Genomic DNA, 49,152 nt, shown 5'->3' on the forward strand with positions numbered 1-49,152 from the left:
AACCATACCCATACAGAACCTCAAATACGCCAACTACGGCATCGGACTCCCCGAAACACCACTAACAACAACCTACACACCGGTAAGAAAGAACTGGGCAGCGAAACGGGAGATTGATGCTGTGGTGCCTGTTGATCTCAGTCTCACGGTGCCACCATTCACAGAACCCGGCGAATACAGGGTGAGGGTCTACCATATAGCCATAAGGTCACCGGGTACCTGATTCTGTCTGAATTCCATGCCAGAACTGTCCAGACCGGATATATCGAAACCTTATCTATTCTAATTTTATTATGTTCCACGGGCACTGATGGTAAATATTTATCAGTCCAGAATTGATAATAATCTACTTAATCAATTGCAGTGACAGGAGAATCTCATGTGAAGTTCAAAGCGAAAATCCTACTCCTCATAACAGGTATAATCTCAGCTCTTCTGATAGCAGCGCCCCAGTTTCACCTCAGGGTGGCAGGGCTCATCCTGTGTGTGCTGGTAACAGGTTACAGCTTCCTCAGACTTACCTGTCTTAGGGATACCCTGATCACCCCCATACCGGGGCTTCTAATACTGACCCTCAACGCATTCATTCTGAACTATACATACCTGAGAAATGTAAGGGCCCTCTACGCCCTCCCCGCCATACTCATACCAATCATCCTGCTCCTGAAACGCTCCAGAAAGGATGTTGAGGTGGAAAGCACCCAGATAAAAACCGCCAGAGAACTCGCAAAAAGAGACCAACCAGTGGAAAGCGGGGATGACTCTTCTGAAAGGAAAAACAGTTTAAAGGAAACCCGTGGGAGAGAACATGCACCATTAAGGGACATCCTGATTTCAGCTGTCCTTTCTGGTGTCACACCTCTCCTCATAGCATTCATCCACCTGAACCCGGTCAGGTTTGTGCTCATCATTATACTTATAGCCTCCTCGTCCTATGGCCTTGCAGCCGCCCTTCTACTGAGACTCCAGGGCTATGGAAGGCTCAGAAGGGCCGCATTAACCATACCATTCGCCCTTCTACTCACGCTGGTAGCTGGAACCACAGGAAGCAGATACGGGGTGGTGGTCCTTGGTGCAGCAGGTATACTATCAGCCCTTGTGGCCTACATAAGGAGGACCAGGCAGAGGATAGGGGAGATAGAGTCACTGCAGATGTCAGAGAGGGACATCCTCGAAAGGTACGGACTCGTCGAGGATGATGTAATACTGCATGTCCCGGAGATACCTGAAAGGGATCTCAGGGCAGTTGACCCTTCAGGGATAAAGAAGAAGGCCCTGAGGATGGGTAAAGAGAGGGATCTGGAGGGGGAGCTCAGAAGGGCATTCCCCGGGGATGAGTTCTGGATAGAAAAGGAAGCCAGAAGGAACCTGGCAGGTTTCAGTGACCTTCTGGTTATGGTGTTCCTGAGCATCTTTACCATCGCTGCAATCAATTCATCTCCCCGGGGCGTTGTGGAAGCCCTCTTCTACCTTCAGGTGCTCCTGATACCTGGATACATTCTAACAGCTGCCGTGGCACCCCTCAGAGACCAGTTAAGCGTCCCCGAGAGGCTCTTCCTGGGGTTCTCAGTAAGCATAATCATATCATCGGTGATAGCGCTCCTTATGGGTGGTCATGTTACCTTCAAGCCGCTTCTTGCAAGGAGCATATCTGCAATAAGCCTGATAATGACACCCGCAGCCTTTATAAGGCGTTACAGGGCGGGGGGACTTGCATACTCAGTTGATGTGAGGCGTATCCCATCACCCCGCAGTCTCTCAAGGGATGGTAAGGTATCCCTCATACTCTCGGCTGTACTCGTGGCCCTCGTTGCAGTCACGGTCTACCTGACCCTTAACCCGGTGCCCTCTGAGAGGTTCACCGAGTTCTACATCCTGGGGCCTGGTGGTAAGGCCTACGGTTACCCTGAGAATGTTACTGCCGGCGAGCGCGTTGAGGTAATGGTAGGAGTGGTGAACAGGGAGTACCGTAACGAAACCTACCGGATGGTGGTGAGAATAGGCGGAGATGTTTTAAGGAATGAAACCCTAAAACTGGGTAATGGTGAGAGGTGGGAAAAGAGGGTGAATTTCACAGTAACAGAGGCTGGAAAGAACCAGAAACTCGAATTCCTTCTCTACAGGTTACCTGACACAGAAAAGCCCTACAGGTCCCTCCGTCTCTTCATAAACGTCACATAGTTAATGCTTCAGATGGTGATCTGTAGGCATGAAAAACCGCTCAACAGATAAAACTGTGAAAAACCGCTCAAATCAACGGATAAGACTGATCAAATACTGACCGATCAAACTTCATCAGCCGGACAGGGATAATATGAGAGATATGGATGTAGCTGTAACAGGAGGACTTGGATTTATAGGTTCACACCTCACAGATGAACTCCTTGAGAGTGGAAACCGTGTCACCGTAATCGATGACCTATCAACCGGGAGCCCGGATAACCTCAGGGACCCCCACCATGAGGACCTTGAGATAATTGAGGGGAGCATAAATGATCTGGACCTTGAGAAGGTATTTCAGGGCAAGGACTACGTCTTCCACCAGGCAGCCCTGGCCAGTGTCCCCGAGAGTGTGAGGGACCCCCTCAGGTGTCACCGTGTCAATGCCACAGGGACCCTCAGGGTGCTGATGGCCTCCTCCAGGGCAGGTGTCCGGAAGGTTGTGAACGCATCAACCTCTGCTGTCTATGGGAACAACCCGGAGATTCCCCTGAGGGAGGACGCCAGGCCAATGCCCCTATCACCCTACGCAGTGTCCAAGGTGACGGGGGAGTACTACTGCCAGGTATTTGAGGATTACGGGCTTGAAACCGTCTCCCTGAGGTACTTCAATGTCTACGGACCCCGCCAGAGGCCTGATTCACAGTACGCTGCGGTCATCCCGAGGTTCATCGACGCCCTCCTCAGTGGCGGGTCCCCTGAGATCTACGGGGATGGAGAGCAGAGCCGTGACTTCATATACGTCGGTGACGTTGTAAGGGCCAACATCTTCCTGGCAGAGTCCCGTGGATCAGGGGTTTACAATGTGGCCGGTGGAAGTTCCGTTACAGTCAACAGGCTCTTCGATATAATTTCAGGGATCCTTGACTCAGATGCAGAACCAGAATACCTTGATGAGAGACCCGGAGACGTGAGGCACTCCCTTGCAGACACGTCCCGTCTCGCTGCAACAGGTTTCAGGCCAGAGGTTGGACTTGAGGAGGGGCTTATGAGGACCGTTGAGTGGTTCAGAAAAAGGACTGTAAATCCCTGACTCGTGAGGACCGTTGAGTGGTTCCGAAAAGACTGAAGATAGGATCCTCCTATCAGTGATTGAAATGAGTCATGCAAGAACCCTTGCAAGGAACACGGCATTCCTCCTGGTGGCCACAATCTTCACAAACCTTGCGGCCTTTGTATGGAACGTCTACCTCGCAAGGTACCTTGGAACCGCTGGTTTTGGTATACTCTCGACTGCGCTGGCCCTGACCGGCATATTCAGCATACTCGCAGATCTGGGTATAGGGACCTACATCACCCGGGAGATTGCAAGGAACCCTGGAGGGGCCGGGGAACTTGTGGCGGCGGGTCTCGGTAACCGTATCATCCTCTCATGCATCGTATTTGTGCTGATACTCCTCTTCCCCCTCATAGGACTGTACAGCGGGACTGCCGCTGCAGTCATCGTTTTCATAGCAGGGTACATGCTTTTGACCTCCTTCAGCTCATTCTTCAACAGCATATTCCAGGGTTTCCAGAGGATGGAGTACCAGACAGTATGGAACATCCTCAACAGCCTGTTCATACTTGTAGGTGTCATTGCCGTTGTCTGGCTGGGTGGGAGTGTTGTGCAGGTTGCAGTGGCCTACCTCATTGCAGCCGCCCTCTCACTTGTATACTCCGCTACAACATTCACCCGTCGTTTCTTCACTCCAGGTTTAAGTTTCAGCCGCGACATGATCAGGGAGGCCCTCCCCTTCGGGATAACGAGTGTATTCTCTCTGATATACTTCTGGATAGACTCCGTGATGCTCTCCCTCATGAAGGGTGATGTCTCGGTGGGTCTTTACAATGCACCCTACAGGCTCCTAACGGTCATCACATCACTTTACGGTGTCTACCTGACCGCTGTATTTCCTGTGATGTCCAGGTTCCACCTTGAAAGTGAAGATTCACTGAGGTTCACCTACATGAGGTCCCTGAAGTATCTCATAATCATAGCTGTCCCCCTGATCTTCACGGTGTTCACACTTGCGGGGCCCCTGATAGAGCTCATTTTCTCTGCGAAGTACCTTGAATCGGTCCCCGCCCTCAGGGTGCTCATAATCGCAACCGCCTTCATGTTCATAAATGGTGTGAGCTCCAGCCTCCTGGGGTCAACCAACAGGCAGATCACGGTCAGCAGGATAACGGGGGTTGCAGCCCTCTTCAATGTGACCCTCAACCTCGCCCTGATCCCACGCTTTGACTTTATGGGTGCGAGTGCTGCCACAGTAATGACGGAGGCCCTCATGACCCTACTTTTCCTCAGGACGGTGCGCGATCTCGGTTTTGGTCCTGCATGGAGGGACCTGCATGTTGCCTGGAGGATCCTCCTCCCTGCAGCAGCTTCAATCATCTTACTCCTGCTCCCCCTCAGTATACTCATAAGGATCCCCCTGGCCCTGGTTGCGTATATCGCCGGGATCCTCCTGACAGGTGCCCTGGACTCTGTGGACAGGGCTGTGGTGAGGTCAATCATCAGGGGCCAGAGATAAAAATCAGTTCATCAGGATATATGACCTCCAAAAAAACAGGACTATCAGAAATACATCACAAAGCCCCTCATCACGCCCTTATATCAAGGATATAGGACCTGACCTCATCAAATATCTCCCCGGCATAGCAGGATGAGAAGATGGCTCCCAGTGCTGTGACCATCCAGAATGATATTATACGGTCCACCAGGGCTATGCTTCCAGCCAGGAACCCGGGGACACCAAATACTACAAACAGTCCTGCCATTGAGACCTCCATTGAGCCCATGCCCCCTGGAAGGGCAGATAGTATGCCCACAAGGTTTGCCAGGAGGAATATTATTATAACTGCAGAGAAGGAGGTCTCCACTCCGAAGGCCATGAATACCAGGTAGAGTCTCAGGCACTCCATGAGCCAGGAGAGGAGTGAAAGGATGAATATGACTCCAAGGGAGGTGAAGTTGGAGTAGGATCTCGTGTAACCTATCATGCCCTTTATACCGGAGGTTAAACGTTCATAGAGGTTTTCAAGTGTTTCCTCAGATACTGGAAGTCTCTCAATGATGCTATGTATCCTCTGGTAGATCCTCAAACCCTTCTCCTCCCTCCAGTTAACAAGGTAGATGAGGTAGGTTATGAGGACAGATAGAATCGCCCCGAAGAGGGCTATTACCCTTATCACCGGCACCATCACGGCTGCAAGGAGAAGCAGACCCCCTCCTATCCCCAGATCAAAGAACCTCTCGGTTAAACCAGCTGAGAGACCCTCTGAGAGTTCAATTCCGTTCAGTTTTTTACCTGCTAGTGCATTCATGACCTCGCCAGCACTCCTCATGGGGCTGAGGTTACCGGCAAAGAGGCCGATGGTCTTCACCATGAAGTTGACCCGCATCCTCCAGGGCTGGCCTATAATGAAACCCCAGCGGAGGCCCCTAACAGCCAGAACCCCCATGTGGATGAGAAGTGCGATGGCTATGATCATCCAGTCCGCCATGTAGACTGCCCTGATGATCCTTGAGGGTCCCATCCATATTATGAGTGCCAGGATGAGAAGGATGCTCAGTGCAAAGAAGTAAAACCTTTTCATGGAGTCCATCTCCTCTCAGATGTGAAGGTGATGGGAAGCAGCTCCCACATCAGCCCCTGACACCGGATATCCTTCTGACGAAGAGCCTAACTATGAACCTGATGTACTGGAGGACGTCCCCGACCCCGATGTAGGACTTCTCATCACCATAGGTGCAGGTGATGGGGACCTCGGCTATCCTCAGCCGGTGCCTTGAGGTCTCACATATTGCCTCTGATTCATACACATAGTCGTCGTAGGGTATTTCGAGTATCAGGTGGGCGTACCTGGCTGATATTGCCCTGAAGCCGCTCTGACTATCTGTTATCCGGTACCCTGTGGCCAGTCTGAGTATCCAGGTGGTTATCCGGTTTGATAGCTGCCTGTGGAGGGGCATGCTATCATGGTTATTCCTTATGAACCTTGACCCTATGATGAAGTCGCCACCGTTAACCGCGGATGCAAGTTCTGGTATCAGGGAGGGGTCGTGCTGGCCATCGGCGTCCATGAATACTATGACATCGTAGTCTCCTCCAAGGGCCTCCCTTATACCTGTCTTGAGGGCTGCCCCCTTCCCGAGATTTTTGGGGTGGCTGATGACCCTTGCCCCTGCTTCCTCACCAAGGGCTGCAGTCCTGTCTGTGCTGCCATCGTCCACCAGGATCACGTCACCATGTTCAAGGGCGCCCCTCACAACGGATTCGACGGTCCTCTCCTCATTGAATGCAGGTATCACTGTGACCACCCTCATCGCGACACCTCCAGCGGTACAGTCATTGAGGTAATCACCACCCCTCGTGGGATCATGCTCATTCATCCTTCTCCACAAGTTCCCTTAGGGTCTCCTCAAATCTTTCGGTGATGCTTTCCCAGTCATTTGACTCCACGAAGCGCCTCCCTTTCTGGCCCTCCTCCCTGAGTCTGCCTGCAAGTTCCACTGCTACATCAAGAGTTTCCTCTGGTCTCTCTATGTAGTGGATGCCGTTGCCCTCACCGAACTCCATGTATATGCCTGGCAGCCTTGTGGCTATGACCGGCTTTGCCATTGCAAGGTACTCGTAGAGCTTTATGGGGACTATGTCCTGCATTATCTCCTCGTCTATGTGGGCGGGGAGTATGCAGATGTCAGAAGCCGCTACAAATTCAGGTATCTCACTGTAGGGCTGTCTCCCTGTCAGTATGAGGCTGTCCAGGTTGTTATCATCCCTTATCCCTTTAAGGTCCTCGTATGCGTCTCCATCCCCTACAACCATAAGCTTGATGTTCGGGTATTCCCCACGCCTCTCTGCCATTGCTGCTGCAAGTTCCCTGAGACCGGAGAAGTTGTAGAGGAATCCCATGAAGAAGAGGAGGATGTCATCATCCCCGACACCGTACCTCTCCCTTATGCGTGAACCGTCAAGGTCCGGGTCGAATTCTGCAAGGTCTATGCCCGCGTCTATGACCTCCGTCCTCCTGGCCCCCAGTTCAGCTGCCAGCTGGTCGAGCTTCCTGTTGATGGTGAGGACAAGGTCTGACCTCTCGATGGTCTTCCTCATGAGCAGCTTCCCCAGACCCTGAAAGGCCCTCTCTGGTATCAGGGTGTAGAGTACGTCGATGAGGTAATATACGAAGGGTATGCCCTGCCTCCCTGCTTCGATTGATGCTATGAAGGAGTTTATGAGACCAAATCCGACCACAAGGTCTGGTCTGAACTCCCTTATCTGCCTCCTTATCTCCCTCCCATGGGTGAAGGGTATTGAGAGGTAATCCAGTACCGGGACCCTGAGGTGGGCGGGCCTTATAACATCCACACCGGCGTCCTCCCGGACCTTCTGGACCCCCAGGTAGACCCGGCGGGGGTTCAGGATGCTTCCCCCCTCCTCCTTCCTCCAGTCTATGGGGTAGTCTATGACCCTCACCTCATGACCCCTCGCAGATAACCTGTCAAAGAGGTGGTGCTGCTGGTGGGGGTTCCTTTCTATCCAGTCCGATTCCTGTACAACCAGTATCCTCATATGCGATCAGAAAAAGAAGGTTTTTGATTAGAACTCTGCGCTCTTCCTTATGAGCTCCCAGTTCTCTGTGAACCACCTGTGGGTCCTCTCAAGTCCCTCCCTGAAGGATACCTGTGGCTCGTAGTCCAGGAGTCTTCTGGCCTTATCGATTGATGACAGGAGCCTTGTCTTGGCGTCCCAGTCCCTCCTCGGCCTGTAGACCACGCCTGCAGGGTTTTCTGTGAGCTCGTTTATGATACCCGCCATCTCTATGACCTGGTGCTCGGTCCCTGAGCCAAGGTTGATGGCCTCGCCTATGGCCTCCCTTCTGACACCCATGGCCATGAGGCCCCTGACTATGTCCTCCACGAAGGTCCAGTCCCTGGTCTCTGAGCCGTCCCCGGTTATGGGTAATGGTTGCTGGTTCATGGCCCAGTAGAAGAAGTTGGGGATGACGTTACGGTACTTCCCTGGGACCTCACCCGGGCCGAAGACGTTGAAGAACCTTGCATTGACTATGGGCATCTCGTAGAGGTTGTGGAAGTAGTTGGTGTACAGTTCACCGAGGAGCTTGGTGACCTGGTAGGGGGTGTGCAGTGATATTGAGATGTCGTGTTCCTCAAAGGGTATCTTTGAGTCCAGGCCGTAGACACCGCACCCTGATGATGAGTAAACGAAGCGCTCAACACCCACAAGCTGTGCATACTCAAGGACCTTCAGTATGCCCAGCCCGTTGACCAGGAGGTCCTTCTCCGGGTTGTCAACACTGTTCTGGTTTGCAAAGTGGGCTGCGAGGTGGAAGACGTAGTCCGGCCTCTCCTTGAATACCCGTTTAAGGACCTCATCGTCGAGTATGTCGCCCTTAACGAATTCTATGTTCTCATATTCCGGGATGTTCCACTCATAGCTTGATGAGAGATTATCCAGTATGATCACATTGGCCCCTGCCTTTGCAAGGTTCCCTGTGAGATTGCTTCCAACGCATCCAGCTCCACCTGTTACAAGAACACATTTACCATCATAAGCCCTGAATTCATCCATAATCAATCACCTTCCATCAGTAGATTCTGCAGTCACCTTCCATAGTGGATGATCATCCTCCTCATGGAGTCGAGGATGATGCCTGTGAATATGAAGAAGGTCCCGAAGAGTGTGAGCATCACCGCCACGATGGTGGGACCCATGTTCACACTTAAACCCGTTATGTAGTCCCTTATGAACATTAAACTTAGGATTGCCCCTGTAATCCCTATTATGAGGCCCGGGAGTGTGAAGTAGTAGAGGGGGCGCTTGAGTTCAAGGTCCCCTATGATCCTAAGGAGCACCGATACACCGTGGCTTATGGGGTTCCTGGTGGACCCATCCACATCATACCTCACTCCGACCTCCACCTCCACTATCCTGAGGCCGGCCTCGGCGGCGTCTGCAAGCATCTCGCTTTCAACCACGAAGCCCGGGTCCCTGAACCTGAAGTGGGGTATGCTGGCTGATGAGAAGGCCCTGAAGCCGCTCTGGGTATCGGTTATGTCCAGGCCCGTTGATATGTTGGTGGCCCTGTCAAGTATCTTCTGGCCCACCCTGCGGTAGCGGGGGGTGTTCTCGTCCCTCCCATGGAGGTAGCGGCTCCCGTTCACAACGTCGGCCTCCCCCCTCAGTATGGGCTCCACGAGTTTAGGTATCTCTGCAGGGTTGTGCTGTGCATCAGCGTCAAGGGTGACTATTACATCTGCATCTGCAGCCTCAAACCCTGTTTTGAGGGCTGCACCCTTTCCCAGGTTCCTGTGGTGCCTTATAACCCTTGCGCCTGCCATCTCAGCCACGTGGGCTGTCCTGTCAGCCGACCCATCATCAACAACGATAACCTCATCAACGTGTTCCCCTGTGAGGAGCACAACTGAACCTATGGCAACCTCCTCGTTGAAGGCAGGGATGACCGCGACTATCCTCATTTTCAGTCCTCTATCCTGTAGTACCACTTCATCCACTCGACTGTACGCCTGATACCCTCCTCGGGGGGTACCTGTGGGTCATGTTTGAGGTCCCTTATGGCCTTTGAGAAGTCCATGGTCTTCACCTTTGTGGTGAAGGGCTCTGACTCCCTGTAGGTGACTATGGAGTCATCTATCCCCACAGCCTCAAGGACCATGTCTGAGTACTCCTTGATGTCATGCTCCCACTCGGTTCGCCCGCCGACATTGTAGACCTCCCCGGGGATGAAGTTATCCACGATATTGGCGAAGGTCCTCACGGAGTCCTCCACGTAGTCGATTATCCTCTTATGGCCCTTATAGACGGTGTAGGGCTTCCTGTGTAGTGCATGGTAGATGAATATGGGTATGAAGCCCTTGTAGGGTGAGTACTTCTCATGGGGGCCGTAACAGTTCACCGGCCTCACACGGACAGTCTCTGTGCCGAACATCTCTGCAGAGTTCATGCACATGAGTTCACCGGCCCACTTGGTTATGGCGTAGTCATTCATCTGGTAGGTGTCGCTTATGGGGTTTTTGACCATCACATCCTCACTCATCAAACCACTGTAGTCCCCGTAGACCTCTGCTGAGGAGAAGAATATCATCCTGAAGCCAAGCTTCTCCTGCATCCTCAGCATGTGCTTTGTACCTATGACGTTGGTCTTCCAGAGGTTCTCATAGTAGTCCTCACCGTTCCATCTCCCGTACTCTGCGGCCAGGTGGTATACGTAGTCGAATTTATCTTCCTCAAAGATCCTCTCAACCTGCCTGTACTCCCTGACATCGGCCCTCATGTAGTCCTCGCGTTCTGTGTGCATGAGGTCAACCGCAAGGACCTCATGGCCCCTGTTCCTCAGTTCATTGACAAGGTTTGTACCTATGAATCCGGCGCCACCGGTCACGAGTATTCTCTGAGTTTCCATATTAGCATCACTCCCTATTTTGGATGATTTCCTGTAAGAATAAGGGTTTTCCTGGTAACATTATTCATGATATGAATGAATAAAGATTTCCTTCCCACAATATACGATTCAGAGTATATCCTAGTTTAACTCAAACTAGTTATTGAACTCGCCATATAAATAGTTTCAATCTGTTAAGCGAATCCATCCCTCGCCAGAGAGAATCACCTCAACATCCACTGAATCCTGTACCGGAGGGGAAGGATCCCGGCATATCTACTGAATCTTCCTGGCAATGGAACCCCATCCCTTGAATATATGACCCTGTAACCTTCAGGCAACTCTGTTTTACCCGTCCAGAATATATAGTAGTCAGGGTTCACTTCATAGAAGTACTTGAGGCTTAACTCCCTACGCTGTGGGTGGATTATCCTTGTGAATACATAGTCTCCAAGGTACCATGTGAAGGCAGGGCCCCTGTCAGCAGCTATGACCCTGTCCCTGTAGGAGGGATCATGGTTCATGAGCCAGGCGGCCGCCTCCCTCTCACCCTTAACTATCCCATATTCCTGGGGCATCCCTGCAGTGTAATGGATTGCCGAAGAGACCATCAGAAGGGTGACTGCAATGGACAGAACCGTCGATGCCCTCCTGGATCTCATCAAAGCAGATAAATTGTTCAGTGAAAGGGATATGGCGTAGGCGAGGGCTGGCAGGACTGTTATGATGTACCTGTCAGCCTTTACAGGGTGAAAGCTGTGCATGTAGAGGTAGGCCAGGACCCAGGCAGCCATCGCAAGGTTCATCTCAATGTTATCAGTGTTCCCCTTATCCAGAGGATTGAAAGTGCCCAGAGGAATATGAGGACCTCGCTAAGTGCAAAGGATATCCTTCCAAAGGTGAATATGAGTGCTGCAGATATTACAATGAATATAATCTTTCCCCTGAGGTTATCGGTTGATATGAGGTCCCTGTTCCTCCATATAATAATCAGTAAACCTGCTGATATGAGGGCCAGTATTATGAAGGCGATTGGTGTCTGTCCTGAAAGTGAGGGGTTCAGTACCCTGAGGTAATCCTGTGAAGGCATTGCTGAGATGTACTCTGGAAGGTGCTTGAGGTAGTAGAGGCTGTCTGTGCTGTAGCCAGGATTTATGGATGTGGCTGAACCGGTGACTGTGGATGAAACCTGTTTTGTGAAGGGTAGGGGTGTTCCGATGTTTCTGTAAAAAAGTACCCGAATGGGATGTAGAGGAGGACCCCAAGGCCAATTCCCCTGCCTATGTCTGGCAGCTTTAACCTGAGGGATGGGTCAGTGAGTATTATCACTGCAAGTGGGAGCAGCATAGACCCGATGTATATCTTGTGAGAAATGCTGCCATTGCAACCGGAAATGCAAGGTAGTAGAATCGGCTGTCACGCCTCCTTGCGATGAGTGCAAGGTAAACGGCCCATATAGAGAGGGAGATGGCCGGGACATCCAGGGCCCCTGTGGCTGCCCATGAAAGGACCAGGCTGAAGGATGCGAATGACAGGGCCCCTGCAAGGCTCTCCATTTCACTGAATCTCAGCTGGAGGAGGAGGTACATCCCGATGATACCTGCAACATAGAATGCCGCTGCAAATACAGTTATTTCACCTCCGAATCCTAGTCTGAAAAGGAAGGCCAGCACCGCAGGGAAGAATGTCACCTGTGAACCCGACTCTGAAAAGTAAGGCCAGTACCGCAGGGAAGAATGGTGCTAGGTAGAGGGCGTCGCCGGGTCCAAGGTGGGCCATTTTCATGGCATTGTTAACATACAGGAAAATGTCCCAGTAATAGATCCCTATACTGCTCTGGATAAGGACAAGGATAACGGCCATGAAGACCGAGAAGATGGCAACAACTGAAATGAACCTTCTATCATATGACATGATCGATACCCCTTGCACCAAATAACTTCAATCAACTTCCATCAGTGCATATCATTAATTGGCTGGACCCATATAAACCTCTGCATAGGTGCTCCAACCGGTTTCAGTGTCTGGAAGCCTTATGGGTGACCTTTCGGTAAATATCCCCAAATGTCTCTGATATTAAATCGAATACTTCCTTGAGGGTAGCCCTCGACATGGTCGGGACGGAGCCGTGGGGCTGTACAATTAGGGTACACCTGCACGTGATGCCAGTGTGGCTACAACGGCTGCAAGGAAGGTTCTGTGCTCATGGATATGAACAACATCAAATTCCCGGATCTCCCTCCAGGCAACATATGGGAGTTTAAGTGGTACCGGGAGGTTCATATTCCCTGCCAGGTACATTGAAAGGTCCCTGAAATAGTAGGTCCTTATGCCATCAACAGCGAGGGGCCTGTTAACCTCGACGTCAAGTCGCCTCTTGAACCCATCTGTTGTGTAGACCGTGACCTCATGTCCAGCAGACACCTGCCTCGATGCCAGGTCATAGACTGAACGGGGAGGACCACCTGCCTCCCATGAGGGTTTGAAGTATGGTGTTACATGAAGTATCCTCAATCCTATAAACCTTTTCCGGGGCCCGCTTACCAATTACAATTAAATAGTATGCAACATAAATCTGGTCTAGAATTGTTCTTATCTACATTTAAAGGTGATTCTTATCAGGGTTATTATTCTTGCTGCAGGAACCGGAAGCAGACTTGGGCATGGAATACCCAAGGCACTCGTGGAACTCGGAGATGGAAAAACGATAATGGATCAACAGCTCGAAAATATAGCACAGATAACGTCAACAGAAAACGTGAGGGTCGTACTGGGCTACAGGGGCCATCTCATAGAGGAGAGGTACCCCGACCTTGAATTCGTCTACAACCATCGCTACAGCGAAACAAACACCTCCAAAAGCCTTCTAATAGGGCTGGAGGACATGGATGAGGATGTGATCTGGATGAACGGGGACGTGGTCTTCGACCCATCCATCCTCAAGATGATAGGTGAGAACCCGGGTGAAAACCTCATCTGCGTTGACAACAAGAAGGTGGGGGAGGAAGAGGTTAAATACAGCCTCGACAGTCAGGGATTCATAACGGAACTGTCCAAGAATGTCACGGACCCCCTCGGGGAGGCTGTGGGAATAAATCAGGTCTCCAGAGAAACCATTCCCATGCTGAGGAATGCCCTCAGGGAATGCCAGGATCAGGACTACTTTGAGAGGGGAGTAGAAATTCTCATAGAGAACGGGGAAACCTTCAGACCACTCAACATAGGCGAAAGGTTCTGCATAGAGGTGGACTTCCCTGAGGACCTCGTGGAAGCCAGAAAATATTTCATGGAGAACCATAAATGATGGTCACGGTCATTGGAGCAGGGAGCTTCGGAACAGCGATAGCACAGGTCCTATCATGGAATGCTGAGAGGGTCCGCCTCATGGCCCGGAGGTCCGAAGTTGTGGAGAACATCAACAGGATGCACGAAAACAGCGCTTATCATCCTGGAGTGAAACTGAGGGATAACATAGAGGCGACACTCATGGACGGTTCCGTGCTGGAGGAATCCGAGTACGTATTCATGGCCGTGCCATCAGGGAACCTCAGGAGCATCGTAAGGTCAATGAACAGCAGCCTTGAGGATAAGAAGATAGTATCCTGTATAAAGGGAATAGAGCACCCAGGCCTCAAAACCATGAGCTCTGTTATAAGGGAGGAAACAGGGTCCAGGACAGTATTCAGCATATCCGGTCCCAACTTCGCCGACGAACTCATAAGGGGCATGACGTCCGGGATAACAGTGGGTGCCAGCACCAGATATGCGAGGGAAATTGCAGGGCTTCTGAAGTCTCCCCGCATAATCCTCGACCACTCAGAGAACGTTGAGGGTGTTGAATTCTGCGGGATACTCAAGAACGTCTACGCCGTGGCCATGGGTATACTCGACGGACAGATAACAGGCGAGAATCACCGCCACTCCCTCCTGACCCTATGCTTCAGGGAGATGAACCTGATACTCAATGAGATGGGGTACGGTGAACTCCATGACAGGTTCTGTGGATTTGGAGACTTTCTCCTCACATCAACAACCGATAAGAGCCGTAACCGCACCCTGGGGCTCATGCTGGGTAAGAAGATGAGACTCAGCGAGGACTCCACCATAACCATAGAGAGCCTCAGGTCCATAAGGGCCATAAGGGAGCTGACAGAGGGTCTTGAGCTGCCGGTCCTTGAAATGGTATACCAGACCATGCAGGAACCTGAAAACGTCAACCTCTACATAAGGGAATTCCAGGACAGGATATCCAGACCCGAATTTTAGGTAATCAGGAGTTTATTTCGATGAGTATCCGGGATCTCATGGGACTTATCAGGTCAGAGGAGTACAGGGTTCTCGCCGAGAACTTCCTCTCACTTTCAACCCTCCAGGTGCTTGTCTACATAATACCCTTCATCACCCTCCCGTACCTCACCAGGGTTCTGGGTGTCTACAACTATGGCCTTGTGAACTTTGCCATTGCATTCAACACCTACTTCATCATCATCACCGATTACGGTTTCAACCTTTCTGCTGTGAGGGAGATATCGGTGAACAGGGAGGACCCGCACCGTGTATCCGAGATATTCAGTTCCGTCATGTTAATCAAGGGGATCCTTGCAACCCTGAGTTTCTGCATACTCCTGCTCGTCATCCTTAACATCCCCCGTTTCTCGGTTAACTGGCAGGTCTATATCTTTGCCTTTGGACTTGTTATCGGGAATGTGATCTTCCCTACCTGGTTCTATCAGGGCATGGAGCGGATGAAGTACATAACCGTCCTTAATGTCCTCACGAACCTCATATTCCTTGCAGCCATATTCATATTCATAAGACGTCCGTCCGATTACCTCTACGTACCCCTTCTCCAGTCCATGGGGACCCTGACCGCCGGTGTGATTTCTCAGTGGATTATAAGGACCCGCTTCAATGTAAGGTTCCATCTACCACCCCTGAGGACGGTTTACGAGACCTTCAGGGACAGCACCCAGTTCTTCCTGTCAAGGGTCTCTGTTTCGATCTACACCAGCAGTAACTCATTCTTCCTCGGTTTATTCGCGGGTAACACCGCAGTGGGGTACTACTCCGCTGCTGAAAAACTCTACACTGCTGCTCAGGGCCTCTACAGCCCCCTGATGCAGGTAACCTATCCCTATATGGCCAAGACACGTAACAGGGCATTCCACAGGAAGGTCCTGCGCTACTCCCTCATCCTCAACACCATCCTCTGTGGGGGGATAATCCTCTTCGCGCCCACCATAATAGGAATACTCTTTGGCCCGCAGTACATGCCAAGTGTCAACGTCCTAAGGTTACTTGCCGTGGCCCTCATGGTGGTAATCCCCTCGATACTCCTGGGCTACCCCTTCCTCGCCGTTCTTGGACAGCAGAGGTACGCCAACGGCAGCGTGATAATAGGTTCAATTGTGCACCTGATAATGCTCCTTGCAGTATCGGCATTCATGAACATATACATCGTTGCATGTCTCGTGATAATAACCGAAACCATAGTCCTGGCAATAAGGGTCTGCGGGATCAAAAAACATGACCTCTGGTAGATGACTCCCACAGAGAACTGTCAGAAAAATTAAGGAGGCAGCAGCAAATATATAACTTTCCTTTTTTCACCCCCCCCAGCCCAGTTCATAGACTCTCCTGGATGACTCCGCCTCCTGTCGCTAGTTCACTAGACTGTTCACGATCATCTTCTCCCCTATAGATTGCAATAAAATATGCTTCGGCAAAGCACAACAACAGAAATCTTCATAGTCGCACTGAAAAGAATATTCTGCTATGAAAACCATTCCACAAGAAATGGTCGAAGAAACCAAAATTTATAAAGTCACCTAAAATAAAGAAAAGGGATTTCTAAACATATACACTGTGGATGAAAAACCATCTTAAGTGCTAATAATACTAAAAATCTAAGGATTCTATTACTTTTTTCAGGTCCTGTCGCATTTTTTCCATGCTGAATTCTTTTTCAGCCATTTTTCTGGCGTTTTTACCCATTTTCAGGAGTTCATGCTCCGGGAGGGACCTGAACTTTTCTATTCCATTTAAAAGGTTTTCAGGACTATTGTCATCAATGACGATTCCACATTTATATTTTTTAACCAGACCCGCTGCATCCCCCACGTCTGTTGTCAATATGGGCTTGCCCATGGCTGCGTATTCAGCGAATTTGGTGGGTGCAGCAACTTCGGCAGATTTATGTGATGGTCTGGGGAGAACAAGCACATCACAAGCACCATAATAATATTTAACCTCATCAAAAGGGACCCTTGGCAGATATAACGCATTATGTGATCTTTTCCTGTTTTTTGAAAATCCCGCATATAAAAAGAAAATATCTTTGTCAGAAATACCCTCACTTGTTTCAATGAGATTATCAACACCCTGCCATTTACTATCAGCGCCTATGTATCCAAAGGTTAGTTTATCCATTAAACCAAGATCTGCTTTCATTTTATCTTTTTCTGGTTCATCGAGAGGTCTGAAAAGATCTAAATCCGTGGCGTTAGTTACATAGTACAATTTTTTTTCTTCGATCCCCCTTTCTTTTAAATCCTCCATCATTGAATTGGAGACACAGACTATCCTATTGGAAGCCTTAAATGTTAAGAAAGAGATGATATTATAATAAATTTTTCTCAAGAAGCCTGTTTCATATAATTCCCTTTCACTTATTAGATCTCCATGGTTATCTAATATGATGGGAATACCCTTCAGCCTGGATAGAGAGGATATAAATGCGGATGGTGCCAGGTTACAGAACAGTAAATCATATCTATCTCTTGAGGTATTAATAAAGTGCTTAAGATGAACATTCAGAGGAGAAACCCTGATCACCGAGTAATTAAAGGGTGGTTCAAAGGACAATTTGTGTCTGCTATAAAAACCATAAAAACGCAGTTCAACTTCATGCCCCAGTGAAGACAAAATTTCTGCCTGCTTTTTTATTCTCAACCATAAAGAAGAATCTTCGGGAGGTGTTCCGATGATAACACTTAAAATTTTCATTATATCACCACTTTAACAGATTTTTCTCAGTCTTGGGACTCTGAGATGTTTATTGATCGTCATGGACGAGGATTACTAATGAGACATAAGGAAAGCAAGTTAATAAAGTTTACAGGCGCGTAGTGCCAGATTGTTCAACTGCGAAGGCTATTCAATGAGTAACATTCAATAGACAGAAGGTTCCAGAATATCAGCTCTGTTAAGGATGAAGACAATTCCAGATAATAAATCATCTTTTTAAGGCTGATCTTCATGACCTGTAGATGCGGAGGTGCTCATCAACACAGCGCTCAAGTGAAAACCTTTTCACCAGTTTCAGTGAGGCCCTCCCCATGGATTCCCTGAGATCCCTGTCAAGGGAGACCTCGATTATCCTATCAGCCAGTTCATCCGGATCGGCTGGAGGCACCAGGAATCCGTTCTCACCATCCATGACCTGTTCAGCCACTGCACCCACATCTGTCGCGATTACAGGTTTACCCATGGCCATGGCCTCCAGTATTGATATCGGGGTCCCCTCAGCAATTGAAGGGAGGACAAAGATGTCAGAGGCTGCCAGTATCTCAGGTATATCCTCCCTCCGTCCCAGGAAGGTGACTGCGCCCTCAATTCCAAGTTCCTCCACCATTTCCCGGAGTTTACCGTAATAGCCACGCTGGTTTTCAGGTATATCACCAGCTATGAGTAGTTTGAAATCCCTCACAGCCTCTAAAACAGCTGGAACAGCCTTCAGGAGGTGCTCATAACCTTTAACCGGGTTTATATTGGCGATGCAAGCAGCGACGGTTTCCGAGGGTGATAATCCCAGGGTTTTTCTGATCTGATCACGTCTATCAGCGTAGAGGGAGGGCCTGAACCTTTCAAGGTCGACGGGTTCATATATGATTGTGTACCCGTCACCCCCTGGGAGGTAGTAGGTGGCGAGGCCCCTGGCAATCACAACAATTTCATCAGCTATAAACCTTACAAGTGGCATCATGATCCTTATAACCAGTGGCGGGTAGAGGGAACTCATAAGGTGCCACACGACCTTTCTTCTGCAGATAAATCCTGCCACAGCAGCCTGGAAGTTGAGAACACCATTTACATGAACCACCTCTGCACCGGTTTTCCTTATTATCATCATCATCTGGATGACTGTGAGGGGAATACTTAAAACCCATATGAAATTCCTGATCACATCCCCAAGTCCCCTGAACTCCCTGAGCCCTGGCATGAAGAAACCCTCAAATTCCAGTCCGTGACCCCTAACGTATTCCTCAAGGGGGTTGTCAGACGATGAAGGTGCGCATACAACCGTCCTCACACCCCTCTCAAGGAGTTTCTCAGCTACCGCGACAGCCCTGACCTGTGGTCCGCCGATATAATTCTGCATGAGAACACTGATGACCCTCATTGAAGCACCTCCGATTACATCAACAAACTTCACCATCATCTAATGAAGGAAAACTCCTCCTGAGCTCTGACGCCTTCTTCTTTGCCATGTAACCCTCAGGGTTCCTGTAAAGATCCTCCACCCTTCTAATGAGTTCTCCGTTGCAAACATCATCCAGATCCAGGAGTGAATTCCCACTGAATCCAGCATCCTCCACAAGTGCCCTGTTTTTAGCCGCATATTCAACTATAATCGTGGGCAGATCATTAAGATAGGCGAAGAGTGCTGCATGGAACTTCATTGCTACGAATGCGTCACATGATGCCACAGCGCCGAGGGTATGGCGTGGATCCGGGTTGTAGTCCTCCACGGTTACCCTCTCATTCCCCACCTCCTCGGCTATTCTTAACGATATACTCCTGTCATCATGCGGCGGCATCCCATTGAATATGAATAGTTTAGCACTGTTTTCATCATCAAGGGCAAGCCACCTGCGTATCGCATCAGCAAAGCCCTTCACGAGAAGTTCATCCTTCCCCTCATCCCCTGTGTATATCCTGAAGTAGGGCATGGCTGAGACGCCAAGCAAACCCCTCTTTCTTTCCTGTTTTTCATATTCCAGGAAGAATGATAGATCCTGGGAGAGTTCAGCCCGCCCATCCACTCCCAATTCAGAGAGCACCCTCATGGAATTTGAATCCCTTACAATTATTCTGTGGGCCATTCTGCAGGTGTTCCTGATTAAGAATCTGCTCCACCAGTGAGATGGTCTCTCAATACCAATTCCCATGAAATATATTCTTTTTCGTGTTAATCTTGCCATCAGCGTCATGAGAAATATCTGGGCCAGCCTCATTAACCTTGCAGGGACCCTCCCATAATCAAAAAAGTGTGTCCCTCCACCCAGTATCACCATGGACGACCTCAGAAATGCCATGAGGAGTTGAGGTGAGATACCTGGGGGTACGGCTTTCACATCCACACCTCCGGGCAGAAATGGCTCTGATGCTGCCGTTACATTGAATCTTGCATCCCTGAATGTCTCCCTGAGGCCATCAATTAGGGAGTAGAGCATTGCATCATCACCGGTATTATTCCAGCCATAGTATCCGATTACAAGCACATCCATCTTAATCATCCGTCCTGTGAAGAGAGAGTACTGATCTTATATCAGACTACTCCTTTATACCATGCGATTGTATTAAGAACTTATCCGGAAAGCATGTATCCAATGTCTATGCAGAGAATATCATCTCAGTAACAATCATTGTTTACCTGCACGCGGGAGATAACATCTTAGTGGATGTTAACACGCACAAGGTCAGTGTTACTTTACCGGAAACCGTAAAGGTATTTAATGGTAACCCGGATATAACCAGTATACCACCTCATTTTATGTATACTTTAAGAGATGTGGGAGGATGGACATCTACATAACCCTATCGGTACTGGCATCGGTATTCTATCTGGAGGCCGGAATGTACCCCCTCAAGCTGAGGAGGTGTAATCTGGAGTGGAGCTTCCTTCTCATAGCCATAGCACTGGCCCTGTGGGCACTGACATCCACACTCCTCCACACCACCTCAGGCGTGTACAGTCTGATATTCTACATGCTCTCGGGCCTCTCCATCATCCTGCTGCCAGCCCTATTCCTGAACTTTGCCCTGGTACTCTCTGCAGATGATGAAAGACCCGGTAAGTTCACCGTTATACCCATAATACCCTCCTTCCTCTTCATCTACCTGCTGCTTGTGGCCTCCCTTGTTAAACCGGGGGACATCCATGACCTCCTCTCATGGACCGGAGACTTCCGGGGATTATTTGAGGCCTACATGGTGGGTTATCTTGCCGTTGCAGTCTCACTCATATGGAACCATGCCAGGGTGGCACCATCCCACCGTGAGAGGAATATGACCACCCTCATATTCATCACATCATCCTTCAGCCTCATTGCAGCCCTCATCGTGACCACCCTCATCCCGTCAAGCCCCCAGAACATGAACACCCTGGGACAGATCGTGGGGATGATCGGAGCCGCAGGTATCGTCCATGGGATGGCCAATTACCATCCACCATCCATGAGCCCATCCCTTGCAGGTGAGAGCATAATAGATAAGGTCACCGACCTCGTAGTCCTCCTGGATGCAGAGGGAGGGGTGACAAAGCTCAACCAGAGGGCAGAAAGTGAACTGGGTGTGGACTCTGCAGGGGACTGGAGGGACATCGTTGCACCCGAACACCACGGCAAACTGGAGAGGGAATTTGAGGACATCAGGGAGAGGGCTTCATCCTCCAGGGGTGACTATCATCACAGGCCGCTATCCATTGAGTACCTGAGGTCAGATGGTGAGCGGCTCCCTGTGAAGCTCTTCATATCACTCATAAGGGAGGGTGCCGATGTGGTGGGCTACTCCATGGTGGCCCAGGACCTCCGCCACACACTCAGGCTGAGGGACAGGATAGAGGAAACAGAGAAGTCAGAGAAACTTACCAGGATGCGTCTCCATGAATTCAGGACACTCAATGAAGCCATAATCAGGATAAATCATAGCAACAGCCCTGATGAGCTCTTCAGGAACATCATGGGGCTCCTGAATGAGCATCTGGGCCTGTCTGATGGTGCTCTTTATCTCCTGAGGGATGGTGTCCTGAGTCCCCTGGAAGACGGCTTCAGCATTGATGACCCTGAGAAGATCCTTGGAGAACTGGATGACGCCGTGCTGGTGAGGGATGGGCTGATAGCGGTGGCACTGAGACATGACGATAAGACCCTCGGCTTCATGGTCTTCAGGAACGGGCATGAACCGGATGAATATGAGCTTAAACTGCTTGAGACTATGGGTGGAGAGGCTGCCTCGACACTGAAGAGGATATTCTATGAGAAGAGGCTGGTGGAATCCCTTGAGGAGACGGAGCTGCTATTGAGGGAGATCCACCACCGTGTCAAGAACAACCTGCAGGTGATCTCAAGCCTCCTTAACCTTCAGAGCAGCTACATAGATGACCCTGGAATCACCGGTGTGCTCAGGGACAGCCAGGGGCGCATCATGAGCATGTCAATGATACATGAGAAGCTCTACCGTTCAGGAAACCTTGCGGATGTGGATGTGCGGGGCTACATTGAGGGCCTTGCAAGGAGCATAATGTTCTCCTACCTGAGGCCTGATCAGCAGGTTGAGCTCAGATTTGAAATAGAGGACATCAAGCTCAACGTTGACACCATAATGCCCCTGGGACTCATAGTGAATGAACTTGTGACAAACGCCTTCAAGTATGCGTTCCCTGATGGTGGCGGTGAGGTGCGTGTTTCACTGGGCCGTGACGGTGATGGGTTTCTGCTTACCGTTGCAGATGATGGTGTGGGACTCCCTGATGACTTCAACCTGGACAGCCTCAGGAGCCTTGGGATGCTCCTTGTGAGGAACCTGACCGATCAGCTGAACGGTGAACTGGAGTACACCTCCAATGGGGGCACAGAGTTCAGGGTGAGGTTCTCGGAGGTACAGTACAAAAAGAGATTCTAAGAACCTGAAAAAACAGGATACACAACAAAATAGGGGCGTGTTTCTTCTAATTTTACTGCAACCCCCAGAAACCAGAAAAAGATCACAATCCATAACCTTTTCACAGCAACCCCCAGAACCAGAAAAAGATCACAATCCATAACCTTTTCACAGCAACCCCCAGAACCAGAAAAAGATCACAATTTATAAATAAAATCAGGGGCAGAAATATAGTTGCAGGATTCCGTCCTGCATTCTGGAGGCGATAGTATATCCCGTGGTATGCAACTGCTGTGCGTGCTGTTTGCATGCATGGTGTTACTTAATACCGGAGAGATCTATGCCCAGAACACACAAGGTGAAGAAGCACTGCTTCCTGATAACATGACAGCAAAAACCTGCAGTACAGTGATGGAGTCAAACTCCACAGTTGCAGTGGTTAATGCGAGTGCAGAGGCTAACAAGACTCTGGACTCTGCAGCGGGCCCATCCGTTTCACGGGCCGATGTTGAGGACGCCGCAGTCCGTGTCAACACCTTCATAGCAAAGAACAAACGCCTCCCCCTCACAGTTGAGGTTGGAAGCGTTAAGGTGAACATGGCACAGTTCCTGCAGCTTGAATCATACTACGTCCTCAACAGGACACCCACAGTGAATCAGGTTCAGTTGCCGGCTAAAACATCAGGGACCATGCTCAAAGGCTCAATTTACCTGAAGGATTACCTTGAAGTTGCAGGCAGGGTCCTCTCGTCAGGAGGGGCGCCCGGATACATAGGCTTCAGGGACCAGAACATAAGATTCGAATCACTTGTGTGGCTATTTGCAAGGGCAATTAATTTTAAAGTTACAAATCAGCGACTTCCAAACTACATCAAACTCAACGAACTCAACTCTGTGAAATCCTCCACCCCCACCAGTAATAATTCCGGCAGCAGCGATGCTGCCAGTGGCAATTCAGGTTTCACCAGGGAACAGATACTTGCAGCGGCCAAATCACTGAAGAACTACATTGACAGGAGTCAGAGCCTACCCGGGTATGTGCAGGTGGCAAACCAGCGGCTTGGTATAGCCCAGTTCCTGCATCTAATGGTTAAATGCCTCAACCAGATAAATCTGGGGAAGAACACCCCGATAGCACCGGTAACTGCCGGTGAGGCAACGAAGCCTGCAGGCGATGCCAGGGGTACCCTCAAAAGGTCAGAGTACCTCAAGGTGGCATCCGGCGTTCAGGGGTTCATGGAGAAGAACCATAGGGCCCCAAATTATGCAGGATCAAGTAAAGGTAGAATCTCGTATGAGAGCCTTGTATACTCCATTTCAAGGGTCCTGAGCTTCTACAGCACCAACAAGAGACTTCCGAACACCGTGACCGTAACGAGGCTGGCGTCCTCCCTGAAGAACAGGCCAGAGAATGACCCCTACAATGGTGAGAGCACCGCAAGGTACCTCGCCTCATCAGCCAGCTGTCCCGTGGACAGTCCTGATATCAGATCCCTTGCATCTGAGATAACAAGGGGGCTGACCTCGACGTTTTCCAGGGCGGAGGCCGTCTTCAACTGGGTGCGTGACAACATAAACTACAGCTTCTACTACAACACGAAGTACGGCGCAGTGGGCACACTCAAAAAAAGGACAGGAAACTGTGTGGATCACACACACCTCCTTGTTGCCCTGGCCAGGGCTTCAGGGATACCTGCCAGGTATGTGCACGGGACCTGTAACTTCACATCAGGTAAGGTCTATGGACATGTCTGGGCCCAGCTCCTCGTTGGCGATACATGGTACGCTGCAGATGCAACAAGCTCAAGGAACAGCCTTGGAGTTGTGAACAACTGGAACACTTCCAGCGCAGTGATAAAGGGCATATACGCGAGTTTACCGTTTTAGAGGTTAATAAACCTCATTTTTTCTTTTTCATGGTTCTCCCTGTGAGATATAAAAGCCAGAATAACAGGGACCACTGCCAGCAGATCAGAGCACCGGAATAAACACCATATACAATACTCAGAATAAGGATAATGAACACCGGATACAAAAGCTAATTAGAGGCCGGCCAGAGACAGTTAAATGGTGTTAACATGGACGTTCCACTCATGAGGGAGATTGTCATAATATTCAGCCTGGCACTCATGGTCCTCCTTCTGCTCAACCGGGCCAGGATCCCCGCCATTCTGGGCTTCTTTGTGACCGGGGTGATAGCCGGTCCATCTGTCCTCGGGGCTGTGTCATCAGGGAGTATTGAGAGCCTCGCTGAAATTGGTGTCATACTGCTCCTCTTCACAATTGGACTTGAAATGTCAGCTGAAAGGTTCGGGGAGTTCAGGAGAACAGCCCTGATAGGTGGAACCCTCCAGATATGTCTGACGGTCTCGGTGGTGGCCATCCTCACCCTGGTGCTGGGTCTGGACCCTGCTAAGGCCGTCTTCATGGGTTTCCTCATATCCCTCAGCAGTACAGCGGTGGTCCTCAAGGTCCTGCAGGACTTCCACGAGACCGAGGCACCCCATGGACAGGCCTCCCTGGCCATCCTCATATTCCAGGACGTTGCAGCCGTGCCCATGATCCTCACAGTGCCCTTCCTGGCAGGGGTGGTGAGTGACCCCTCATCGGCGCTGGGAACCCTCCTCACAGCTGGAGCTGTGCTCCTGGGGACCCTGGTATCGGCAAGGTGGCTTGTACCCGGACTCTTTGATGTGGTTGCAGCAACCGGGAGCCGTGAGATATTCCTCCTGACCGTCATACTTGTATGTGCATCCGTCACCTGGCTCACAGGGGAGGTGGGGCTCTCACCAGCCCTGGGGGCCTTCCTGGCGGGCCTCATCGTTGCAAACACAGACTACGCCCACAGGGCCCAGGGGACGGTGCTCCCCTTCCAGGAGGTCTTCCTTAGCTTCTTCTTCGTCTCCCTGGGAATGCTGCTGGATCTGAGGTTCTTCCTGAGCCATCTCTACCTCATAGTCCTGGCGGTGCTCGGGGTTCTCCTCATAAAGGTGGTCCTTAACAGCCTCGTTGGATTCGTCCTGGGCTACTCTGCCAGGGTTGTGGTCCTTCTGGGCCTTGTCCTTGCACAGATCGGTGAGTTCTCCTTCATACTCTCTGAGACCGGGCTGCATTACGGTCTCATGGACCGTTTAACATTCCAGGCCTTCCTCTCGGTTTCACTGATAACCATGGCCATCACCCCCTTCCTCATATCGCTCTCACCCAGGATCTCAGATAGGATAGTCCGCGCAGACCTCCACCCCCGGATAAAGAATGGAAGGGTCTACAGGAGGCCCTCGGTGGACCTGAGGGACCACCTGATAATCATAGGTATGGGTATAACCGGGAGGAGGCTTGCGGATACCTGTGAGGACCATGTTATACCCTACATAGGCCTGGATGTCAACCCTGAAGCCGTGAAAAGGGCCCGTGAGGAGGGTCTCAATGTATACTATGGAGATGGGACGCACCTGGCCGTGCTGAGGCACTTCAATGTCCCGGAGGCTGCGGTGATGGTGGTTGCCATTGCAGACTACCGGTCCACGGTCCATGCCATCCATGAGGCCAGGGCGCTGAATGAGGGTATGAAGATAATAGCGAGGATAAGGGGATTTGAGAATACTGAGATGCTCTACACAGCAGGGGCCGATGTGGTGGTTTCAGAGAAGCGTGAGGCTACCAGGAGGATCTCAGATGAGATATTCAGCTGTTACAGTGGTGTCTGTGAGCTTGAGGAGTGAGGGAGTTATGTGGAGAGTTGATCAAACATTGTATTACCCCCTTAATCTGACATGCACAGACCTCCTTCTCTGAAAATCGGTTATATGGTGGCTCTGAATTCAGATCCGGAGCGCGAATGCTCTTATCTTTGTAGGGACGGTTATCCAGACTCACGTAGCATAATGAAAACCATGAAAGACTCTAATATTGTCTTATTTGATTTAAAAAGTTCTAATAACGTCTTTTTTCAATTTTTAAACCGCAATGTTTATATATAAAGGCCTTTTTAAGAGTCTATATGGGGTTTTTAGCCCCAGTGGAGGCGGTAAAATTTCGAGAAAGCTGAACATTCTAATAGCCCTTGTTCTGGTGCTTTCCTTCATGGGCTCAAATGTGGCGTCTGCCGTTGAAATGGCAGACAATAGCACAGAGGATATGGAAGCCCAGAACACAACACAAACACAGGAAAACACAACAACAGAACAGAACACGACAGACACAGCAGAACAGAACACAACACAAACACAGGAAGACACAACAACAGAACAGGCACACGGCGCCATCTGGGTCAAGGCCTATGACATGGGAAAGGTCAACCTCAGTGAACTCAAAGGTAAGGGTATATCTGATGTTTTCCTTGAGCAGCTGGCCTTCAATGATGAACGCTTCAGAGCAAACCTCACCTCATTCCTTGGTAACGCTTCAGCCCAGGGTATAAGGGTGAGTGCCTGGGTCATCTGCCTCAGGGATGCTAACGGCAAATGGGTTGACCCAACCGGCAGGTACGCCTACAATGTTACAACCACCAGCAAGGTTACGGTCCAGGAACCCTACAGGTACTATTACACTGTAACGGTGAAGAAGGCCTACAGAACCTATGTGAAGAAGTGGTACAAGTCATGGTACAAGTACAGGGGCAAATGGAGATACAAGTGGAAGTACCGCTACGTTAAGAAAACCTACTACAGGTATGTTAAGGTGACGCGTTACACCATAAAGTACAGGACAGTCACAAAGACGGTTACCAGTACAGAGACAAGATACGGCTACAACACAACCTATGCAGAGCAGTTCATTAATAACCTCACCCGGAGGGTGCTATCATACACCAGCATTCCAGGGGTTGGTGGGATCCACCTCGACTATATCCGGTACCCTGGAAACGCATACCAGGTGCCCAACTCAACAGCAACCATAACAGGGATAGTCAGGAGAATCAGTGAAGCCGTTAGATCTGTTAACCCCGGGCTTCTACTGTCGGCTGCCCTGATGCCAGAGAAGGGAGCAAATGCCTACTACTATGGTCAGAACTACACCCAGCTTGCAGAGTACCTGGACGTCCTTGTGCCGATGGTCTACAAGGGTAACTACCGGGAGGATTCCTCCTGGATACAGAATGTAACTGCCTACATCAAGGCCAAGAGCCCAGGTGCAGAGGTGTGGACCGGACTTCAGACCTACAGATCCGACAGTGATGTGACGCCCATCCCTGCAGATGAGCTCATTGGAGATATAGATTCAGCCCTCCGTGGAGGAGCCGACGGATACGCCCTCTTCAGGTACGGGTTGATCGATAAAGACTTTCTAGGTGGGATACCATCCGCAAAAACAAAGCCGTCTGCTGAAAATTCACTGACCGCATCGATGATCATGGATGCCGCCAGCAGGGTTAAGGCATTCGTTGAGTCAAATTACAGGCTCCCCAACTATGTTAGCCTCGGCGAGAGTCAGGTTACACCCGCCGGATTCCTCTACCTGCTGGCAGAGTTCCTCACCGGTAAGGATCCTGTACCCGGATCCTTCAGTGAACCATCAGCCACAACCCTTAAGGCTTCAGGGACAATCCAGAAGGATGAGTACCTGCAGATCGCGTCACAGGTCCTGAGCTACATGTCATCAACAGGCACTGCGCCATCACAGATATCATCCAGTGCAGGGACCCTGAGCTTCAACGTCCTCCTTTACAGCCTGTCAAAGGTTGTGGCATTCCAGGAGGATAATGGAAGGCTCCCCAACTATGTCACTGTTGACAGTTCCATCTTCTCAGGCAGCTACCTGGCCTCAACAGCGAACTGCCAGGTTACAAGTACAGAGATAAGATCCCTTGCAGCAAGCATCACCAGGGGTCTGACCTCAGTGACTGCCAAGGCGACAGCGATATTCAACTGGGTGCGTGACAATATAAGCTACAGCTTTTACTACAACACCAGGTACGGTGCAGTGGGCACACTCAAAAACAGGACAGGAAACTGTGTTGACATAACACACCTCCTGGTTGCCCTTTCAAGGGCTTCAGGCATAGCAGCCAGGTATGTGCACGCCACATGCACATTCGTCTCAGGGAACACCTATGGCCATGTCTGGGCACAGCTCTACATCAATGGTTCATGGGTTAACGGCGACGCATCAAGCAACATGAACTCCCTTGGAGTCATAAAGAACTGGAATAGCGCCAGTATAAAGGGCTACTACGCGGAACTGCCATTTTAAAATTTTTTTTATTTTATTTTTTTGATATAGAAGATCCAATTTAACAGCTACTTTTGAAAAACTGGATCCTTGACGGGAAGATCCCATTCAACAGGCTAATCCCTTAAAATCCACAACAAACCTGATCTCTATATTGAAAACCCGCACAGGTACCCACTAGGTTCTCTTCATGTATTCGAGTTCCCTGAACCTGAGGGACACCGCCGTACCATGATCTGATTCTATCTCAAGTTCACCCTCAAGCTGATCTGCAAGGGCCCTCATGAGCGACAGGCCAACGGTACCATCAGGTACACCCTCCATGCCGGTACCATCATCCTCAACCCGCAGGTAGAGGAGCCCATCTGATTCCATCGTCACGGTGATGCTGCCCTCCCCTGAGGGGAAGGCATGCCTGATTGAATTGGTAACCGCCTCATTTATGAGGAGCCCCAGGGGTATTGCGGTTTCAAGGTTCACCCGGACATCTGCATCCACCTGGAAGTGGATACCGTAGACCCCATAGGCGCTTACAAGTCTCTCAATGAGCCTTGTTATGAAGGACCCCATATCAACGCCAGTGAAGTTTCCGCTATCATAGATTGTCTCATGGAGGATAGCCATTGCCCTCACACGGCTCTGGGCATCCCTCAGGACCTCACGGGCCTCCTCACTGGCATTCATGGCCTGGATATTGAGGAGACTCATGATTATCTGGAGGTTATTCTTGACCCTGTGGTGGACCTCTGCAAGAAGAGCGTCCCTCTCACCTACTGTGGACTCGAGGGACCTCTGTATCCCAATAAGGTCCGTGATATCTGTGAGTGACACGATGTATCCAGTGAATTTTCCGTCAGAGAACCTTGGAACCATCCATCCCGTGTAGTGGCCATCACCCACCTTCATCCGTTCAATCATGACAGGTTCGCCACTGGATGATGGTCGTGGAAGATCCATGATCCCCAGTTTTTTCATGGCAGAGTTCCTGTAGATAATGCTCCCCTCATGGTCAAAGACCGCCACAGCCTCTGCAAGGTTTTCAACAACATCCCTGAAGAACTTCTGGGCCTCGAGGAGGTCCCTCTGGTATTCTGATCTCTTCTCATCTATCCTGTTGAGTTCATCCGATGCCAGGATAACAACTATTATGGTCAGGGAGGACGTCATCCCCATGAGGAACACCTCCCCGAATCCCGGGAAGAGCCTCTGACTTATCTTCATGGTGAAGAGGCCCAGGAGGGTTATGCTGGCTATCATGATGGGGATGAGCAGCCTGGCCAGATGGCCGCCGGTGAAGGACCTGTGTATTGGTGCAACTATACCCTCCTCAGGGTAGAGGCTAAGGAATGATGCAGATGTGAGGAGGTGGAGGATGGCGGTGTAGAATGCCATCTGGAAGTACTGACTGTAGACCCCGACACCTCCAAGGTATCCTGTGACCACGCAGTAGGCCACTGTCCCGGCTGAAAAGGCGAGTACCTGGGGTGCCGTGTACCTTGAGGACGAGAAGAGGATCAGTATGATGGCGTAGATGATGAAGAGGATTGATGATATGAAGCGGGAGTTTGAACCGTACCCTGTGATGGATGTCTGAAGGTACCCGGTGACGGTGAGGGTGTAGAAGACAAGTAGAAAGGTTGCAATGTAGAGTGCTGGGGTTCTGATCCGCTTTGAGAGGAGAATTATGGTTGACCCCAGCGTCAGGAATACTGCTGCTGTCATCGGCTGTGTGGGTGGTGATCCCAGGATCTCTCCCCTGAGCTGGGGGATTCCCATAAGATGGCCCGTGATTGTGAGGGATGATAGGATTATGACTGCAATGGCAAATGAAAGTGAGAGTCTCCTTGCAAGGATTGCAGAATCAGGTTCCAAGTTTAACACCCATAGAATTTCTGTGGGATCATGTAATAAAATCTTTCGAATACTTGCAGCACAGCTGATCCATGATTTTCAGTAAGGTGGGACCTGGACGCTCTTAAGATCTGTGCATCTGAAAGGAAAATTATCACTGTACAGATGAAATAGGCAAAAAAAGGTATATATTAATAAAAGTTTTAATTAATTTATAACTATTGTGTCTGGTTGGGGGTGCCATGAAACGCCTTTTCTGCCCGCTTTGCAGGGCCAATGTTGTGGCCGAGGTTTATGGCAGCCAGAGGGCGCACTTCTACTACATTGTATGTCCATCATGCGGGGCCCGCATATGCCTTGAAGGAGGGCAGTGAGACGCCTGACGTCATATCTCACATGTTATGACTCATCTCAGCAGAGTCCACAGTCTCCTTTATAATGGAGTGGGTGGGTTATTCCCGGTTTTGTCTCAAGATCAGGGAACCCGTCAGAGGATGGCTTTCCAGGAGCTCCGCCCTTAACCCATCCTTCACCCTGCCGGCCCCGGTATACCGTCAGCAACCGTTTAAGGATTTTCCTCCAGTAGTGTTGAGGAGGGGAGCCGTCATGGCACTTAAGCAGATATCTGAATTTTTCACACAGATGAAAGATTAATTAATCAGCGGTCAATATTTCTGAGTTTCCACACAGATGAAAGATTAATTAATCAGCGGTCAATATTATCATATGGAACCCTTTATTAAAGCGGGACTGGTTCTCATCACCCTGATCCTCGGTTCAGTCCCGGTCCATGCAGAACCTGTTGCCATTCCCCGGGTGAACATGGATGGTCCGCCCTATGAGGGGATGGTGAGGGAGGTCCATGGTGAGGGGAGTCAGAGGTACTGGATATTCAAACCTGCAGCACCCGGAAGATACCCTGTGGTGGTCCTCATCCATGGCTGGGCAGCCACTGAACCCATCTTCTATATGGCCTGGATAAGGCACCTTGTAGGGGATGGTATAATCGTGGTCTACCCCCGCTATCAGAACCTCCTTGATACCAGCTCAGAGAACTTCACAGAGAACAGCGCCTACGCTGTAAGAAAAGCCCTCGGTGACCTGGAAGGTGAATTCAATGGAAGACTGTACATTGCAGGGCACTCAGCAGGCGGGATCATAGCGGTCAACCTCGCAGCGAGAGGTGACATCCCCAAACCCTTGGCGGTGCTCTCAATCCAGCCAGGGGACTCAGAGGGTGGAAGGAAACTCCAGAACCTCTCAAAAATCCCGGGGGACGTCATCCTGGTTGTGATGGCCGGTGACGCGGACAACATCACGGGCACCGCTGACTCCCACCGTATAATGAGAATGACCCCCCAGATACCACCCGACAGGAAGATCTTCCTCCTTGTACAGTCAGACAGGACACTGGTGGCTGATCATCTCTCACCACTTGCGGTCTCAGACGAATACGGTCTACTCGTGGATAACCTTGATTACAGTGGCTACTGGAAGGTCCTTGACATCCTCATCGACCTGGAAGGTGACAGCCTCACCTCTGCAGATATGGATGAACTAACAGGGATGGGGACCTGGGATGATGGGAGACCGGTGAAGAGGATGAAGATAATCACTTAACATTGAAGGCAGATAATTGATAGTGTTCAAGGGGATCCTTGAAGAGATGACAGAATGGAGGAATTTAATGGACAGGAAAGTGCTCATAATCATTGCCGTGGCTGTGGTGGCCGTCGCGGCACCTGTACTTGCAGTTGGGGTCTTTGATGAGGCCATATTCTCACAGATACCCTACAGTTACACATCCTACACATCCATACCCTCAAATAAGGCGGGGGAGGCCTCACTTGGAGGATACTACTCCATAAACGGTACCGGGAGGGACTTCAATTTCAGCATAGTCCTCCCGGGGGCAGAGAACTTCGACACACATGAGGTCAACGGTACACGCATATGTTACAATGAGAGCGGTCTGAGCGGCACCGGACACATAGATCACATCGACGTCACCTGGGACACCATCTACCTCCTCCTCAGGGGTGACCTGAAGTCTGCGATGTTCAGTACACCGCTGAGGGGCCACTACAGGATGACCTGCGCTGCCTGGGACGGTGGCGGGAACTTCAGCAATGACGGCAGGATCTTTAAGGGGGACTTCAGGATAAACGGGGTCGAGACATTCTTCGGCGGGAACTTCACCCTGAGGTCAGAGAATGGCCGTATAGTTCTGAGTGCAGACTACATCCACCACCCCCAGGGAAAGCCATGGGAGGCCCGGAGGGTTAAAAAGGACTTTTACATGTGAACTCCAGGAGGATCTGCAATGACCCGGGTTAAAAAGGACTCTTACATGTAAACTCCAGGAGGATCTGCAATGACCCGAAGGAATATCAGGGACTGCGAATATTTCAGGGCCGCTGATGGGAGCCTCCTCTGTGAGCTCCTGCACCCAGACAATGAGGGCCTGGATATGGGCTTCAGCCTGGCCCACGCCATCCTCAGGAGAGGTGAGGCCTCGGAGCCCCACCGTCTGAGGGAGTCGGTGGAGGTCTACTACATCATGGAGGGTGAGGCCACCATGCACATCGATGATGAGTCATTCACAGTGAGGGAGGGCGACGCCATCCATATACCCGCCGGTGCTATCCAGTACATTGAGAACACCGGGGAGTCGGAGCTCTCATTCCTCTGCATCGTCTCCCCTCCCTGGCATAGGGACGATGAGGAACTGATAAAGAAATAGTAAAAGAAATTGAATTAAAATGCAGAGGATATCAAATAAAAAATGAGTTCATGACCATTCTTTCTATAATGTTGTGTGCAGCATCTACTTGATATCCTACATTCTGCTTTTCTAGAAACCTCCCCTTTACAAAATGAAATGGTTATAACTTATCTTCGAAGACGAGCTTGTATAGTCTTTCAGAGGATTTATCATCCTTGTAGTAATTTACGAGGTCGTTTATAACGTTTCTTTCTTCTTGATAATATTCCGGGTTTTCTATGCTTTTTTCCAGTTCTCCCAGGAATTCTTTGAAGTTTTTGACCTTGGGCCCCGGCGTCCAGAATTCGAATGGTTCCAGTACGAAGCCCCTTTTCTCCCGATATTCTTCAAGATCAGAGACTATAAAGATAATGGGCCGATCCAGTAACAGGAAATCAAAATAAACTGATGAGTAGTCTGTTATTAGGATGTCGACGCATCCCATTATATCATAGATATCTATGAGATTTTCTTGTAAGGTTCCTGTATTTATGAGTTTAATGTTCTCAGCGTCCTTAAAGTATGCTGTAGCCTTCTCTTCCTCCAGTCGATGGAACTTCACAAGGCAGAGAACCCCATGATCCTTTAAGAATTCCTGAAAATCATTTATATCAAAATCAGGGAGATTAAAGTTATATGATATAAGCTGCCCATCCTCCCTATAATCAGCTGACCTGAATGTGGGTGCAAACAAAATAATCTTGTTATACCTGGCTGGATCAATCTTTAAAATTTCCAGAATTCTCTCTTGACAGCCCTTAAAAAGTTTATCATTCCTTGGCTGACCAGTTACAAATATGCGTCTCGCGTCTTGATTGAAACAGGCTGCAAGAGCATTCCTCATGATGGTGGAAGTCGCTATAAGATAATAATTCTCATCATCGAAGTTAAATGGCAAAGCAACATCTCTATTCTCAGCATAGCCCATAGCCTTTAAAGGCATGCCATGCCAAACATTAACAAAAACCTGGTTTTTTGTTCTCGCTGGATGGCTGCCATGTGATGTTACAATATACCTTGATCTTAAAAACTGCCATAACCTTCCAAGGGTGGATCTTTTATACTGTGGGACATCAACCTCTTCCTGTATTTCGTCTACAGCCCACACCAATCTATACTCAGTTTTTTTGGAACTTATATAATCATATAATGCCTTGGGATTATCTGAAAACTCAGGGCTACTGTCAAATATTATCTGATTACGTTTAGGTATTAAATAATTTATTAATTTAATAATGAGCGTGAAGAATGAGAGGAATTTCTCCTTTGTCAATTTTAGGATTGCTTTTAGCATTGTCACTCCTCCACAGTCGATTAGTCGTCCTGGTTATCTTATTTAATTTATGAGATAACTATAAAGTTTTTAGCCGATCTAAATTAAAAGCCTTAATGCCATAGATAGCCTCTCTTACCAATCAAAATTATCGTCTTAAGAGCCCATAATCAGGAAAGATGATGCGGAGGTATCTAAGATGCTGCTTAAACTGACGTGTTCCTGATATGTAACCGCCAGTTCCCTTATATGTCCAATTGAAGAATTTTCATCTCCCTCGGATAAGTACTGAAACCATATCATCTAAATCACTGCGTCCATTTATACTGAATTCATTGAATGGTTTCTAAGCCATGGAGCAGCGGTGAGTTCACTGTCATAGATGAATGTCTCATACTGTCTTCACAACCATAATAAGCACGGGAGTAGTATATCTTCCTGAGAAATGATAGGTGGACGACCACTACATTAAGAAGACATGGGACCCGGCTCTCATTCCTCTGCATCGTCTCCCCTCCCTGGCATAGGGATGATGAGGAACTGATAGAGAAAAAGTAAAAGAAATTGAATTAAAATGCAGAGGATATCAAATAAAAAAATCAGGTTCCTGTTCCAGAGCATGGAACCTTTAATTTTTCACATCGTTGAATCATATTCATCTGGAGACATCAATCATCCTTGAAGTCCACGAAGATGCTCTCTGAGCCATTGGTGTGATAGGATGTCACATTGACGTCCCTGTCCGCATCAACCTGGATGTCCACGGTCATGGTCCTGCACTGACCCTCCCTGGTGCTGTTGCGGACCTGGGGTTGGAGTGCATCATCGGGTGCACCCACCGAGACCAGTGATGTGACCACCGTGACGGCTATGAGGAATGATAGGAGGGCCCACTCACCGGCTGTCCCCGTCTTTATCCTCTTCTTCCTCTGGAGGCAGTGGTAGGGTGTGTCCTTGAGGGGGTAGAGCAGGGGGCATCCATGGACCGTGAAGAGGTCCAGGAGGATGTGGGATGTGATTCCAGCAAGGAGCGGGATCCCATTCTCCGGACTCTTCAGTGAATAGAGTAGAAGGGGTGGTAAAATAAGGAGTGTGTGTCCGATGCCCCTGTGCCTCCCTGTGAGGTAATCCAGGAGGTCAGGGACTGTACCCGCAGCCCCGGCGAGGAGGGCCCCTCTGATGATTGACGTTACAGGGTACAGGAAGTTGATCAGGAGGAAGAGAACGACTGCAGCTGTTACATGAGTCCTTAACTTCACCTATTTCACCTTACAATGTAGTTGATTGTCCTGAAGACTATGAGGGCAAACCAGATTGTGCTCGTTGCAAGGAGACCGTACTCCAGACCCACCCTCAGGTAGCAGAGCGAGGCAAATACCGATATGAGGGCCATCACCGTGACAGAGACGTCGATGGAGTCCCCATCCAGGCACCCTGATGGGTTGAGCTTCCTGAAGGTTGAGTAGAAGGACTGGACCTCACCCCTGAAGGTCCCGGTGAGGCCTGCCATGTACTTCACCCTCCCGTGGGTGTGTAGCCAGAGGTACTTGCCTGCCGCCTTCCCTGTGAGGTCCTCGAAGTGGTCCATGAAGACCCAGGTCTCCCTCTCAATGGATGCTATGGCCGTCATTATCTCTGTGATGGTAAGTTTCTCCTGTGCACCGGGTTCATGGGCCCTCATTATCTCCAGGAGGCCTGCCTTGAGGGGCATGGGTGATACCAGGTAGACCAGGGCGGCCTGGAGGTCGAGTTCCTCTGCCCTTTCACTGAGTTCATGGTAGGTGTCCCTGATGTTCCCGCCGCAGTGGATGATGTTACCATCCTCAAGACAGGACACGATTTTTATTAAGTCCATGGAATAAAGTAATAAGTAATATTATTTAAACTTTTCGTATGATGTAGGGGTGCGACAGATTTTTACTGCTGGAGGTTTAAGGTGGAATAGGATAGATGGTCTGGACTGATAAAAGATCCAGGAGTGGACAGTGAATGCAGATCCTCGAGGATGGAGAGATGAAAAATGAAGATATGTGCTGTTGTCGTCACATACAACCGTAAGGATTTACTCGTGGAGTGCCTTGAAGCCCTGAGGAGGCAGACAGGACCGTTAGATGCAATCTACATCATAGACAATGCCTCAACAGATGGAACACCCCATCTACTCATGGAGGGGGGCTACATAGATAACCCGGATGGCTCCGTGAAAAATCTGCCGGACCATCATGGGGGGTCACTGAAAATTGTCTATGTGCGGCTCAATGAAAATACTGGAGGTGCCGGAGGATTCTATGAGGGCGTGAAGAGAGCCTTCCATGATGGATACGACTGGATATGGCTCATGGATGATGACGTTGAACCAGAAGAATATACCCTTGAAAAACTTCTCAGAGCCTCTGAAAGAATCCCTGAAGATATTTCCGCAGTTGCTCCTGTGAGGTTCTTCCAGGGTTCGCTCTTCAATCGTGAGACAAGACCTTCAACTTCAGAAATCCCCTAAAATACTTCACATATGATGTTATAAGTGATGATGATCTTAAAGAGGAATACTTTAAGATATCAGCCATATCCTTTGAGGGACCCCTTATAAAGAGAGAAGCCATTGAAAGGATAGGATTCCCTGATGAAAGTCTTTTCATAATTGCAGACGATACAGACTACGCCATCAGGCTGCGGGATTATGGACCAATTTATATGGTATCAGGGGCCAGACTCATCAAAAAGGTGGCTGCAGAGCCAGATTTCAACTGGAAGACCTTCTATCATCTGAGGAATGTGATCTATCTGGATAGGAAGTATGGAGAGAACATCCTTGTGAGGTATTTAAGACCCATGAGGACCCTCATTATCCTCACCTATCAATGCCTTAAATATAAACCATCCGGTTTCAGATACCTCTTAAAGGCTTTTTGGGAGGGATATACTCTCAAAAGGGGAAAAACCGTGAAACCGGGAGAATTCTAACCCTCTTGGAGGTCCCTGACTATCCCCATGATCAGAAAAAAAGGATGATTGAATGAAGATACCATCACCCTTATCAAACAGCGAGCATCGACGTGTCCTGGATAACATAATCTCACTCACAGGTATACAGCTTGTGCAGTACCTCCTCCCCCTCATCACATTTCCCTACCTTACCAGGGTCCTGGGTCCTGCCAACTTCGGTAAGGTCGCCTTCGCGGTTGCCTTCATAACCTACTTCCAGATACTGACAGACTATGGCTTCAACTTCTCAGCCACCAGGGAGATCTCAATACACCGTGATGAGACTGAAAGGGTGTCCCGGATCTACAGCTCGGTTATGGTAACAAAGACCATCCTCCTGGCAGTGACATTCATGGCCATGCTCGTCACGGTCTTCCTGATTGACAGGTTCAGATCAGACTACCTCCTCTACATCTTCACCTACGGCCTCGTTGTGGGCAACCTCCTCTTCCCGGTCTGGTTCTTCCAGGGAGTTGAGAGGATGAGGTACATAAGCATCCTGAGGATAGTGAGCTCCCTCATCTACACAGCCCTCATCTTCATCATTGTGCGGGGACCCGGGGATTACCTCTACGTGCCCCTCATAAACTCGGCGGGATTCATAGCCGTCGGTTTATACAGTCAGAGGATAGTCATGAGGGAATTCGGTGTTAAGTTCATGATTCCATCCCCCTCTGATATAAGGGAGCAGCTCCTTGAGGGGTGGCACCTCTTCATTTCAACCCTGGCCATAAGCCTCTACACCACATCCAACCGTTTCATACTGGGACTCCTTGTGAGCAGCGCAACCCTTGGATACTATGCCGTGGCAGAGGATATAACCAGGGCCCTCCAGGGGATCGTATCACCCATAAGTCAGGCCATCTACCCCTACTTCTCAAGGATCCAGAGGGATGACCGTGAAAGGGCCAGGTATGAGCTCAGGAAGATGCTGGTATTCATGGGGGCCCTGACCTTTATCCTCTCTGTTGCACTCGCCCTGCTTGCACCGGTCATCGTGGGGATACTTGCAGGTTCATCTTACTCACTCAGTGTCCCCCTAATGCAAATACTTGTTTTTTTACTATTTGCTGTTGGTATCAATACAGTTATGGGGCTAGGCTTGATATCCCTCGGCCATAAAGATATATTCTCAAGAATCGTGATAATAGCTGGTCTTTTACATATTCCCATCCTAATAGGATTCACAATGCTAATAGGAGTCATAGGAGCTGCAATTGCAGTTATCCTAACAGAAACCTTCATAGTATTCCTTGAATATTTTATAATCAGAAAAAAGAACATCTTATAAAATACTTTATATGGTGAACTCATGCCTATAGGAGACTCATACAAATATCTTTATGATAAGAAGGTAATTGAAAAGCTGATATCTATTATGGGGACCCCTGACCTTCATTCACATATCAGGATAAAGCCTTTGATCAATTTCTTCAAAAAAAATTTTAAAGGAGACGTAAAAATACTCGAAATTGGGTGTGGAAATGGCATAAACGCATTTGAACTCCTGAAGTACAATGAAAAGCTTTTTTATCATGGCTTCGATTTAAATCCAGACGCAATCAGTCAAGCCCGGCTTCTCGCAAACCTAATTGGCTGTGAAGACAGATTGAAATTTTATTGTGATGATGCTCAGAGAGTAAATTTTGATTCCCTTAATATAAAATTTGATCTTGTCCTTTTAATGGACATACTGGAACATCTTCAGGACCCTGAGAAGTTCCTCAAGAATATGGATCATTTAATTAAAGATGATACCTTAATAGCAGTATCGGTTCCAACACCTCGCTATAAAAAGGTCTTTGGAGAAAATTTCCATGAAAGTATTGGTCACCTGAGAGATGGTTACACTCTCAGGCAGCTCTCCAAACTATTTAAGGGGATAGACTGCGAACTTAATACTTATTCATATAACACGGGGCATTTCTCAGATATGGGGTGCTACCTTTATTACAGATTTTTTCCAAGTAACAGATACTTAAACCTCTTTAAAATACTCCTACTATACCCTTTCAGGTTTCTGGATATATATAATTCCGAGAGCATTAGCTGTAGTATATTCGCGGTATTTTCAAGGAGGGGGTAAAATATTTAATTACATAATTGTTGGCGCAGGACTTGCAGGGTCGGTGATGGCCGAGAGGATAGCCAGCCAGCTGGGAGAGAAGGTGCTGGTGGTTGAGAGGAGGAACCATATAGGTGGTAACTGCTACGATGAGAGGGATGATAACGGGATACTGGTACACAGGTACGGACCCCACATCCTCCACACAGACAGTGAGGAGGTCTTCGAGTACCTCTCAGCTTTCACCGGGTGGAGGGAGTACCAGCACCGCGTCCTTGGCTCCATAGACGGGACCAGGGTCCCCCTCCCATTCAACCTGGACTCGCTGAGGATGCTCTTCCCCCCATCGCTGGCGGAGAGGCTTGAGGAGAAGATGATTGAGGAGTACGGCTTCGGTTCAAGGGTCCCGATAATGGAGCTCATGGGATGCGGCGACCCTGACATAGAGTTCCTGGCAGACTACGTCTACAGGAAGGTCTTCCTCAACTACACCATGAAGCAGTGGGGCCTGGAACCAGGGGATATAGACCCGGGGGTCACAGCCAGGGTCCCCATTGTACTGTCAAGGGATGACCGCTACTTCAATGACAGGTACCAGGCCTTGCCAGTGGATGGCTACACAGCCATGATAGGGAGGATGCTGGACCACCCCTGCATAAAGCTGATGCTCAACACAAGCCACGACGAGGTCCTCGAGTTGAGGGATGGGAGGATCCACTTCATGGGCTCTGAGTTCAGGGGTAAGCTCATATTCACGGGTAAGATAGATGAGCTCTTCGGCTACAGGTACGGTGAGCTACCCTACAGGTCACTGGACCTCAGGTTCGAGTCCCTTGACATGGAGTGGTTCCAGGAGGCCGCTACTGTGAACTACCCCAACGACTATGACTTCACAAGGATCACAGAGTTCAAACACCTCCACCCGGCAGATTCCAGGAGGACGACGCTGCTGAGGGAGTACCCCTGCAGACACGTGGAGGGGGAAAACGAGCCCTTCTACCCGGTATTCACAGATGAGACCCGGGCGAAGTATGAAGGGTACCTTGAACTCGCCAGAGAATTTGAGGACCTGATACTGGTGGGGAGGCTTGCAGAGTACCGCTACTATGACATGGATGATATAGTGCTGAGGGCCCTCAGGGTCTTTGAGGAGATGATAGATTGAGGGTCTGTCGTAACATACAAGGACTCAAGCGTGAGGAGATGATAGATTGAGGGTCTGTGCAGTGGTCGTCACATACAACCGTAAGGAGTTACTCATGGAGTGCCTGGAGGCCCTGAGGAGGCAGACAGGGCCATTAGATGCAATCTACATCATAGACAACGCCTCAACAGATGGGACACCGGAACTACTCAAGAGTAGGGGTTATCAGGACGGTGCAGTCGTTGAGAGCCCCCTTGATGGGAGGGAAATCATTATCAGGTATGTTAGACTGCCCGTTAACACGGGTGGGGCGGGTGGATTCCATGAGGGTGTGAGGAGGGCCTTCAGTGATGGATATGACTGGATCTGGCTCATGGATGATGATGCTGAGCCACTCCCGGACAGTCTTGAGGGTCTGCTCAGATATGCTGGTGATGGTATCGCGGCCCTTGCAAACCTCAAGGTCTCCCCGGATGGGAGGCCCCAGTACATCCACAGGGGCTTCTTTGATTTCAACAGCTTCAGACGGGTTGTGAGGCCAGTGAAGGATGATGATCTGAGGGGTGAGACAGTTGAAATCGATCATGCATCCTTTGTGGGGATCCTTATAAACTCTGATTCAGTGAGGAGAATAGGGTTCCCGAGGAGGGAATTCTTCCTGCATTACGATGATGTGGAGTACTGTCTGAGGTTGAGGAGCACCGGTAAGATCATTCTGGTACCCGGGAGTCTGATTCTGCACAAGGAAGCCGCGGCAGGGAACATCACAGGGAGTCTTCCTGGCAGCAGAATCCCGGTGGTGCCCTATGATAAGCTGTGGCTTCGATATTATGGTATTAGAAATCAAACATGGCTTCGCAGAAAGGAGATGGGTAGGGGACGTTTCTTTATCTTCATGATAAGAGCAGTCCTGCTTTCAGCTGCAGCTCAGATAATCGCAGGGATAATTACTGAGAAACCCTTCAGGAGGGCCAGGTTTGTATTGAGTGCCTATGTCGATGGCCTCAGGGGGAGGTTCGATAATGAAAAACCCCGCAGGATACTTTATGGCTCAGATAATCAGTAACTGTGATCAGTGGGTAGTGAATTATTTCCGGCACTGGAAACTAATGAATTAGCTAGTTTTATAGTTCCAGATTACTAAATTAATGCTGGAGATCCACAAAATATCAATGAAATGGAAATTCAGGATGTATCCACTTAATCATGCTTCAGGTGTTACTTAATGAACCAGGTCCAGAGAATAGTCAAGAACATCGGGGTTACAGGGACTGCCCAGATACTAACAGCCCTCATGTCATTTGTATTCATGATATACCTTGCAAGGTTCTTGGGGGAGGCCGGTTTCGGTAAATACAACTTCGCATTCTCCCTCACAACACTCCTTGTGACCTTCACAGATCTTGGGGTTAACCAGCTCATTGTGAGGGAGATTGCGCGTGAAAGGGATCTTTCCTCACATTATGTTAACAATGCCGTGCTGCTGAAGATCCCCCTCTCGATCATGACCTTCATTCTCATAGCCGTTCTGACATGGATCATGGACCCCGGGAGTGATGCATCGATCCTCCTCTACCTTTTTGGAATCTACAACATCCTTTTAACGGTTTCAGGCACCTACCTCTCACTCTTCCAGGCCTGGGAGAGGATGGAGTACGTTGCAACATTTCAGATCATAGAGAGGGTGTTCATAGTGACCCTCGGCCTGGGCGTGCTACTCATGGGCTACGGTCTGATGGTTGTTGCATGGGTCTATGTACTCGCAGGTATCCTTGATATCGCTGTTGCAGCATCCATCAGTTTCAGGAGGTTCATAAGGCCATCCCTATCCATCGATACTGGACTCCAGAAGAAAATGCTCATCATGGGTCTGCCATTCGGGCTTAACTCCCTATTTGCAGTCTTCTTCTTCAGGGTTGACACTGTCCTCCTGGGTCTCCTGAGGGATGACGTTGCGGTTGGTATCTACAATGCTGCCTACAACCCCCTCCTCGCCATCAGCATGATAGTCTCTGGTATGGTGTCTGCTGCAGTCTACCCTGTCATGTCAAGGTACTTCAAGGAGGACGCTAAATCCCTCCATGGCCTTACGAGGATATCGGCAAGGTACCTTGCAATCGCTGGTTTCCCTGTTGCCGCGGGGTGCTTCGTCCTTGCAGATAGGTTCATCGGCCTGTTCTATGCAGGGGGATACGTCGGGGCGGTTCCGGCATTCCAGATACTGGCGCTCTTCATCCCCATAAGGCTTGTGAGCACCATAACCGGGACCCTTTTGAGTTCCATTGACCGGCAGGGGTACAGGATGTTGAGTGTGGGTATAAGTGCAGCGTTCAATATAGTACTTAACATGATACTCATACCATACTACAGTTACATCGGTGCAGCAGCTGCAACTGTGCTATCAGAGCTGCTGCTCTACATCCTCTTCATTTACTACATAGGTGAATCCTACGGTGATGTGGAGCTGAACCGGGAGTTCATCAAACCCGCTGCTGCAGCGGCCCTGATGGCCCTCATGGTTTACCAGATCCGGGGGATCAATCTGCTCCTCGTTGTAGGTGTTGCAGCCATAATCTACCTCATATCCCTCCTCCTTCTGGGTGAGTTCGGGGAGGAGGACAGGGCCATTATAATGAACCTTCTGGGGAGGAACACATGAAGCAGCTCTACGACAGGCATGGAGTTCTGGGAGGAAATAGATGAGGAATGTCAGCGAGGTTGGGGACCTCTGCACCGGGTGCGGAACCTGTGCAGGGATCTGTCCCCATGGAAGTGTTGTGATGAGAATAGACCATGACAGGGGTGTCTATGAACCCCTGGTTGACGGTGAGTGTGATGAATGCGGCCTATGCCTTAAGGTATGCCCTGGCATCGGGGTCGACTTCACCGACCTTAACATGAGGGTCTTTGGCAGGGAGCCTGAGGACATCCTTATGGGTAACTATGAGGAATGCTACACCGCCCACAGCCGTGATGAGGAACTCAGGTATGGTGCATCCTCCGGTGGTATGATAAGTCAGATCCTCATCTATCTCCTGGAGGAGGGCCTCATAGATGGCGCCCTTGTGACCCGTATGAATCCTGAGAGACCCCTTGAACCTGAACCCTTCATTGCAAGGACACCCCAGGAGATCGTTGAGAGCAGGGGGTCCAAGTACTGCCCTGTACCTGCAAACGTTGCCCTTCGGGAGATACTTGAAAGGCCCGGCCGTTACGCTGTTGTGGGCCTACCATGCCACATCCATGGTGTGCGGAAGGCTGAGAGGGTCAGCAGAAAACTGAGGGAGAGGATAGTTTATCACATGGGGATTGTATGTAATCATACGCCAACTTTCAAAGCAACAGAATTCCTTCTTGAAGGGCTGGGTGTTGATCCGGGTGATGTTAAATCCATAAGGTACCGTGGGGAGGGTTGGCCTGGAAGCCTGAGGATTGAAACAGAATCAGGTGAAATACTACTACTACCTGAGTACTGGGGATCAGGGTTCGGGCAGCTATTCATGCCTGAGAGGTGCAGGTTATGCGCAGATCATATGGCGGAACTTTCAGATATCTCCTTTGCGGACCCCTGGCTCAAGGAATTTGAAAACGAAAAAAGGGGAAGAACACTTGTAATACAGAGGAAAAATCATGAAATAATTGAAGGATTTGATGATCTATGTGAAATAGAACCTATTCAACCCTCCAAGGTGATCATGTCCCAGATCTACAATCTTTACATGAAAAAGAAGGTTTATCAGATGGGTAATAATATCTACAGAACCGTTTTTCCAAGGATTGATATTATTGACAGGTTAATAGCCCGTATATATCCACAGAACCTCAGGATCCCAAAGAAGCTCATGTTAAAGTACATTACCATTTATCAGACCATTGTAGCCCTCAAGGCAAGAAGGGATTTTCTCAGCTGATACCCATTGAATCACAGATTCTCTTTACGAGTTCACCATTCCTCATAGCCCTATCTTTTATTAAAGGTATTGTTTCTTTGAGATGTCCTCTTATTTTTTCACGGTTTTCCCATGCATCTGCTATTTTACACATGAGTAATTCCTCTGATAGATCCTCAAATTCAATGTAATAATCTTCAACACCGCAGAGTTTCATTAAACCCGGGGTTTTTATACTGTAGGATATTGCAACAGCCGGGACGCAGCTGGAGAGGGCTGCTATGTTGGCATGCATACGTGCACCTACAAAGAGGTCGCACTTTGATATAACGTATTTGAGTTCCTCTGCATTGTAGTCTTCCTTCAAATTAAAAACATGATCCCTGTTTTTTACCATCTCAAAGACCTTTTCATTTATGATTCTATCATCATTTAAACCTTCAACGGTTACATGGGCTACCAGGAGAACATTAGCATCATAATCCTCTATTAATTTATCAATTATATTTACCATTAGCTTAGCATAATCGTCATAATCCCCCCCACCAAACTCTGATATGGCGTTGCTGATGGAGAATCCTATTATATTATCCCTTTTAAGGAATTCCTCCAGGGATGGATTATTAACCCTTCTTCTATCAAGTACAAATGCTGAATCTGCTGTGAAATAGACTGGAGGCCTGTTAACCCCAATTTCTTTCAGATAGTTGAAGGAGATTTCGTCTCTTGTTGTAATAAGAGAGGCCTTGTTGAGAATTGTCCTTGCCATAAGTGATGTTAATCGTGTTTTGAATGGGCCAACTGATTCCGCGAAAACGAAGAATGGCTTTCCAAGTAGGATAGCTAAACATAAACCGCAAAGTTCTGTTAAGAAACTAAATATACCATAGTCTTCAGATAAAACATCCCCACCAGTTGTAAGGACTATGTCTGAATTTTTAAGGATATTTAAACCTTCATTCCAGTCTAAAATAAATTTTAAGTCTTTAATGTGTGATAAAAATGACCAGATGATGGCAGATAGAATGATAAAGGGTGTTTTTAAAGATAAAAAGGTGGGGAATATCAAACCTATCCTTTTATAGGGGACTATCTCATGATCTGAATCTGGAATAGAATAAAGGTTCAGGTATGGTATAAAAAATACCGATGATTCAAAAAAACTGTTTAAAATAGTAATCCTGCTCAGAACTAATGCCTCGGTTCCTCTGTTTAATCTATCAGTAGGTCCTGTAAGTAAGATTTTCAACATGCTATCCCCCTAAGTTGTTAGTTTTTAGCCTTTCTAGAAATCATGAAATACTCACTGATGTCTCAACAGATGAAGGTGTACACTGTGATCTCCTAGGTATTTAAGTGAGAATAGTTTAATAATCTTTACAGATATCCATTATTGATAATGCTTTTCAGTTTATTCAAGCACCAAATAGAAAAATGTGAAGAGCAGCAAATTGTCTGCTATAACTTTTCAGCATACGTTATATCAGCCAACGCCATGCGATAAAAGACTATTAAAGGTATGAATGGAAATCCGGCAAAAAAAGATCTCTACTATATTGCATCATCAAAGAAATAGGATTTCAACATATTGGCACTATTTTCTAAAAAATTTTGTAACTTTGCCTCTTAATACTACCCTAAGGATTCAATAACCTTTCTCAAGTCCTCTCTCATCTTTTCCATGCTGAATTCCTTCTCAGCCATTTTCCTGGCGTTTTTACCCATCCTCAGGAGTTCATCCTCAGGGAGGGACCTGAATTCTTTTATCCCCTTTAAGAGGTTTTCAGGGCTGTTGTCATCGATGACGATTCCGCATTTATATTTTCTGACCAGGGCAGCTGCATCCCCCACATCTGTTGTCAGTATGGGTTTGCCCATGGCTGCGTATTCAGCGAATTTGGTGGGTGCAGCGACTTCAGCGGATTTATGTGATGGTCTGGGGAGGACCAGGACATCACAGGCACCATAATAATATTTAACCCTGTCAAAGGGGACCTTGGGTATATACAATGCATTATTGGACCTTTCCATGTTTTCTGAAAATCCCACGTATAGGAAGAAGATATCCCTGTAATCAACAGCCTCGCCTGTTTCAATGAGTTTATCAACACCCTGCCACTTGTCATCAGCGCCTATGTATCCGAAGGTTAATCTGTCCTCTAATCCCAGATCTTTTTTCATCCTATTTGCTTCATCTTCATTGAGGGGCCTGAAGAGATCCAGATCCGTGGCATTGGTTACACAGTACAACTTTTTTTCCGGGACCCCCCTCTCCCTCAAATCCTTCATCATCGACCTGGAGACACAGATCACCCTGCTGGAAGCTTTAAAGGTTAAGGAAGAGATGATACTATAATAAATCTTCCTCAACAAACCAACCCCATATAATTCCATTTCACTTATTAGATCCCCATGATTATCCAATACGATATGAATCCCCCTTATTCTCGATAAAGAGCATATAAATGCCGATGGTGCCAGATTACAAAACACCAAATCATACTTATCTACCGGAGTATTAATAAAGTGCTTAAGATGAACATTCAGAGGAGAAACTCTAATTATGGAGTATTTGAATGGAGGTTCAAAAGATAAATGAGTCTTTCTGCTATAGAAACGTAGTTCAACTTCATGACCAATTGAAGACAGAAGTTCCGCCTGTTTTTTTATTCGTAACCAACAAGAACTCTCTTTTGGTTGCCCAAGACTAACACTTAAAACTTTCATTGTATTCCCTACAAGTTTCGTAGAAAAATGATGTAACTCCTTTATCATGATTAGTTACTCAATGATCCCAACTGTAATTTAGGTGAGAACTAGTTAATAAGGTTTACAGGTTCACTCGGTGCTACTTTCTATCGATATTCAAGCATAAAATCTAACAGGAGTGAAGGCAGCATCAATTAATGCCCTTTATTTGCTTGAAGACCTTCCGAACTCGGGTGGATCACTTCACTAATACGTCTAACGCATTTATTGTTCATGAACACCCGGCTTGAATGAAGTTACATATCACACTACGTTCCAAAAAATATTCTTCCAAATGCACATGATCCTAGATGCTGGATAAGATGCTTGATTTAGCTGTTCTTTATTTAGAATCTTTATTTAGAATATTCTTAACATTTTCATCATATTTAAGGTTTATATTAAGTTATATGTTACAAATTAAATGCTCACTTTCAAATTAAATCTTAAGATTTTTCTAAAATTTCTTTAAACACTTTTTTGAATTCTTTCACTTGATTTTCTTCTGAAAAGATTCTACTTATCTCTTTACACTTCATGGAAACCCTTTTTTTCCATCCCAAAGGTTTACTATAAATTTCAAGGATTTTCCTAGCTATTGTAGCAGGTTCATTATTATTTATTATTAAAAAATCAAGACCATATTCTCTAAGAATATCAGACTGGCCAGTGTTCTCTGTAATAATAGGTATAATGCCGGCTGACATAGCTTCGAGTACAGAAACAGGAAATGAATCAAAGTCAGCTGGATTAACATAAAAAGAACATTTATTGAAGTACTGTTCGGGGTGCTTAGTAAAGCCAACCTTATGCAACCATTCATAATCATCTTCAATAACATCAGAACAAGATCCAATAAGATAAAGCTGAAAATTTCCATCATAGCCATTTAAAATTCTTACAGCCTCAACAAGATTATGGAAACACTTATCCGGGCGAATCCCGATGAACATTATTTTTGATGTGTGCAGTGGACAATTAAGATCAAAAGCCACATTAACGCCAAAAGCGTTAACTACGCTTATATTTTGAGATTTGAAGTATTTAGATGCTAATTTCTTATTCATTTCGGATATTGCTATTATATTGTCAACAAAAATAAGTTCTTATTCATTTCGGATATTGCTATTATATTGTCAACAAAAATAAGTAAAAATTTCATCAGCAATCTAATAGGAAATACGTGCCTTGGAATAGAATAAAAAAATGGATCTGCATTAAGAAGTATAACCTTTGTTCTGGGATTTTTAATTTTCTTAAGCGCCGCTAAAGGTAAACCAAATCCACCCTCACAAAAAACCACATCCGCCTTGTATCTATCTTTAATAATTGAAGTTAAAAAAATCTTCATTATAGATTTAAGATTACTTCCATAAAACTGCCATTTGTTAGTTATAGTCTTTGCAAATGCTGCATGAACTGCATGTGGATTCTCGTAAATAAAAACTATTTCCATTTGATTCACCTGCTATAACTTACTATAATTCCATATTAAATTATAAACTGTTTCTGAGCATATAAAATGGAGGCCACAGAATTATTAATCAGCAGCAGTAAAGAGTGTCATCAATTATCCCAACTGTAATTTAGGTGAGAACTAGTTAATAAGGTTTACAGGTTCACTCGGTGGCTACTTTCTATCGATATTCAAGCATAAAATCTAACAGGAGTGAAGGCAGCATCAATTAATGCCCTTTATTTGCTTGAAGACCTTCCGAACTCGGGTGGATCACTTCACTAATACGTCTAATG

Annotated in this window: 44 protein-coding genes and 1 pseudogene; 23 read left to right on the top strand and 22 right to left on the bottom strand. The window is 48.3% G+C overall.

Going from position 1 to position 49,152, the window contains the following annotated elements; translation table 11 throughout:
* The 4 genes and pseudogenes from C7452_RS04840 to C7452_RS04855 all read left to right on the top strand — a co-directional run.
* Positions 1-223, top strand: a pseudogene (locus C7452_RS04840) (hypothetical protein); the annotation flags it as partial.
* Between the two features lie 158 nt (positions 224-381).
* Entirely contained in the window at positions 382-2,181 is a 1,800-nt protein-coding gene (locus C7452_RS04845; RefSeq protein WP_245942843.1) for a DUF1616 domain-containing protein, read from the top strand.
* A 133-nt stretch (positions 2,182-2,314) separates the two neighbouring features.
* Complete coding sequence (locus tag C7452_RS04850) at positions 2,315-3,253, top strand: SDR family oxidoreductase (RefSeq protein WP_115892397.1); 939 nt, start codon at positions 2,315-2,317, stop codon at positions 3,251-3,253.
* A gap of 64 nt (positions 3,254-3,317) precedes the next feature.
* Positions 3,318-4,736 carry a flippase gene (locus C7452_RS04855; RefSeq protein ID WP_245942844.1) on the top strand — a complete coding sequence of 473 codons (1,419 nt, stop codon included), beginning with the start codon at positions 3,318-3,320 and terminating at the stop codon, positions 4,734-4,736.
* Positions 4,737-4,806: 70 nt separating this feature from the next.
* On the opposite strand, the gene C7452_RS04860 is transcribed toward C7452_RS04855, so the two are convergent.
* The 11 genes from C7452_RS04860 to C7452_RS04910 all read right to left on the bottom strand — a co-directional run bounded on the left by C7452_RS04860 (position 4,807) and on the right by C7452_RS04910 (position 13,143).
* Positions 4,807-5,802: a UPF0104 family protein gene (locus tag C7452_RS04860; protein WP_238374224.1), complete on the bottom strand. Its 996-nt coding sequence runs from the start codon at positions 5,800-5,802 to the stop codon at positions 4,807-4,809.
* Positions 5,803-5,851: 49 nt separating this feature from the next.
* Positions 5,852-6,598 (bottom strand): glycosyltransferase family 2 protein, encoded by a 747-nt coding sequence (locus C7452_RS04865; protein ID WP_010876016.1) that lies wholly within the window; start codon positions 6,596-6,598, stop codon positions 5,852-5,854.
* On the bottom strand, positions 6,591-7,778 hold the full coding sequence (locus C7452_RS04870; RefSeq protein ID WP_010876015.1) for a glycosyltransferase: 1,188 nt from the start codon (positions 7,776-7,778) through the stop codon (positions 6,591-6,593). Before C7452_RS04870 ends, C7452_RS04865 begins: the two co-directional genes overlap by 8 nt.
* Positions 7,779-7,805: 27 nt before the next feature.
* The gene (locus tag C7452_RS04875) at positions 7,806-8,798 is read right to left on the bottom strand and encodes an NAD-dependent epimerase/dehydratase family protein (RefSeq protein WP_048060801.1); all 993 of its coding nucleotides are present in this window, start codon (positions 8,796-8,798) and stop codon (positions 7,806-7,808) included.
* Positions 8,799-8,830: 32 nt separating this feature from the next.
* A complete protein-coding gene (locus C7452_RS04880) occupies positions 8,831-9,706 on the bottom strand; it encodes a glycosyltransferase family 2 protein (protein WP_010876013.1) in 876 nt (291 codons plus the stop codon).
* Positions 9,707-9,708: 2 nt separating this feature from the next.
* Entirely contained in the window at positions 9,709-10,650 is a 942-nt protein-coding gene (locus C7452_RS04885) for an NAD-dependent epimerase/dehydratase family protein (protein WP_048060800.1), read from the bottom strand.
* A 203-nt stretch (positions 10,651-10,853) separates the two neighbouring features.
* Positions 10,854-11,435, bottom strand: a complete 582-nt coding sequence (locus C7452_RS04890; protein WP_048175248.1) for a hypothetical protein — start codon at positions 11,433-11,435, stop codon at positions 10,854-10,856.
* Positions 11,432-11,719 (bottom strand): hypothetical protein, encoded by a 288-nt coding sequence (locus C7452_RS04895; protein ID WP_048175247.1) that lies wholly within the window; start codon positions 11,717-11,719, stop codon positions 11,432-11,434. The genes C7452_RS04890 and C7452_RS04895 overlap by 4 nt, the downstream gene beginning before the upstream one ends.
* Before the next feature lie 235 nt (positions 11,720-11,954).
* Positions 11,955-12,302 carry a glycosyltransferase family 39 protein gene (locus C7452_RS04905; protein WP_048175245.1) on the bottom strand — a complete coding sequence of 116 codons (348 nt, stop codon included), beginning with the start codon at positions 12,300-12,302 and terminating at the stop codon, positions 11,955-11,957.
* The gene (locus C7452_RS09045) at positions 12,265-12,543 is read right to left on the bottom strand and encodes a hypothetical protein (protein ID WP_048175244.1); all 279 of its coding nucleotides are present in this window, start codon (positions 12,541-12,543) and stop codon (positions 12,265-12,267) included. Before C7452_RS09045 ends, C7452_RS04905 begins: the two co-directional genes overlap by 38 nt.
* Before the next feature lie 228 nt (positions 12,544-12,771).
* Complete coding sequence (locus C7452_RS04910; RefSeq protein ID WP_170130293.1) at positions 12,772-13,143, bottom strand: glycosyltransferase; 372 nt, start codon at positions 13,141-13,143, stop codon at positions 12,772-12,774.
* A gap of 94 nt (positions 13,144-13,237) precedes the next feature.
* Here C7452_RS04910 and C7452_RS04915 point away from each other — a divergent pair, with 94 nt between their 5' ends.
* The 3 genes from C7452_RS04915 to C7452_RS04925 are packed head-to-tail and all read left to right on the top strand — an operon-like array spanning position 13,238 to position 16,169.
* A complete protein-coding gene (locus tag C7452_RS04915; protein WP_211305654.1) occupies positions 13,238-13,933 on the top strand; it encodes a phosphocholine cytidylyltransferase family protein in 696 nt (231 codons plus the stop codon).
* Positions 13,930-14,895 (top strand): NAD(P)H-dependent glycerol-3-phosphate dehydrogenase, encoded by a 966-nt coding sequence (locus tag C7452_RS04920; protein ID WP_115892399.1) that lies wholly within the window; start codon positions 13,930-13,932, stop codon positions 14,893-14,895. Before C7452_RS04915 ends, C7452_RS04920 begins: the two co-directional genes overlap by 4 nt.
* Before the next feature lie 20 nt (positions 14,896-14,915).
* Positions 14,916-16,169, top strand: a complete 1,254-nt coding sequence (locus C7452_RS04925; RefSeq protein ID WP_115892400.1) for an oligosaccharide flippase family protein — start codon at positions 14,916-14,918, stop codon at positions 16,167-16,169.
* Positions 16,170-16,527: 358 nt separating this feature from the next.
* Here C7452_RS04925 and C7452_RS04930 read toward each other — a convergent pair whose 3' ends face one another.
* The 3 genes from C7452_RS04930 to C7452_RS04940 form a co-directional block, all read right to left on the bottom strand.
* Positions 16,528-17,634: a glycosyltransferase family 4 protein gene (locus C7452_RS04930; protein ID WP_115892401.1), complete on the bottom strand. Its 1,107-nt coding sequence runs from the start codon at positions 17,632-17,634 to the stop codon at positions 16,528-16,530.
* A 250-nt stretch (positions 17,635-17,884) separates the two neighbouring features.
* On the bottom strand, positions 17,885-19,069 hold the full coding sequence (locus tag C7452_RS04935; protein WP_115892402.1) for a glycosyltransferase family 4 protein: 1,185 nt from the start codon (positions 19,067-19,069) through the stop codon (positions 17,885-17,887).
* Complete coding sequence (locus C7452_RS04940; RefSeq protein WP_170130294.1) at positions 19,050-20,138, bottom strand: polysaccharide pyruvyl transferase family protein; 1,089 nt, start codon at positions 20,136-20,138, stop codon at positions 19,050-19,052. Before C7452_RS04940 ends, C7452_RS04935 begins: the two co-directional genes overlap by 20 nt.
* Positions 20,139-20,430: 292 nt before the next feature.
* On the opposite strand from C7452_RS04940, the gene C7452_RS04945 reads away from it, so the two are divergent.
* The 4 genes from C7452_RS04945 (at position 20,431) to C7452_RS04960 (ending at position 28,704) form a co-directional block, all read left to right on the top strand.
* Positions 20,431-22,533, top strand: coding sequence for a histidine kinase dimerization/phosphoacceptor domain -containing protein (locus tag C7452_RS04945; RefSeq protein ID WP_115892404.1), 2,103 nt, complete (start codon positions 20,431-20,433; stop codon positions 22,531-22,533).
* Positions 22,534-22,824: 291 nt separating this feature from the next.
* Positions 22,825-24,399, top strand: a complete 1,575-nt coding sequence (locus C7452_RS04950; protein ID WP_245942845.1) for a pseudomurein-binding repeat-containing protein — start codon at positions 22,825-22,827, stop codon at positions 24,397-24,399.
* Positions 24,400-24,590: 191 nt separating this feature from the next.
* Positions 24,591-26,234 (top strand): cation:proton antiporter, encoded by a 1,644-nt coding sequence (locus C7452_RS04955; RefSeq protein ID WP_115892406.1) that lies wholly within the window; start codon positions 24,591-24,593, stop codon positions 26,232-26,234.
* A gap of 361 nt (positions 26,235-26,595) precedes the next feature.
* A complete protein-coding gene (locus C7452_RS04960; protein WP_170130295.1) occupies positions 26,596-28,704 on the top strand; it encodes a pseudomurein-binding repeat-containing protein in 2,109 nt (702 codons plus the stop codon).
* Positions 28,705-28,860: 156 nt separating this feature from the next.
* Here C7452_RS04960 and C7452_RS04965 read toward each other — a convergent pair whose 3' ends face one another.
* Positions 28,861-30,555 carry a sensor histidine kinase gene (locus C7452_RS04965; RefSeq protein WP_115892408.1) on the bottom strand — a complete coding sequence of 565 codons (1,695 nt, stop codon included), beginning with the start codon at positions 30,553-30,555 and terminating at the stop codon, positions 28,861-28,863.
* A 221-nt stretch (positions 30,556-30,776) separates the two neighbouring features.
* On the opposite strand from C7452_RS04965, the gene C7452_RS09240 reads away from it, so the two are divergent.
* The 4 genes from C7452_RS09240 (at position 30,777) to C7452_RS04980 (ending at position 33,277) form a co-directional block, all read left to right on the top strand.
* Positions 30,777-30,908 carry a hypothetical protein gene (locus tag C7452_RS09240; protein ID WP_281270439.1) on the top strand — a complete coding sequence of 44 codons (132 nt, stop codon included), beginning with the start codon at positions 30,777-30,779 and terminating at the stop codon, positions 30,906-30,908.
* Positions 30,909-31,260: 352 nt separating this feature from the next.
* Positions 31,261-32,154: an alpha/beta fold hydrolase gene (locus C7452_RS04970; RefSeq protein WP_115892409.1), complete on the top strand. Its 894-nt coding sequence runs from the start codon at positions 31,261-31,263 to the stop codon at positions 32,152-32,154.
* Between the two features lie 67 nt (positions 32,155-32,221).
* Entirely contained in the window at positions 32,222-32,839 is a 618-nt protein-coding gene (locus C7452_RS04975) for a hypothetical protein (protein WP_147299763.1), read from the top strand.
* A 69-nt stretch (positions 32,840-32,908) separates the two neighbouring features.
* On the top strand, positions 32,909-33,277 hold the full coding sequence (locus tag C7452_RS04980) for a cupin domain-containing protein (protein WP_115892411.1): 369 nt from the start codon (positions 32,909-32,911) through the stop codon (positions 33,275-33,277).
* A gap of 142 nt (positions 33,278-33,419) precedes the next feature.
* Here the strand turns inward: C7452_RS04980 and C7452_RS04985 are convergent, their stop codons facing one another.
* From C7452_RS04985 to C7452_RS04995, 3 genes are all read right to left on the bottom strand, one after another.
* Complete coding sequence (locus tag C7452_RS04985; protein ID WP_115892412.1) at positions 33,420-34,592, bottom strand: CDP-glycerol glycerophosphotransferase family protein; 1,173 nt, start codon at positions 34,590-34,592, stop codon at positions 33,420-33,422.
* 647 nt (positions 34,593-35,239) lie between these two features.
* A complete protein-coding gene (locus C7452_RS04990) occupies positions 35,240-35,830 on the bottom strand; it encodes a metal-dependent hydrolase (RefSeq protein WP_115892413.1) in 591 nt (196 codons plus the stop codon).
* Positions 35,831-35,835: 5 nt separating this feature from the next.
* On the bottom strand, positions 35,836-36,426 hold the full coding sequence (locus C7452_RS04995; protein WP_115892414.1) for a hypothetical protein: 591 nt from the start codon (positions 36,424-36,426) through the stop codon (positions 35,836-35,838).
* A 165-nt stretch (positions 36,427-36,591) separates the two neighbouring features.
* Here C7452_RS04995 and C7452_RS09170 point away from each other — a divergent pair, with 165 nt between their 5' ends.
* The 8 genes from C7452_RS09170 to C7452_RS05030 all read left to right on the top strand — a co-directional run bounded on the left by C7452_RS09170 (position 36,592) and on the right by C7452_RS05030 (position 44,673).
* Positions 36,592-37,068 (top strand): glycosyltransferase, encoded by a 477-nt coding sequence (locus tag C7452_RS09170; protein WP_245942846.1) that lies wholly within the window; start codon positions 36,592-36,594, stop codon positions 37,066-37,068.
* A 224-nt stretch (positions 37,069-37,292) separates the two neighbouring features.
* The gene (locus C7452_RS09175; RefSeq protein ID WP_245942847.1) at positions 37,293-37,532 is read left to right on the top strand and encodes a hypothetical protein; all 240 of its coding nucleotides are present in this window, start codon (positions 37,293-37,295) and stop codon (positions 37,530-37,532) included.
* Between the two features lie 52 nt (positions 37,533-37,584).
* Positions 37,585-38,844 (top strand): oligosaccharide flippase family protein, encoded by a 1,260-nt coding sequence (locus C7452_RS05005; RefSeq protein ID WP_115892415.1) that lies wholly within the window; start codon positions 37,585-37,587, stop codon positions 38,842-38,844.
* 21 nt (positions 38,845-38,865) lie between these two features.
* A complete protein-coding gene (locus C7452_RS05010; protein ID WP_115892416.1) occupies positions 38,866-39,639 on the top strand; it encodes a class I SAM-dependent methyltransferase in 774 nt (257 codons plus the stop codon).
* A gap of 16 nt (positions 39,640-39,655) precedes the next feature.
* Positions 39,656-40,783: a UDP-galactopyranose mutase gene (gene glf / locus C7452_RS05015; RefSeq protein ID WP_281270444.1), complete on the top strand. Its 1,128-nt coding sequence runs from the start codon at positions 39,656-39,658 to the stop codon at positions 40,781-40,783.
* Positions 40,784-40,829: 46 nt separating this feature from the next.
* Positions 40,830-41,828 (top strand): glycosyltransferase family 2 protein, encoded by a 999-nt coding sequence (locus C7452_RS05020; protein ID WP_115892418.1) that lies wholly within the window; start codon positions 40,830-40,832, stop codon positions 41,826-41,828.
* Between the two features lie 159 nt (positions 41,829-41,987).
* Entirely contained in the window at positions 41,988-43,421 is a 1,434-nt protein-coding gene (locus C7452_RS05025; protein ID WP_115892419.1) for a flippase, read from the top strand.
* Positions 43,422-43,461: 40 nt separating this feature from the next.
* Positions 43,462-44,673: a Coenzyme F420 hydrogenase/dehydrogenase, beta subunit C-terminal domain gene (locus C7452_RS05030; RefSeq protein WP_115892420.1), complete on the top strand. Its 1,212-nt coding sequence runs from the start codon at positions 43,462-43,464 to the stop codon at positions 44,671-44,673.
* On the opposite strand, the gene C7452_RS05035 is transcribed toward C7452_RS05030, so the two are convergent.
* The 4 genes from C7452_RS05035 to C7452_RS05050 form a co-directional block, all read right to left on the bottom strand.
* The gene (locus C7452_RS05035; RefSeq protein ID WP_115892421.1) at positions 44,666-45,904 is read right to left on the bottom strand and encodes a polysaccharide pyruvyl transferase family protein; all 1,239 of its coding nucleotides are present in this window, start codon (positions 45,902-45,904) and stop codon (positions 44,666-44,668) included. The two genes, C7452_RS05030 and C7452_RS05035, sit on opposite strands and share 8 nt — an antisense overlap.
* Before the next feature lie 380 nt (positions 45,905-46,284).
* Positions 46,285-47,427 (bottom strand): glycosyltransferase family 4 protein, encoded by a 1,143-nt coding sequence (locus C7452_RS05040; RefSeq protein WP_115892422.1) that lies wholly within the window; start codon positions 47,425-47,427, stop codon positions 46,285-46,287.
* Between the two features lie 419 nt (positions 47,428-47,846).
* Positions 47,847-48,467 (bottom strand): glycosyltransferase, encoded by a 621-nt coding sequence (locus C7452_RS05045; protein WP_115892423.1) that lies wholly within the window; start codon positions 48,465-48,467, stop codon positions 47,847-47,849.
* A 14-nt stretch (positions 48,468-48,481) separates the two neighbouring features.
* Positions 48,482-48,856: a glycosyltransferase family protein gene (locus C7452_RS05050; RefSeq protein ID WP_115892424.1), complete on the bottom strand. Its 375-nt coding sequence runs from the start codon at positions 48,854-48,856 to the stop codon at positions 48,482-48,484.
* Between the last annotated feature and the right edge of the window lie 296 nt (positions 48,857-49,152).

The organism is Methanothermobacter defluvii, from assembly GCF_003385755.1.
GTDB lineage: Archaea > Methanobacteriota > Methanobacteria > Methanobacteriales > Methanothermobacteraceae > Methanothermobacter > Methanothermobacter thermautotrophicus.

What these genes read in the sequence shown, in the direction of transcription:
- C7452_RS04850 (WP_115892397.1), top strand. Translation starts at nt 2,315, where the DNA reads ATGAGAGATATGGATGTAGCTGTAACAGGAGGACTTGGATTTATAGGT.
- C7452_RS04855 (WP_245942844.1), top strand. Translation starts at nt 3,318, where the DNA reads ATGAGTCATGCAAGAACCCTTGCAAGGAACACGGCATTCCTCCTGGTG.
- C7452_RS04860 (WP_238374224.1), bottom strand. Translation starts at nt 5,802, where the DNA reads ATGAAAAGGTTTTACTTCTTTGCACTGAGCATCCTTCTCATCCTGGCA.
- C7452_RS04865 (WP_010876016.1), bottom strand. Translation starts at nt 6,598, where the DNA reads ATGAATGAGCATGATCCCACGAGGGGTGGTGATTACCTCAATGACTGT.
- C7452_RS04870 (WP_010876015.1), bottom strand. Translation starts at nt 7,778, where the DNA reads ATGAGGATACTGGTTGTACAGGAATCGGACTGGATAGAAAGGAACCCC.
- C7452_RS04875 (WP_048060801.1), bottom strand. Translation starts at nt 8,798, where the DNA reads ATGGATGAATTCAGGGCTTATGATGGTAAATGTGTTCTTGTAACAGGT.
- C7452_RS04880 (WP_010876013.1), bottom strand. Translation starts at nt 9,706, where the DNA reads ATGAGGATAGTCGCGGTCATCCCTGCCTTCAACGAGGAGGTTGCCATA.
- C7452_RS04885 (WP_048060800.1), bottom strand. Translation starts at nt 10,650, where the DNA reads ATGGAAACTCAGAGAATACTCGTGACCGGTGGCGCCGGATTCATAGGT.
- C7452_RS04890 (WP_048175248.1), bottom strand. Translation starts at nt 11,435, where the DNA reads ATGAACCTTGCGATGGCTGCCTGGGTCCTGGCCTACCTCTACATGCAC.
- C7452_RS04895 (WP_048175247.1), bottom strand. Translation starts at nt 11,719, where the DNA reads ATGCCTTCACAGGATTACCTCAGGGTACTGAACCCCTCACTTTCAGGA.
- C7452_RS09045 (WP_048175244.1), bottom strand. Translation starts at nt 12,543, where the DNA reads ATGTCATATGATAGAAGGTTCATTTCAGTTGTTGCCATCTTCTCGGTC.
- C7452_RS04920 (WP_115892399.1), top strand. Translation starts at nt 13,930, where the DNA reads ATGATGGTCACGGTCATTGGAGCAGGGAGCTTCGGAACAGCGATAGCA.
- C7452_RS04925 (WP_115892400.1), top strand. Translation starts at nt 14,916, where the DNA reads ATGAGTATCCGGGATCTCATGGGACTTATCAGGTCAGAGGAGTACAGG.
- C7452_RS04930 (WP_115892401.1), bottom strand. Translation starts at nt 17,634, where the DNA reads ATGAAAATTTTAAGTGTTATCATCGGAACACCTCCCGAAGATTCTTCT.
- C7452_RS04935 (WP_115892402.1), bottom strand. Translation starts at nt 19,069, where the DNA reads ATGATGGTGAAGTTTGTTGATGTAATCGGAGGTGCTTCAATGAGGGTC.
- C7452_RS04940 (WP_170130294.1), bottom strand. Translation starts at nt 20,138, where the DNA reads ATGGATGTGCTTGTAATCGGATACTATGGCTGGAATAATACCGGTGAT.
- C7452_RS04945 (WP_115892404.1), top strand. Translation starts at nt 20,431, where the DNA reads ATGGACATCTACATAACCCTATCGGTACTGGCATCGGTATTCTATCTG.
- C7452_RS04950 (WP_245942845.1), top strand. Translation starts at nt 22,825, where the DNA reads ATGGTGTTACTTAATACCGGAGAGATCTATGCCCAGAACACACAAGGT.
- C7452_RS04955 (WP_115892406.1), top strand. Translation starts at nt 24,591, where the DNA reads ATGGACGTTCCACTCATGAGGGAGATTGTCATAATATTCAGCCTGGCA.
- C7452_RS04960 (WP_170130295.1), top strand. Translation starts at nt 26,596, where the DNA reads ATGGGCTCAAATGTGGCGTCTGCCGTTGAAATGGCAGACAATAGCACA.
- C7452_RS09240 (WP_281270439.1), top strand. Translation starts at nt 30,777, where the DNA reads ATGAAACGCCTTTTCTGCCCGCTTTGCAGGGCCAATGTTGTGGCCGAG.
- C7452_RS04970 (WP_115892409.1), top strand. Translation starts at nt 31,261, where the DNA reads ATGGAACCCTTTATTAAAGCGGGACTGGTTCTCATCACCCTGATCCTC.
- C7452_RS04975 (WP_147299763.1), top strand. Translation starts at nt 32,222, where the DNA reads ATGGACAGGAAAGTGCTCATAATCATTGCCGTGGCTGTGGTGGCCGTC.
- C7452_RS04980 (WP_115892411.1), top strand. Translation starts at nt 32,909, where the DNA reads ATGACCCGAAGGAATATCAGGGACTGCGAATATTTCAGGGCCGCTGAT.
- C7452_RS04985 (WP_115892412.1), bottom strand. Translation starts at nt 34,592, where the DNA reads ATGCTAAAAGCAATCCTAAAATTGACAAAGGAGAAATTCCTCTCATTC.
- C7452_RS04995 (WP_115892414.1), bottom strand. Translation starts at nt 36,426, where the DNA reads ATGGACTTAATAAAAATCGTGTCCTGTCTTGAGGATGGTAACATCATC.
- C7452_RS09170 (WP_245942846.1), top strand. Translation starts at nt 36,592, where the DNA reads ATGAAGATATGTGCTGTTGTCGTCACATACAACCGTAAGGATTTACTC.
- C7452_RS05005 (WP_115892415.1), top strand. Translation starts at nt 37,585, where the DNA reads ATGAAGATACCATCACCCTTATCAAACAGCGAGCATCGACGTGTCCTG.
- C7452_RS05010 (WP_115892416.1), top strand. Translation starts at nt 38,866, where the DNA reads ATGCCTATAGGAGACTCATACAAATATCTTTATGATAAGAAGGTAATT.
- C7452_RS05025 (WP_115892419.1), top strand. Translation starts at nt 41,988, where the DNA reads ATGAACCAGGTCCAGAGAATAGTCAAGAACATCGGGGTTACAGGGACT.
- C7452_RS05030 (WP_115892420.1), top strand. Translation starts at nt 43,462, where the DNA reads ATGAGGAATGTCAGCGAGGTTGGGGACCTCTGCACCGGGTGCGGAACC.
- C7452_RS05035 (WP_115892421.1), bottom strand. Translation starts at nt 45,904, where the DNA reads ATGTTGAAAATCTTACTTACAGGACCTACTGATAGATTAAACAGAGGA.
- C7452_RS05040 (WP_115892422.1), bottom strand. Translation starts at nt 47,427, where the DNA reads ATGATAAAGGAGTTACATCATTTTTCTACGAAACTTGTAGGGAATACA.
- C7452_RS05045 (WP_115892423.1), bottom strand. Translation starts at nt 48,467, where the DNA reads ATGAATAAGAAATTAGCATCTAAATACTTCAAATCTCAAAATATAAGC.
- C7452_RS05050 (WP_115892424.1), bottom strand. Translation starts at nt 48,856, where the DNA reads ATGGAAATAGTTTTTATTTACGAGAATCCACATGCAGTTCATGCAGCA.